The following is a 57,671-nucleotide window of genomic DNA, read 5'->3' on the forward strand; positions in this document are numbered from 1 at the left end:
GCCGAATTCTGTCCGGATGGACCCGGCCCAGCGGCTGCCTGCTCCGCGGCCTGCCCGCCGACCGGTGCCTCGGCGCCGGCATCGCGTGCAGCGGTCGCGTGCTGTTCGGCGGCCATCGCGCGTTCCGCGGGGAGGCTCTGCCCGGGTGCCGGGCTTTGCGCAGACGCCGGATTCAGCGCGGACGCGGGGTTCTGCGCGGAGGCCGGATTCAGCGCGGACGCGGGGTTCTGCGCGGAGGCCGGGTTCTGCACGGGAGCCGGGTTCTGCACGGGAGCCGGATTCTGCACGGGAGCCGAGTTCTCCGCGGGAGCCGGATTCTGCACGGGAGCCGGGTTCTGCACGGGAGCCGGATTCTGCACGGGAGCCGAGTTCTCCGCGGGAGCCGGATTCTGCACGGGAGCCGAGTTCTGCACGGGAGCCGAGTTCTGCACGGGAGCCGAGTTCTCCGCGGGAGCCGGATTCTGCACGGGAGCCGAGTTCTGCACGGGAGCCGAGTTCTGCACGGAAGCCAAGTTCTGCACGGGAGCCGAGTTCTCCGCGGGAGCCGGATTCTGCACGGGAGCCGAGTTCTGCACGGGAGCCGAGTTCTGCACGGGAGCCGAGTTCTGCACGGGAGCCGGAATCTGCGTGGAAGCCGGATTCTTCGTGGAGGCGCGGCTCGGCGCAGGAGTTGTGCTCGACGCGGAAGGGGCGGGCTCCGGGCGCTGCGCGGAAGATCCGGGCTGCCCGGTAGCACCTTCGGGGCCTCCACCCTCGCGGCCTACGCCCTTCTCACGCCGCGCGGCGGCGAGCAGCTCCGCGCCGCGGCGGCGCTGCGGCTCGTTGGACCCGTGGGCCGGTGCCGGTGCGGACTGGGTTGGGTCCGCGGTCGGTGCGGAGGCGGACGGAGCAGGCGCGGCGGCACTGGCCGGGGCGATCGCACCGGTGGCGATGCCGCGTTCGAGGCGCTCCAGGCGTTGCAGTGTGGCCGATTCGGCGTCGGAGACCGAGGGCAGCAGCATACGGGCACAGACGATTTCGAGCAGGAGGCGCGGGGCGGTGGCGCCGCGCATTTCGCCCAGCCCCTCGTGCAGCAGCTCGGCGTGCCGGGCCAGCGTGGCCGGGCCGGTGCGTTCGGCCTGTTCGCGCATGCGGTCCAGGACGTCGCCCGGACCGGAGACCAGGCCGCGATCGGCGGCGTCGGGGACCGCGCGCAGCAGGATCAGGTCGCGCAGGCGCTCGAGCAGGTCGACCGCGAAGCGGCGCGGGTCGTGGCCCGCCTCCATGACTCGATCGATAGTGCCGAAGAGGGCGGCGCCGTCGCTGGCGGCCAGCGCGTCGATCGCATCGTCGATCAGCGCGACATCGGTGACGCCGAGCAGCGACACCGCGCGCGAGTAGGTGACGCCCTCGGGGCCCGCACCCGCCAGCAGTTGGTCGAGCACGCTGAGGCTGTCGCGAGGCGAACCGCCGCCCGCGCGAATCACCAACGGGTACACCGCTTCCTCGACCGGCACCTGCTCCTGCTCACAGATCTTGCCGAGCAGTCCGCGCATGGTCGCGGGCGGCAGCAGCCGGAACGGGTAGTGGTGCGTGCGCGAGCGGATGGTGGGTAGCACCTTGTCCGGCTCGGTGGTGGCGAAGATGAAGATCAGGTGGGCCGGTGGCTCCTCGACGATCTTGAGCAGCGCATTGAAGCCCGCCGTGGTGACCATATGCGCCTCGTCGATGATGAACACTCGGTACCTGGACTCCGCCGGCGCGTAGAACGCCCGGTCGCGCAGCTCACGAGTGTCGTCGACACCACCGTGACTCGCGGCGTCCAACTCGGTCACATCGAGATTGCCCGGCCCGCCGGGACCGAGCGCCACACAGGACGAGCAGATTCCGCACGGTGTCGAGGTCGGGCCCTGCACGCAGTTCAGCGAGCGCGCGAGGATGCGCGCCGAGGATGTCTTGCCGCAGCCCCGAGGACCGGAGAACAGGTAGGCATGACTGATGCGACCAGTGTCGAGCGCGACACTCAGCGGGTCGGTGACGTGCTCCTGACCCACCACTTCAGCGAACGTTGCCGGTCGGTACTTCCGGTACAGAGCCACGGCCAGAGGTTACCGGCGCCCACCGACATTGCCCATTCCCGCCGACCGACAGGCCGGGCGCGGCGTGATGCCGGGCGATTCGCGCCAGCAATGTGATGCAGATCACAAGATGCTCAAACCTTTGTTAGCCCCCACTGATCAGCGGCGAAGGCGGCAACGCGGGAGCAATCCAAGATCAAGAACGGACGAACAGGGAATTATGGCGCCCGTCCAGTGCCCTTGTCGTCGATTAGTTGAACTCGCGCCCTGGTTCGGGGCCCGTTTGCAGACATAACGAATCCGTCACCGAGGATGACAGCGATGCAATCGCCTGGCTACCGTGGTTATCGGCAACTTCGGTAGCCAAACCTTCATCAGGTTGGTGGCCCCGGCCGGTCCCTCATCCCGACCGGGGCACAACCTGATATCCAAAGATTCACGGCGCTATTGCCGAACTCGCACCGCTCCCACCGGAGGAAATTTCCACCGTGCCGTCGTGTGACGACATCGCCGCCGCCTGGCTTTCGAGCACCAGCTTCGCCGACGACCATGCCGCCGTCGACCTGCTCAGCCGGGCGATCAGCCCTGAGGAATTCGCGATCAAACGCGATTCCCTCCCGGTGGCCGCCGCCGCCGATCCCACCACTGCCACCGCCATCCTCGAACTACTGGAGCGCGGCCAGGTGCCGACCATGGCGGCGATCCGAACCCTCACCGCGCAGAACGAGATGCGCCGCGAGGCCGAGCGCATCGAACGCCTCGGCCGCCGGGCCCAGCGCAGCATCGATGACTTCGGCCGGGTGCTGGCCTGCCTGGCCGAAGATCACTGGACCGCACACGGCACCGGCCCCACCCGGCGCGATGTGCTGCAGTCCGAGCCGGTGATGGCGCTGATCCGGGACCGGATCGGCGATATCGCGCCGACCGCGGTGAAACACCTGTGGTTGATCGAGCGCGCGCAGCGGGCCGGTTGGATCGCCTCCAACGCCAACCCCGGATCTCTTTGTGGCGCACGGCGTTTCCACTCCGCCAAATACGGCAACCGGGTCTCGCTGCGACCGATCAACACCATCGGCACGATCGTCGCGACCTACCTCGACGACTACCTGACCGAGTACGACCGGCCGCCGCGCTGGTCCACCCTGGCCCACGACCTGCGCGACGACCGCGGCCGCCGGATCTTCCACGACACCGCCGACGCGCGCATCCAGCAGCGGTGGCTCACCACCGCCGAATGGATGGCCGCCCGCGACGACCTCCCGGTGCCTGGGCGTCGCGGCCTGCGGGCGTTGGCCAAGAAGTCGCGACGCTGACATCTGATCCGGACGGATGGGTCGGACTGTTGGACCCGCACTGTCTGGGCCGATTTACCCCGCGGTGTCGAGGTCGACGGTGAGCATTCGGTAACTTCTTCGCAACGCATGTACGCGTGGAAGGAGTTACCCCGTGTCCTCAACCATCGATCCCGCGGCCACCGCCTGGCTGCTCATCAGCACGGCCCTGGTGCTGCTGATGACACCGGCACTGGCCATTTTCTACGGCGGGATGGTGCGCTCGACCGGCGTACTCAACATGCTGATGATGAACTTCATCGCCATCCCGCTGGTAACCGTCGTCTGGTTGCTGGCGGGCTACAGCCTGGCCTTCGGCGCGGACGCGGGCGGCGGCCTGATCGGCAACCTGGACCACTTCGGCATGGCGGGCATCGATCCGAACACTGTGCACGGGACCGTGCCGGAGCTGCTGTACGCCACCTTCCAGCTGACCTTCGCGATCCTCACCGCGGCGCTGGTCAGCGGTGCGATCGCGGACCGCGCCAAGTTCTCCGGCTGGATGGTCTTCGTCCCGCTGTGGGCGCTGGTGGTGTACGTGCCGATCGCGCACTGGGTGTGGGGTCCGGACGGCTGGCTGGCCTCCTTCGGCGCGCTCGACTACGCCGGCGGGCTGGTCGTGGAGATCGCCTCCGGTGCGTCCGCGCTGGCGCTGGCGCTCGTACTCGGCCCGCGCATCGACTTCAAGACCGACGCGATGCGTCCGCACAACCTGCCGTTCGTGCTGCTCGGGGCCGGTCTGCTGTGGTTCGGCTGGTTCGGTTTCAATGCCGGATCCGCGCTGTCCGCGAATGGCGTCGCGGCGGCGGTGTTCCTGAACACGCTGGTGGCGGGCTGCCTCGGCATGCTCGGCTGGCTCGCGGTGGAGCAGATCCGCGACGGTCGCCCGACTACCTTCGGCGCGGCCTCCGGTGTGGTGGCCGGTCTGGTCGCGATCACCCCGTCGTGCGGTTCGGTGAATACACTCGGCGCACTCATCGTGGGCCTGACGGCCGGTGTGGTGTGTTCGTTCGCGGTGGGCTGGAAATTCAAGGCGGGCTATGACGATTCGCTCGACGTGGTCGGCGTGCACTTCGTCGGCGGCATCATCGGCACGCTGCTGATCGGCCTGCTGGCCAACCAGGTGATGACCGGCGGCGTCGAGGGTCTGTTCTACGGCGGCGGACTGGCGCAGTTGGGCAAGCAGCTGGTCGGTGTGCTGGTGGTGGCGGCCTACGCGTTCGGTGTCACTTTCGTGCTCGGCAAGGGCATCGACCGGTTCCTCGGATTCCGGGTCAGCAAGGAAGACGAAACCGCTGGTATCGACTTCGCGCTGCATGCCGAGACCGCATATGCCGAAGGCGTGCACGGACATTCGCCGCGCCGCTTCGGGGAGGGCCACTTCGGGCAGCCGGGCGGCGGAAAGCACTGAGCGGTCGGGCGAAAGCGCCTGCTAGGACACCTGATCCGCGGACATTTTCCAGGTGTTGCACTGGTAGGTCCGGTTGTAGTTCTGGCCTTGTTCGAACCACGAGCCGTAGTGCTGTGTGCTGCCGTGATCATGCGCGTCACCGGAGCGGTCGCCACGCCCGTATTGATCCCGAGTGGTGCGGTTCTGCTGCACGTTATCGAAGACACCGTCGACTACCGACGTACCGACGTACATTCCGGCGAAGCACTGCGCCTCCAACTCCAGGCGGCGCGACAGCTCCAGGCCCTGCGCGCTTCGCGCCCCCGCCTCCGCCTCCGAACGCTGGCTGCTCATCGCCTGCATGATGCCGGAGATCGCCTGCACATGATGGCCGTATTCGTGTGCGAAAACCGTCAGGTAGATCACCACGTCGTTGCCGTACTGCTCGACCTGGATCGTGTCCAGTGGCATATAGATCGTGTGATTCGCCGAGCAATAGAACGCCGCGTAATTGCCGCCGGATGAGCCGCACGGTGAGCCCGCGTCCGCTCCTCGAGCCGGCACGCTCACCTTCGGGCTGGAGTACGGCAGGTTCGCGCCCTGCAGGACGGGCCGCCACTTCTTGTCCAGACATGCGGCGGCGGCCTCGAAGAACCTGGTGGCCGCGTCGACCGTCGCGGCCCAGGCCGGATAACCACATTCGGCGTTGTGCACGCCCGACTCGCTGTCACCGAACAACGGGTTATCACCGGTTTTCGCAACCGGTTGCGGCCCAGCGGGTTTCGTCGTGGTCGGCGCGGCGGCGCGGGTTGTGGTCGCGGCCGCCGCGGGGCGCGTCGTGAAGGTCGGCGTCGAGGAGGTCGGCGGTGCGTAGGTGTAGCTCGGCGTCGGCGGGACATATGCCGACGGGCGGTGCTTATTTCTCGCATTGGCGGCCGAAATCGATGATGCGATGAACAGTCCGACAACCAAGACGACGATCGTCAGCACCCCGAACAGCGCGCTGAGCCACGCACCGGATCTTCGCCGCGGCGGGTACGGGCGCGGCGGATAACCTGGCCGCCGGTACGGCATCGGTGGACCGTACGGTGCCGCGTACGTCGGGCGCTGACCGTAGCCTTGCGGATATCCCTGCGGTGGAACGTATCCCGGCGGATAGCCTGGTTGCTGCTGATATCCGGGCGGCGGCTGGGATCCCGGCGGCGGTTGATATCCGGGCTGCGGACCGTAGGCGTGAACAGGCTGGGATCCGGGCTGTGGTTGATATCCCGGCTGTTGATGTCCGGGCGGCGGCTGAGATCCCGGCGGCGGACCATAGCCGTAGGGCGGCTGCGTCATTCAGCTACGCAACCGAACTGGCCGACGCGGTGAACGTATTGCACTGTGCCGCACGGTCTTTGTCGACGCCGATCTCGAACCATGCCCCACCGTTCGCCGTGGTCCCGTGATCGCGCATATCGCCGCGCTGGTCGCCGCGGCCGTGCGCATCGCGCCGGGCGAGGGTGATCTGCGAGGTGCTCAGCGAACCACCGTTGGCGGAAGAGCCGAGGTACATCCCGTCGAAGCAGTTGGCCTGCAACTCGATTCGGCGTGACAGCTCGAGCCCCTTCTCACTGCGCACACCCGCGTCGACGCGATCGCTGTTGGCCTTGCGCAGGATCCCTGCCATCGCTTGGACATGATGGCCGTACTCGTGCGCGAAGACCGACAGGTAGACGATCCAGTTGTCCTTGAACAGATCGGTCTGCAGCTGGCTGAGCGGCATGTAGATCGTCTTGTTCGCCGGGCAGTAGAACGCGGCGAAATTGCTCGTGGAGCCGGTGCACGGCGTGGTGATGCCGTCGGTGGTCGCGCTGACATTCAGCGTCGGCGACTGGAACGGCAGCTTCTTCTGCGCCAGTACGGGTTTCCACGCCGCCTCCAGGCAGCCCGCGGCCGTCTCGAAGAATTTGCGTGCGGTGTCCACCTGGGTCCCCCACGGGGCGTAACCGCATTTGGCCGGAATCAGGGTCGTATTCGGATCGGTCAGCAGCGGGTTGGTGCCGGTCTCCGATACCCCGCCGCTCGAATCGGGTGTGTAGGTCAGGCTCGGGCCGGGACCCGATGCGGTGCTGCTGAGCCTGCCGTGTGAGATCGCGTTGCGCACCAGCCCGCCCGCCACCACGAAGACGACGATCAACAGCACCGCCACCCAGCCACCGCCGCGCTTGCGCTGTTGCGGTGGACGTCCGGGCGGGCCGTAGGGCATCGGAGGCGGCATCGGCGCGCGCTGTCCGGGCGGGCCGTAACCGGGCGCGGGATAACCGGGCCGGCCGTAACCCGGCGGCGGACCATAACCCGGCTGCTGACCGTAAGCGGGTGGCTGGCCATAACCCGGCTGCTGGCCATAGCCAGGCTGACCGGGCGCGGGCCGATACCCCGGGTGCCCATAGGGCGAGCTGTGCCCAGGACGCGGCGGAACCGGTTGCCCACCAGGCGGAACCGGTCCGTAACCGTACGGTGGTTGTGTCACGCCCCCGTACCCCCTCGTCTCATGATCGCCATTGGCCGCTGACGCAGAATAGCAACTTGTCTAGAGTAGGCAGCCATGCTGACTTTTCGGGGGGGCGCCGCGGGTGCGCTGCTTCTCGCCACCGCGGGCATGCTGGTCGCCGCGCCGGTTGCCCACACGGAGCCCGCAACCGATGGCGTGAATATCGTCGCCGATCTGAAACTCAGCCGAGAAGGTGTGCTCGAGGTCACCGAGAAGGTGGTCGTGCCCGCCGACAGCTCGTTCAAGATGACGCTGCCGCTGCGGCTGAAGATCGGCGAGGACGTCGAACGCGTCTTCAATGTCACCGATGTCGATACCAAGGGCGCGGGCACGGCGACGGTCGCGAACGATCTGTTCACCATCGATGCCAAGCCGGGCGAATCGACCTTTACCTACGCCATCCACAACACGGTCAGCGATGCGCCGGGCACCCAGACCTTCCGCTGGCTCGGCACGATCAACGCCGATGTCGCCTCGATCGACGCCTCGCTGATCAGCCCGAGCTACGAAATGGGCGTGGTGGACTGCAAACTCGGTCCGCCCGGCAATCTGCGGCAGTGCTCGAATCTGCAGATCGAGGCGGACGGGGTGCTCTACTGGCAGCAGACCGACCTGCGCAAGGGCGACAATATCGACCTGACCCTGCAGCTACCGCCCGGCACCGTGCCAGCTAACGCCGATATCCGCGACGGCAACGAAGAGAGCGCCTTCTCCTTCACCACTCCGGTGGCGGTCGCGCTCGGCGTTCTGTTGCTCGCCTTGGCCGCGATGGCGGCATATGTGCTGCGGGCCCGGCGCGAGAATGCCGCCGCCACAGCCGGATCCGAGACGATCGACCCGCTGCTGCGCGACGGCAACCAGGTCCAGTTCACCTCCCCCGACGGCATCCTGCCCGGCGAGGCGGGCGTGCTGCTCGACGAACATGTCGATCCGGGCGATATCGCGGCGACGGTGATCGATCTCGCTGTGCGCCGGTACATCTGGATCACGCCCATCAGCGACAGCGACTGGCGCATCGACCGGGTCAACGCACCCGACGACCAGCTGCGCGATTATGAGAAGGCGGTCTACCGGGTGCTGCTGCCCGATGGCACCGATACGGTGTCCGTGACCGAGCTGCGCGCGCCGGGCCGCATACAGTCCCAGCCGGTGCGCACCGCGATGCTCGCCGACGCGGTCGCGCGCGGCGCCTTCATCGATCGGGCCCGCATCGGCCTGCCGATCCTGTTGGGCGGCGCGCTGATCGTGGGCGGCATCGCGGCGACCATCGCCCTGGCCCGCACCTCCGGCAGCGCGCTGGTCGGTGTCGCGATCCTGCTCGCGGGCATCGCGACCGTGCTGCTGCCGCGTTTCCTGCCGGTGCGCACGGCCCAGGGTCGTGCCCTCGTCGGCCAGATCCGCGCACTACAGCGCGGCCTCGACGCGACCAGCCGCGACCAGATCCCGCCCGCCGACCAGGAATTGGTCTTCTCCAGGGCACTGCCGTTCATGGTGATCGGCGGCCGCGCCGACAACTGGATCCGCGCCTTCCGCGACCTCAACCCCGCCGCCGACGCCCAACCCGGCCTCTATTGGTTCGGCACCTTCGAACGCGACCACAACCTGCAACGCTTCGCCGGCCACTTCCCCTACTTCATCACCGCCCTCGAAGGCCTGTTCGCAGGCGCGGGCGGCCGCTGAGAATCACCTCGGCCGAAACCGTTGATTCGTCCTCGATCAACGCGCTGACCGCACGCACACCGTCATCGCGGCTGACCGCGCGTAAGCCCTTGTGTGGGAAGCATTCTCCGGCGGAGGACAGGGGTTTGAACACCGATCCGCCCCAAGGTCGATCAGAGCCACGTCTCCCAACCTGCGCGAACTCGTCTGAGAATGACTCGGCGTGCGGGAGGATGCACCGACAGCACCCCGAAGTGAGGACCCGGCTCACACTTTCGACAACGTCGGACGGCCCGCACACCGACGAGAGTCTTACGCGCGACGAGGGGCCGTACCGCCCGACTGTCTGGTGCACACCGCGGCTGGCTTTCACTCCCGTGCAGCGCCGTCCGGCCAGACGATCTCGACCGGCACGCCACGCTCACAGGCAAGGTCGACCACCGTGCCGGTGCCGCCCCGCTGACTTGCATCCCCATCCCATACCGCGACCAGGCGCGTTCACGATGAGCAAGATTCTCGAGAGCGAGACGGTGTCCGACCTGGTTGGCATCAGTTGCATTGCGCGCGGCACCGATTCGGTCCGGCTCGGGCACCGTCGTCGCATCGAATTCGGCGATCGTGCTGACGATGACGAAAAACAATCGCTGACAACTCGATCCGAGTCAGCTGATCCGCAAGAGGATTCCACACCATCGAGCCGTCGGCGCATCGCCAGTCGTCGCACGCCAACATGCGGATCCGGAGACCGGTCGCGAGTTGCCCCGCGACCGGTCGCCTTGCTCAGTGTCCGAAACCGTCAGTCCGTCATCGCCGTGCGCCGGATCGCCGACAGTGGGTCGGCGTACAGGGCGCTCAGCGAGGTGACGACGGCTGCGAATTCCTGGACCTTGCCGCCGAATCCGCTGATGCGGATATCGGTGGGCGGGAGTTGAGAGGACTGGGCGAAGGCTCGGGCTACGTGGGTGACGGCGGGGCGGTAGCCGGTGAAGGCCTGGCCGCCGAGGATCACCCGGTCCGGGTTGAGCATGTCCCGGACCATCGCGACGGTGTGTCCGAGGATGGTGGCCCGTTCGGCGAGCAACTCCTGCGCGTCTTCCGCGCCCGCCTCGGCGGCGCGGTACAGATCGGCGATGGTCGAGCCGCCGGTGCCCTTGTGTGCCGGAATGATCCCGCGCCCAACGGCTCTGGCGTGCAGCGCCCGATCGCCGACGGTCACCTCGAGGCAACCCCGCCTGCCGCAGGTGCATTCGACATCGGAACCGGTCGGCAAGTGCGCGATCGACCCGGGGCCGCTGCTCGGGGTGTGCACCCTGCCGTCCAAAGTGACTGCGATACCAGCGGTTTCGCGGACGTAGAAGTACAGGCTGCTGCCCGGCGCACCGGCGGGTTCGCCGGTCGGCAGCAACAGTTCCGAGGCCGCCATCGCCTCGACGTGCGGTGCCACCGAGATCGGCAGTTCGAGCACCTCACCGAGCGCTGTGCCGACCTGGGCACCCTGCCAGGCCAGTTTGGGATGATCGACGACACCGGTCAGCGGATCGACCCGCCCACCGATCGCCACTCCGGCCCAGAGTGGTTTGCGCCGGTGCCAGCGCTGCAGGAAAGCCTTGGCGCTGCGGGCCACGGTCATGGTCGCGAAGTCCTGGCCGGTCTGCGGTGTCGCGATGGCCAGGCCACCGAGAATGCGCCCGCGCAGGTCGGCGGCGACGATCTTGGTGACCGCAGCGCCGATATGGATGCCGAGGGTCAGATAGGCCTCGTGGTCGATTTCGAACGGGACCCGGGGACGTCCGACCGCACCCGAGGCGGTCAGGTCGGGGCGCTCGCGCAGCAGACCGGCGGCCAATAGCGCCGACACCTGACGGTTGACCGTCGCGATGCTCAAACCCGTTGTGCGCGCGGCATTGTCGCGGGATACCGGACCGCCGGTCGCGGCGCGCAGCACCGCCGCCGCCGGATTGTCAGCGATGCGGAGTTCCGGCGCGACGACGGGGCGCTGAACGCGGACACGACCGGTGACGACCCTGGAAACGGAGCGGTCAAGGGTGGGGAGGGACATATGCGGTTTCCTTGCTGAAGTCCCGTTCGACGGGACATGCCTATATGTGCGGCGGCGAGGCAGCGCACGAGCCGAGAGAATGGCTCAGCTGCAGCAGGAACAACACAGTTCGCGAGTCAACGGCAGTCGCAGACCCAACGCTGCGGTCACGTAGGTGACCCGCAGAGCGGTCGGACGGCTCGTAGACATGGGATCAAAGTTAACACCGAAATCGCGCCGCACCAAGCCCTGCCAGCTACTCGCCGGCACCCCGGATGCGTGGTTCATCCCGAAATCCTTGCCGCGCATCATGTTCCAATCGTAATGTGGCGCAGGGCACGATATGCCCGAAATGCCGAATGAGGGCCGCCGATTCGGCGACCCCCATGGGGTGACTGGCCGCCCGATCCCCGGGCTACTCGATCAGGCCGCTGCGGCGACCAATTGACGACGAGCCAGCAGTGCGGTCGCCGAGGCGATCAGTCCGACCAGCGCGACCACGGTGACCAGGTACAGGCCGGGCCGGTACTGCGCGATGCTGGTCGCCGCGCCACCACTGATCAGTCCGGTGACCACGGCCAGCACGACCGCCCCGCCGATCTGCCCGGAGGTCTGCACCAGCCCCGAGGCCAGTCCCTGCTCGTGGTCGGCGATGCCCTCGGTGGCCTGCACCATGACCGAGGAGAATCCGAGCGCGAAGCCGAGACCGAGCAACAGGAATGCGGGCAGGTAGGCGACGACGTAGTTGGGATCGGCGCTGCCGCCGAAGGAGATGAACCAGACGTACCCGATCACGAATGAGGTCATCGAGGCGATGATCATCGGGGTGGTGCCGTAGCGGTCGATCAGCTTGCCTGCGACCGGCGACAGGATCGCCACGATGACGCCCGTGGGGGCCAGGGCCAGCGCCATCTTCAGCGGCTCCCAGCCCAGGGTGTTCTGCAGGTACAGCGACACGATCGTCTGGAAGCTGATGTAGGAGCCGAAGATGGCCAGTGCGGCCAGGTTGGCCCGCACGATCGACTTCACCTTGAAGATGCTCAGCCGCACCAGCGGGTGCGCGACCTTGTTCTCCACCACGAAGAACGCGCTGAGCAGGGCGATGGCGAGTACCGCGGTCGCGACAACGCTTGCGGTGAGGCCCTTTTCGGGTGCGGTGACGATGGTGTAGACGGCGGCCAGCATGCCACCGGTCAGCAGTGCGGCACCGGCGAAGTCGATGCGGCCCTGCTCCTTCTCGATATTGCGCGGCACCACGAAGTAGGCGGTGACCACCACGGCCGCGACGACCAGCACCGGGACATAGAAGGTCAGTCGCCAGTCGATACCGGTGAGCAGACCCGAAACGATCAGGCCCGAGGCGTATCCGGTCGCGCCGAAGACGGTGAAGATCGACAGCGCGCGGTTGCGGTCGTGACCTTCCTTGAAGGTGGTGGTGATGATCGACAGTGCGGCCGGTGCGGTGAACGCGGCGGCGACGCCCTTGATGATGCGGCTGGCGATCAGCAGCGCACCGTCATCGACCAGACCGCCCGCGAGCGAGGCGATTCCGAAAACCACCAGGGCGGTGAGGAATACCTGGCGACGGCCGAGCAGATCGGCAGCTCGTCCGCCCAGCAGCAGCAGACCGCCGTAGCCGAGGATGTAGCCGTTGACGATCCACTGCAGGCTCTCGGTATTGAGCCCCAGTTCGGATCCGATGGACGGGAGGGCGACGCCGACCATCGATACGTCGAGTGCATCGAGGAACATCGCCAGACCGGCGACGAACAGCACGGCCCACAACTTCGGCCCCCAACGGCCGGGGGCGTGCTCGGTAGATGCGGCGGTCAGGGTCTCGGGTGCGGTAGCTGTCAGAGTCACGTCGGTAAATTTAGATGTGTGCGCATTAAATGTCAACGCAAGTAATGCGCGTACATAATTATCTGGTCACGATCTTGCTCGGGGAACAGCAGCAGGCCCCGCCCAGTCGGTACTGGGCGGGGCCTGTTTCCGTGGCGAAGGCGGCCACGGATGCCGTGGCATCGACCTACTTGGCCGGCACGAACGGCTGGTTGACCGTGGTGAAGTACTGGATCACCGCACCGATCGCGACCGGCGCGGTCACGAAGATCTGACCGGCCAGGGTGCCGAGCGCGCCGATGGCGACAATGCCGCCGATGCAGCCGATGGCGGCGGCCGGAATGAACGCACCGAACAGACCGACGATGGTGGCCGAGGCAACCGTGGCTCCGGCGATGCCGCCGAGCACGCAGCCGGCCGCTCCGCCGATCAGGCCGCCGACCAGTGTGCCGACCGTGGCGGCCGCCGAGATCGTGCTGGTCAGTCGGGTCCAGGCCGCGACCTCACGGTCGTATTCGGTCTTCCATGGCGCCTTGTCCTCGTACGGCAGCGCGACCGGCTTGTAGGTCGCGTGCTCGCGATCGATCTGCGGCGTCAACGTCGCGGTGCGATCGGCAATCTGTGCGGCGATCGGGAATTCGAAGTCATCGATCCGGAACTTCAGCGGCGTGCCCGCGAGCACGGAGCCGTCGGCTGCCTTGATCTTGAAGACATCGTCCTCGACTACCAGCGAACCGGCATCGGTCTTGATGATCGACGAATCGTTGACTGCTTCGGCGGTGAAATTGATTGCGCCGCTATCGCTCTCGGGCACTTCCGGGGCCGCGCCCGAGGTGCCCGCGGCCACCCCGGTCGCCATGGTCACCAGCGCCGCGACGACGGCGAGCTTCCTCATCCTCATTACTGCGTTCCCTCATCTCGATGTTGCTATCGAGGGAAGTTTCGACGAGAACTCAATCGAGCACGAGGTAAAAAAGCAGGCAGATTCCAAAGGGCAAACCGGGAGCGACCTCAGGACTTCTTGGCGGCGGCCTTCATCTGCTTCTTGAAGGCCCGCACTTCCAACAGTGATTCGCCGTCGACGATATCGGCGGCCGAGCGACGTGAACCCTGCTCGGAATAGGCACCCGCCGCCGTGTCCCAGCCCTTCGGTTGCACACCGAGCTGTTTGCCGAGCAGTGCGAGGAAGATCCTGGCCTTCTGGTCGCCGTAGCCGGGCAGCTCCTTCAATCGGCGCAGCACCTCTTTGCCGTCGGGATCGCCCTGCGTCCAGATGCGTTCGGTCTTGCCGTCGTAATGCTCGACCACGTACCGAGCGAGTTCCTGGGTGCGGCGCGCCATGGACCTGCCGTAGCGGTGGATGGCGGGCGGAGTCGCGCACAGTTCCTCGAACGCCTCGGTGTCGGCGTCGGCGATCCGCTGAATATCGAAGCCGTCCATCCGGTCGGCGATCTTCTTCGGCCCGCGAAAGGCATGTTCGAGCGGGAACTGCTGATCGAGCAACATGCCCGTCAACAATGCGAAGGAATCCTCGGAAAGCAGCTTGTCCGCCTCCGGTTCCTGGGCCAGACACAGCTTGACAGTCGCGGACTTTCCTTTTGCCACGGAACTTCCTTTCGCTGTGGTGCCGGACCAACCGATCATCTCATTTGGTGTCGCCACGTGGTCCGGCCCACCCGGATCGGTGATCTGCCCGAATCGTGACTCACCTCACATACCTGCCATGCGCGGCGCCCGGCCCCCAAGTAGGCTCGGCGCCATGCCTCAGACGACGGCAATACCTAGGGACGGAATCGGGCCCATGGATATACAGGGGTTACGCCCGGATCGCTTCGACAGCGCGGGCCAGGATCAATTGGTCGACGTGCGCGATCTGCAGGCGGCGCTGCCGGGCATCCGGCGTCTGCGCACCTGGGCTCACGAAGCCCTGGCACTGCAGCCCGGTGAGAGTGCGGTCGACATCGGATCGGGCACCGGCACGGAGGTCATGGCCTTCGCGGACGCGGTCGGCCCGACCGGCACCACGTTCGGCGTCGAACCCGATCCACATCTGCTCGCCTCCGCCGAACGCCGTGCCCAACAGGCCGGTTCGACGGCCAAGTTCCACACCGGCGACGCCTACGGGCTGCCCTTCGGCGCGGGTACCTTCGACGCCGCGCTCTGCGAGCGGGTGTTCCAGCATCTGACCGCGCCGAATCGCGCCGCCAATGAGATCGCGCGGGTGCTGAAGCCGGGCGGTCGCGTGGTGGTGATGGACAGCGACTGGGGCACGGCGATCGTGCATCCTGGCGACCGCGAGGTGGTTCGCGGGGTCATCGACACATTGGTTTCGGCGACCACCAATCCGTTCGCCGGCCGCCGCCTGTCCGGATTGCTGACCAAGGCCGGCCTGGTGATCGACGAGGTCGGCTCGCACGCGCTGGTGCAGGACCGCACGGTGGGCGCCGGCTCACTCGTCAACCGGATCTCGGCTATGGCGGTGGCGCGCGGATCCATCACCGAGGCGCAGCGCGATCAGCTGATCGCCGATCTGCAGCAGGGCGCCGACAGCGGTGACATCCACCTGTCGGTGACCATGTTCGCCGTTCTCGCCCACAAACCGCGCTGAATCGAAAACACAACGGGCGCGTACCGATTCGGTACGCGCCCGTTGTGTTTGTTCCGACTACTTGGCGAGCAACTTCTCGGTGGCCGCGAGCAATACGCAGGTGGCCAGCCCGTCCATCGCCTTCTCCAATTCCGGCAGCTGCGGGAAGCTCGGAGCGATGCGAATGTTCTTGTCCTCCGGATCATTCCGGTACGGGAAGGCCGAACCGGCCGCGGTCAGCGCGATTCCGGCATCCTTGGCCAGCGCGATCACGCGGGCCGCGGTGCCCTCCACGACATCGAGGCTGATGAAATAGCCGCCCTTCGGCTCGGTCCAGGACGCGACCTTGGACGCACCGAGCCGATCCTCCAGAATCCGCAGCACCAGCGCGAATTTCGGCTCCAGGATGGCGCGATGCTTCTGCATATGCGCGCGCACGCCGTCGGCATCGGTGAAGAAACGCAGGTGGCGCAGCTGGTTGATTTTGTCCGGGCCGATACTCTTCTTCGACGCGTGCCCGAGGTACCAGTTCAGGTTCGGCGTGGACGCACCGAGGAAACTGACACCCGCACCAGCGAAGGTGATCTTCGAGGTGGAGGCGAAGACGATGGGCCGGTTGGGGTTTCCGGCCGCAGCGGCCATGCCGAGCACATCGAGGACGGGTGCGGCGGCATCGGTCAGCGGGTGCACCGCGTAGGCGTTGTCCCAGAACAACCGGAAGTCCGCCGCCGCGGTGGGCATCGAAACCAGTTCCCGGACAATATCTTCGGAGAAGATGACGCCGGTTGGGTTGGAGTAGTTCGGCACCGCCCACAGACCCTTGATCTGCGGATCGTTCGCGACCAGTGCGGCGATGGCGTGCACGTCCGGACCGGCGTGACCGATCGGGATCGGGATCATCTCGAAGCCGAGCGCCTCGGTGATGGAGAAGTGCCGGTCGTAACCGGGACTGGGGCACAGGAACTTCAGCTTCGGCTCGGCGACCCAGCGTCGCTCGGAATCCGGGGTGCCGTACAGCAGCGCGTAGGTGATCACGTCGTGCATCAGCTCGAGGCTGGCGTTATTGCCGGCGATCAGGTTCTCGACCGGAATGCCGAGCAGCTCACCGAAGATCGCGCGCAGTTCCGGGAGTCCGTGCAGCCCACCGTAGTTGCGGCAGTCGGTGCCGGTGCCGTCCCGGTAATCACCCAGGCCGGGCAGCGACAGCAGTTCGGTGGACAGGTCGAGTTGTTCCGGTGAAGGTTTTCCCCGCGTCAGGTCCAGCGTGAGCTTTTCGGTCTTGAGCGTCGCGTAATTCGCGGTCTGGGTCTCGTGTTCGGACACGAGCTCCACTTGGCTCATCAAACCGATCTGCGTTTGCCGGGGCATCCTGGGCAGCCTTTCGAAGCAGCTAAGGGGTGAGGTGACGTCCGAGCCGATGTGCTGCGGTCGGACCATTGATCCGTCCGAGCGCGCTCGACGTCCGGCGGACCGTGTCCACGTTACCCCGACAGTTGCTCCGAATTGGAGTGAATATAGGGGACCCCGCGCACCCGGCAGAGCCCGTTGACCCTTGCTGCCTTCCGGCCCTGGGGGAGTTCACAGGATGCGCGCCGCGCGGGATCCGTTGGCTAGTGTAGCGGGCGGATCTGAGATGGCTCCCCACCGGGTGTACCGAAGCGAGACTTTCCACCCCTGACCAGCCCCATTTGGTGGCCAACCGGGTGCACCCGCTATGCTGCTCCACGGAGGATTCGCCTAGTGGCCTATGGCGCTCGCCTGGAACGCGGGTTGGGTTAACGCCCTCAGGGGTTCAAATCCCCTATCCTCCGCCACAAAAGGGCAGGTCAGGGACTGTTTTGCAGTCTCTGACCTGCCCTTTGTCTATATCAGTGGTCAACATCAGTGCATCTAAGAGGATGCCAGGAAGTCGGCGGACCGTGTTCTGACCGCTATTCGGCTGGTGTGGGGCCACGGTGCCGCCGCTCGACGCAACGGCTTCGGTGCTCCCTGACGACCCACCGGCCCAGTGCGCGTTCGGGATTCGGTGCGGCATGCTCTATCGGGTCAAGGGGCAATCCACTTCCAGGGCCGCTGTCCCCGCTGTCCACGCAAGCAGGCGAGCCGGTAGTCCGCCTGTTCCCGAGCATGGGCGCTGACCGCGGCGTGCCGCAGCGCGAACAGGCACAGCTCGAACGAGCGGACATCACGGATCACTGTGTAGCCCTCCCAGGTGGTGACGTCGGCCCCATAGGCGTGGCGGAATGCATCCCACCGTGAAGGTGGGTCCGACAAGCGGAGCAAGTCCCGGAAGGTGAAGATCCGCTCATGGACAAACTGCTGGTGCTCGTGAACGGGCTGCCACGGTATTGGTCGACACCACCCAACCGGTTGACTGCGTTGAACTGGCCGAACGAATCGAGCTGGCAGCCGACTCACATGCCATGTGGTGACAGTTGGAACCTGTCGTCGGTGCCAACTGCCCGGCCAACCCAGAACCAGTACAAAGCTCGACCGACCTGTCCGGTGACAACTGCGGGTCGTCATCACATCTGGACAGCGCAGAAGCACTCCATGCCCCGACGCCCGATGTCCGAATCCGCATCACCACGGCGGTATGTGCGCAGCGGGATGAGATCCGAACTAGCCCACTGATCCTGTCGCACAGTCGAATACCTCGTTCAACGCATCGCGCAAGAGGTCGGTGTAGGTGTCGATGTCCGGGACTGCAGCGGTGTCGGCATGGACCGAGACGGTGACCGTGTCGCCGAGGCCGTGGACGCCGTGGGTCAGGTGCATTACCGAGCCGATCGCGGGGAAACCGCCGGTGAAACGGACGGGGGCGTTGCCGAAGGTGAGGTCGGCGGGGCCGCGGTGCACGCTCGAGACCACGGTGTGGCCGGCGATCGAGTCGGGGACGATGTCGATCGGGAAGCGGTCGATGTCGCGGCGTAGTAGCGGGGCGGGGGTGACGGCGGTGACGCGGTCCTGGGCGGCCAGCAGTGGATGACGTGCGCGGGTGCGGCGATCGGTCAGTGCCGCGGCGATCTTGTCCGCGCGGACCAGTGGATCCGGTTCATCGATGAACAGGTCGACGCCGAGACTGCGATAGTTGTTGCGGGCCGCTATCCGATTGTCGGACAACGCCATCGGGACTTGCGCGCCGAGGCGGTCCACCGGTTCACCCCGCGCGGCCAGGTAGCGTTCGAGTGCGATCGAGACGGCGGTCAGCACGACAACGGTCACGGTGCGGTCCGGAATCCGCACCCGTTCGGCGGCGCAGACGATCATCCGCACCTGATGAGCGGCGACCGCAGGCCGGTCTGCCAGGTCACCATCGAGCGCGCTCGACCGGTTGATCAGGCTCGGGGTGAATCCGGGTCCCGGCTCCGGAAGCTTTCCTGTAGTGGTGAGTTCGGCCAATTCGCGCTGTGCTCGCCACGCCTGGTACCCGCGCACCACCGTCCGCACAAACTGCAGCGGCATCCTGAGCAGCGCCAGCGCCGAATCCACAGGTATGCGATCCACAGGTGCCGATTCGATTGCCGCAGTGCCGATTCGTCGAGCGAGGCAGCCGGCGTGCGCATCTGCCGCCCCAGCAAACGGATCTGCCGCGGCTTCGGTCCCGGTAGCCAGCTCGGGCCCGGTGAACAACGCCCTGGCGATCTGCGCGGCGCGCCGCCCGTCGGCCAGCGCATGTGACATCTGCAGCACGACCACCGTCGCGGGTCCTGCCGCGCCTCGTCGACCAGGCGCGGGCGCGCCGTCGATCCCGCGGAACACGTGCAACCGCCACGGCCGCACGGCCGCGTCGACTCCGGTGCCGAGCAGTTTGCCGACGACCGTGCACACACCTCGCCAATGTGGTTCCGGAAGGACGTGCTCCACAAATTGCTCGTCGCGGAAATCGCAGGGTACCCACGACGGATAATCCAGATCTCCCGGCAACTCGCGCAGCCGGACGGACAGATCGGCAATGCGTGCACTGCGGCGCGCGACGAACTCGCGCAGTTCCGCGCTGGGACGCCCGGAATCATCGAAGCAATAGAGCATGAACAGGTCATTGGGGGTACGGCTCGACAGCCAGTACATCGTCGCGTCCTGGGCGGCCACCGTACTCACGGCTCGACGATATGGCACCTGTTACCGGAACGACCGGGGCACCCCAGGAAACTGAATGATCTTGTTCCACATTGCGTTCCCAGAAACCTATCGATTCCGGACCGAACCCCTGCTACCGTCTGTAGTAGAAGATGTACCACCACTCACCCAGGGGCGGGGTGCTGGCCATGGCTATTGACGTAGGTCGCAAGATCGGCGAGCAAGCCGATTCCTTCGACGAGCGATATCAGGCTGCGAAGTTCATCAAACGGTCGATCAACAAGGTCTTCCCGACCCATTGGTCGTTCCTGCTCGGCGAGATCGCGCTGTACGCGTTCATCATCCTGCTGTTGTCCGGTGTGTACCTGACCCTGTTCTTCGATCCGTCGATGAACGAGGTCGTCTACAGCGGGGCATATCAGCCGTTGCGCGGCGTCAGCATGTCCCGCGCCTATGAGACCGCGCTGAACATCTCCTTCGAAGTGCGCGGTGGTCTGTTCGTGCGCCAAGTGCACCACTGGGCCGCACTCCTCTTCGCGGCCTCGATCATCGTGCACCTGTTCCGTATCTTCTTCACCGGCGCGTTCCGCAAGCCGCGCGAGGCGAACTGGGTGCTCGGCTCGCTACTGCTGATCCTGGCGATGTTCGAGGGGTACTTCGGCTATTCGCTGCCGGACGACCTGCTCTCGGGCACCGGGCTGCGGGCGGCGTTCTCGTCCATCACCCTCGGCATCCCGGTCATCGGCACCTGGATGCACTGGCTGATGTTCGGCAGCGACTATCCGGGCGACATCATCATCCCGCGCCTGTTCATCGCGCATGTGCTGTTGGTCCCCGGCATCATGCTCGCGCTGATCGCCGCACATATCGCGCTGGTCTGGTATCAGAAGCACACCCAGTTCCCCGGTCCCGGCCGCACCGAACGCAATGTGATCGGCACCCGCATCGTGCCGGTGTTCTCCCTGGATCAGGGCGCGTTCTTTGCGTTCACGCTCGGTGTCGTCGCGATTCTCGGCGGGCTGCTGCAGATCAACCCGATCTGGGCCTTCGGCCCCTATAACCCGGCCGTGGTATCGGCAGGCACCCAGCCGGACTTCTACATGATGTGGACCGACGGCATGATGCGCCTGATTCCGCCCTGGGAGCTGTATCTGGGCCGATATACCGTGCCCGCTCCGGTCTGGGGTGCGCTGATCATGGGCCTGGTGTTCACGATGCTGATCACCTACCCGTGGATCGAACGTAGGCTGACCAAGGACACCGTGCCTCACAATCTGCTGCAGCGCCCGCGTGACGTACCGGTTCGCACCGCGATCGGCGCGATGGCCATCGCGTTCTATGTGGTGCTGACGCTGTCCGGCGTGAACGACATCATCGCCTACAAATTCGATGTCTCACTGAACGCGACGACCTGGGTAGGCCGCATCGGCATCCTGACCCTGCCGCCGCTGGCCTACTTCGTGGCCTACCGCATCTGCCTCGGCCTGCAGCGCAGTGATCGCGCGGTGCTGGAACACGGCATCGAGACCGGCATCATCAAGCGGCTGCCGCACGGCGAGTACATCGAGATCCATCAGCCACTTGGCCCGGTCGACGAGCACGGCCATCCGATTCCCCTGGCATACCAGGGCGCGACAGTCCCGAAGAAGATGAACCAGCTCGGTTCGGCGGGCAAGCCGGGCACCGGCGGGTTCTTCCGCCCCGATCCGCGGCAGGAGTCCAAGCGCAACCTGGCGACCGAGCACGTAGAAGAGCACAAGCAGCTGGCGGTGCTGCGCGCCGCACAGGAGCAGACCGACGGCCACGGCGGCAACGGGCAGGCGCACTGAGCAGCCACGGAAAAGGCTGGGCACACGCGAAGGCCCCGAGTCCGTGCCGACCCGGGGCCCGTGCTGCTCGGCTCAGACGCGACCGTTGTTCAGGCGCGTCCGAACTCCCCCTGCGTTACTCCGGTTAGGAATGCGTCCCACACACCTGGCGTGAACGCCAGCAACGGACCATGGCCGTTGTCTTTGGTATCGCGGACCGCCACATTGCCGTCGACGAGAAATGCGACTTCCACACAGTTCCCGTCGGGGCCACTGTATGTGCTCTTACGCCACACAGCGCCCGTCAAGTCAACCTCCACGGCACTAGCTCCTTTGCTGCGTCGAGAACGAGATTTCTTCTGACATCGTTCTAACTAGCACCGGGATCCGGCGCGGAACGCCGAATCCCGCGGTGCGCCTTGCCAAAGCGCGCGACTTTCACGGTGCGTCGTGATCGCACTGCACTTCGAGGTGAATACACACCTCACGGGGTCGCCCCCGCGCGGTAAAGACTAGCAGGTTCAACGCGCATTTGCCGATCTCTTGCCCATTCAATCATCGCATTTGCCAATCTTGCGAAGATAGGGAGTTGCGGAGACATTGCCGGTAGATGACATTCATTTCTATGTTTGCTGGGCAGCTAACTCTTGCACGATGTGATTGCTCCGTGATCCGTCGAATAATCAACATCGATCTGATCGGGTGGACGCCATCGGCTCCGGCCGTGGATGATGGGCACCATGGTCGAACGTTCGCGCGACGAGGCAGGTCGCGCCCGCAATCCACGTCCGCGCGACCGGTTCGGGCGGCCGCTGCCGGTCGGTAGCGAGGGCGTTCCGCGAATTCCGGATGACCTGAATCTGCCACCCCAGCAAACTCTCTCCTTCGCTCAGCAACTGCTGGATGACGGCCTGGCCTTCAACGCACACGAGGTTTTGGAGGCCGCATGGAAGAACGGACCATTTGCCGAAAGGATGCTGTGGCAGGGGCTCGCGCAATATGCGGTCGGGCTGACCCACATCCAGCGCGAGAATCCGAAGGGCGCGCGCACGCTGCTCACCCGTGCGGTGACCCGGCTGCGCGCCTACGCGAAAGATTCGGGGGCCGGGCACACCGACCCGGATCCGAGCACTGATGCGCCCTATGACATCGACCGCGCCGGTCTGATCGCACACGCCGAAACCCTGCTGATCGCACTGGATACCGGGACGCCGATCCCCGAAGACCGGCTCAAGCCGCGGCTACGGATCGCGTGACACCTACCATGGCGAATGTGTCCGCAACCAGCAGAACGCACCGAACCCGCAGCGGTGCGCGCGTGGAGCCGACCGGTGTCTGACGGTATGGGCGCGGGCAGATACGCGCCGAGCCCGTCCGGCGATCTGCACCTGGGCAATCTCCGAACAGCCGTGCTTGCCTGGCTTTTCGCGCGGTCGACCGGACGACGATTCCTGATCCGCATCGATGATCTGGACCGGGTGCGGCCGGGCGCCGAACAGCGCCAACTGGCCGATCTCGCCGCGATCGGACTGGACTGGGACGGACACGTCGTCCGGCAGAGCGACCGGCTACCCCGCTACCAGGCGGCCATCGATGAACTCACCGCCGCCGGGCGCACCTACGAGTGTTATTGCACCCGAAGGGAAATTCAGCAGGCGGCGACCGCACCGCACGGACCGCTCGGCCACTACCCCGGCACCTGCCGCAACCTGACCGATGCTCAGCGGGCCGCGCATCGCGGCGACGAACGTCCGGCGGCGTTGCGCCTGCGGGTCACCACTGGCGAATTCGACATCGTCGACGAGTTGCACGGGCATTACCGCGGACCGGTCGACGATGTCGTACTGCGCCGCGGCGACGGGATTCCGGCGTACAACCTCGCGGTCGTGGTCGACGATGCGGAACAGGGCATCGACCAGGTCGTGCGCGGTGACGATCTATTGCCGTCGACCCCGCGCCAGGCCTATCTCGCAACCCTGCTCGGCCTCCCGGTTCCGCAGTACGCGCATGTGCCACTGGTGCTGAACGCGGCGGGAAAGCGGCTGGCGAAGCGAGACGGTGCGGTGACACTCGCCGATCAGCTCGCCCTGGGCAACACACCAGATCGGGTGGCGGCCGCGCTCGCTTGTTCACTGGGCTTTCCCCCACTGTCCCCGGCCGAGCTACTGGATGGATTCGACCCGGCCAATATGCCCGAGGAACCGTGGATACTCGACGGGAATGGGTTGTTGCAACCCGCGCGATGTCCGTAACGTACGCAATCGACCGATCTACTGATCACTGACGAGGACGCATATATGACAAGCGGTGGGTACGACCCCAACCAGAATCCGCAAGGCGGGCAGCCGTATGGGCAGCAGTACCCGCAGGGCGGCCAGCAGTACCCGCAGGGCGGGCAGCAGTATCCACAGGGCGGGCAGCAGTATCCACAGGGCGGGCAGCAGTATCCACAGGGCGGGCAACCGCAGTACGGCCAGCAGCCGCCGCAGTACGGACAGCAGCCGCAGTACGGCCAGCAGCCATACGGTCAGCCGCAGGATCCCTACGGCCAGCAGCAGCCCTACCCCCAGCAGCCCTACGGCGGGCAGCCGGAATACGGCTACGGCGGGCAGCCCGGTGATATCGGAACCCGGATCGGTGCCCGCGTCATCGATCATCTGATCGTCGGCATTCCGGTCTACATCATCATCTTCTTCATCGTGGGCTCCGGACTCGGCGGGCAGATCGTGACCGGCCTGGTCAGCTCCATCGCGCTGCTCGGCTACTTCGTCGGTATGGAGACCTCACAGGGCACCACCCTCGGCAAGAAGATGCTGGGTCTGAAGGTTGTGGCGCCCGGTGGCGCGGCGAAGATCAGCCCGGAGACCTCGATCAAGCGCAACCTCTACGTTGCCCTCGGCATCATTCCGTGCATCGGTGGTCTGGCCGAGCTCGGCCTGATCATCTACATGATCATCACCACCTCGCAGGACCCGAACAAGCAGGGCTGGCACGACAAGTTCGCCGGCGGCACCCAGGTCCTCAAGGGCTGACCCAGGTCGCGGACCCTACACACAGATCAGGGGCGCTCCCGAATACGGGAGCGCCCCTGATGTTTTCGGTACAGTGGCTAGGACGCCGAGAGCGCGATGTTGAGGATCAGGTAGACGATGCCGAGCACGATGCCACCGGCACCGACCCAGATACCGGCCAGCGCCAGACCGCGGCCCTCCTGCCCACGCTCCTTGATCTGATTCAGCGCGATGACACCGAGCACGATCCCGACGATCGAACCGATGCAGGTGCACAGCCCGACCAACGAGGCGACCAGCGAACCGATCGCGAGCCCGTTGGTGCCCTGCGCCTGTTGCGGATATCCGTACGGCTGGTACGCATTCGGGTAAGCCGGGGTCTGCGGGTACGGCTGCTGCGCACCGGCGACCGGTTGCTGCGGGTAGCTCGGGTACTGCGGCTGCGACTGTGGCGGCGGCGTCGGCTGCGGGCCGGACTGCTGCGGGTACTGCGGAGCCGAGGGGTATTGCGGAACCGATCCGGGCGGCTGTGCGGTCGGATATTGCGGTACCGACCCTGGGGCGCCAGCCTCCGGCGACACACCTTCGCCGCCGTACTGCTTCCACCACTCGTCGGAATCGCCGGGATTCGTCATTGCTACAGCCTATTCCACAACCTGGTTGGATGAAGCGCGTGAGTGAGTCCAATACAGTTGAAGAACACCCAGCATCTGGGGGCCCCGCGGCGGCCCACGCGGCATTCGCCGTGGCATCGCGGGGCTATTACACGCCGGTCGTCGCCTTGTTCACCGCGACGTTGATCATCTCGAATATCTGCGCTACCAAAGGCGTCCAGTACTTCACCGATCATTCGGTCAAGCTCGGACCGGTGGAGATCCTGCCGATCACCACCGACGGCGCCTGGTTCCTGTTCCCCCTCGCCTACATCATCGGCGACGTGCTCAGTGAGGTGTACGGCTTCAAGGCCGCCCGCCGAGCCATCTACTACGGTTTCGCCATCCTGCTGGTCACCGTGGTGTGCTTCAAGATCGCCATCGAACTGCCCGCCGCGACCTTCTACGACAATCAGGAAGCCTTCCGCTCCGTCATCGGCACCACCCCGCAGCTGGTCGCCGCCGGACTGGCCGGGTACTTCGTCGGCGAAATGCTCAATTCGGCGACGCTGGTGCTGATCAAGGAGCGGACCAAGGAGAAGCACCTGTGGGCCCGGCTCATCGGCTCAACGGTCGTCGGCGAATTCGGTGACACGCTGATCTTCTGCTCGATCGCGGCCACCGCCATCGGCATCGATAGCTGGGGACAGTTCGTGAACTACGTGATCGTCGGATTCCTCTGGAAGACGCTCGCCGAGGTCATCGTGCTGCCGATCACCTACCGGGTGATCGCCTTCCTGAAGAAGCACGAGCCCAGCTACGCGCCCCGCGAAGTGCCCGCGCTGCAGGCGTGAAAGTTGTTGTCCGCATCCGGATCCCGCTCTTACGGGGTCCGGATGCGCCCTTTCCACCTACCTAGTGTCTCGGCCTTGTACTCGTCGAAGTAGCCGCCCTCGATGCTGTCGCGAATCCGGTCGACGAGCCGAATCGTGTAGCGCTCGTTGTGGATTGTGCACAGCGTCGCGGCGAGCATCTCCTTGGCCTTGAACAGATGGTGGATGTAGGCACGGGTGTAATTGGCGCAGGTGTAGCAGTCGCAGGTGTCGTCGATCGGGGTGAAGTCGCGGCGGAATCTGGCGGTATTGATATTGAATCGGCCTTCGGCGACATAGATCGCCGCATTGCGCGCGACCCGGGACGGGTTCACGCAGTCGAAGGTATCCGCGCCATTCTCCACCGCGGTGAAGATGTCCTCCGGCTCGCTGATGCCGAGCATATGCCGGGGCTTGTCCTCGGGCAGTTCATCGCAGCACCAGCCGACAATGGTGCCGAGGTTGTGCTTCTCCAGCGCACCGCCGATGCCGTAGCCGTCGAAACTCGTTCCGGCACTGCCCCGGATCGATTCCAGCTCCCGGCAGGCCTTGCGGCGCAGGTCTTCGTATTGCGCGCCCTGGATCACGGCGAACAGCGCCTGATACGGGCGATGGGTGCGCGCGGCGGTCATCCGTTCGTGCTCATCGATGCAGCGCTGTGCCCATTCATGCGTGCGCTGCAGCGACTTCTCCTGGTAGCCACGGGTATTGAGCAGCGTGGTCAGCTCGTCGAAGGCGAACATGATGTCCGCGCCGAGCCGATGCTGGATGCCCATCGAAACCTCCGGCGTGAACCGGTGTTTCGAGCCGTCGAGGTGCGAGCGGAAGGTGACGCCGTCGTCGTCGACGGTGGCCAAGCGCTCCTTGCCCGCGGCGATCACATCATCGCTGCGGACCTCGACCGCCTCCATCGCCAGCACCTTCTTGAATCCGACGCCGAGCGACATCACCTGGAAGCCGCCGCTGTCGGTGAAGGTCGGACCCGGCCAGTTCATGAACTTGCTCAGGCCACCCGCCTCGTCCACGATGTCGGAGCCCGGCTGCAAGTAGAGGTGGTAGGCATTGGCCAGCAGTGCCTGCGCGCCGAGTTCCCGCATGGTCTCGGGCAGCACCGCCTTCACGGTCGCCTTGGTGCCGACGGGGATGAACGCGGGGGTCGCGATATCGCCGTGCGGTGTGCTGATCACGCCTGATCGACCATGCCGCCCGGCCAGGCGGGTACGGACTTCGAACGAGAAGGATGCGGGATCAGACACTGGAATATCCTCCCAGGGCGCGGATACTTGCTGACCTGGGCCCTACTGGCAGCGGATTGGCCTGTGCGCCCATTCCTGTCGTGATCCCGCGGATTCCGGTCAGAAATGGGCGCTGCGGCCAATCCATGGCCCAACCGAATGTCAGGCGTCCGCGGCCGCCGCTGCGAACTGCGCGTTGTACAGGCGGTAGTACGCACCGCGCTCTTCCAATAACCGCTCGTGCGACCCGTGCTCGACGATGCGTCCGGCCTCCATCACCACGATCAGATCGGCATCGCGAATTGTGGAGAGCCGGTGCGCGATGACGAAGCTGGTGCGATCCCGGCGCAGGGCCGCGGTCGCGTGCTGGACCAGCAGCTCGGTGCGGGTATCGACCGAGCTGGTCGCCTCGTCAAGCACCAGGATGGACGGCTTCGCCAGGAAGGCCCGGGCGATGGTGATGAGCTGCTTCTCACCCGCGCTGACGCCGGAACCCTCTTCATCGATAACCGTGTCGTACCCGTCGGGCAGCGCGTGTACGAAGCGGTCGACGTAGGCGGCGCGGGCGGCGGCGAGGATATCCGCCGCGCTGGCATTCGGACTGCCATAGGCGATGTTCTCCCGGATGGTGCCCTTGAACAGCCAGGTGTCCTGCAGCACCATGCCGATCCTGGAGCGCAGGTGGTCACGGGTGATCTCGGTGATGTCGACGCCGTCGATGGTGATGGTGCCCGCGTCGAGTTCGTAGAACCGCAGCAGCAGATTCACCAGTGTGGTCTTGCCCGCACCGGTCGGACCGACGATGGCGACCACATGACCCGGCTCGGCGACCAGCGACAGCCGCTCGATGACCGGATTCTCCGGCTCGTAGCGGAACGAGACGGCCTCGAATTCGACCCGGCCGCGATCGACCGGACGGACGTTCTCCATGACCGGATCCGCCGACTGTTCCTCGGCATCGAGGATCTCGAAGATCCGCTCGGCCGAGGCGACACCGGATTGCAGCAGATTGGCCATCGCGCCGATCTGGGTGAGCGGCTGGCTGAACTGCCGGGAGTACTGGATGAAGGCCTGTACCTCGCCGAGCGACAGATTGCCGGTCGCCACCCGCAGCCCGCCGACCAGCGCCACCAGCACGAAGTTCACATTCCCGAGGAACATGATCGCGGGCATGATCAGCCCGGAGATGAACTGCGCCTTGAAGCTCGACTCGTAGAGGTCGTTGTTGCGCTTATCGAATTCCTCGCCGACCTCGCGGTTGCGGCCGAATGCGGTGACCACCTCGTGCCCGGTGTAGGCCTCCTCGACCTGGGCGTTCACCATGCCGGTGTACTTCCACTGGTTCACGAAGTGCGGTTTGGAGCGCTTGGCGATCTGTGTGGTGACCACGACGGCGGCGGGCACGGTGAGCAGCGCGATCACCGCGAGCAGCGGCGAGATCCAGAACATCATGACCAGGATGCCGAGCACCGAGAAGATCGACAGGATCAACTGGCTCATGGTCTGCTGCAGGCTCTGCGAGACATTGTCGACGTCATTGGTGACGCGGCTGAGCAGATCACCGCGCGGCGTGGAATCGAAGTAGCGCAACGGAAGTCGATGGATCTTGTCCTCGACATCGCTGCGCAGCCGCTTCACCGTGCGATTGATGACGATATTGAGCAGGAAGGACTGCAACCAGCTGAACACCGCGGCGCCGATATAGAGCAGCAGCACCAGCATCAGCACCCGGCCGACCGCGCCGAAATCGACGCCGACGCCCGGGGTGACATCCATCGCGCCGAGCATATCGGCGAAGGTGGTATTGCCCGAGGCACGCAGGCGCTCGATCGCCTCTTCCTTGCTGATGCCGCTCGGCAACTGCTTGCCGACCACACCGTCGAAAACCACATTGGTGGCCTTGCCGAGGATGTACGGGCCGAGCGTATTCAGCACCACCGATGTGATCGCCAGCGCGACGATCACTCCGACGTAGAACCGCTCCGGCACCAGCCTGCGCAGCAGTCGCTTCAGCGATGGAACGAACGATTTCGCCTTCGCATCCGGCGCACCGGGATTCACCGTGCCTGGCCTCATCGGCTCTCCTCCTGCCGGGCGCGGTGCCCATCCCCGGTCGGATCGGGCGGCGACCCGTTGCGCTTGGCGAGAGCGATTCCCGCGACCTCCTCGGCGCCGAGCTGGGAGGCGACGATCTCCTGGTACTCCGCGCACTCGCGCATCAACTGCTCATGGGTGCCCATGCCAGCCATCACGCCGTCCTCGAGCACCACGATCTGATCGGCATCGCGGATGGTGGTGATCCGTTGCGCCACAATGATCACCGAGGCGTCCCTGGTCTCCGGCCGCAATGCCGCGCGCAGCCGGGCGTCGGTGGCGACGTCCAGCGCGGAGAACGAGTCGTCGAACAGGTAGACCCGCGGCTTCTTCACCAACGCCCGCGCGATGGCCAATCGCTGACGCTGGCCGCCCGAAACAGTGGTACCGCCCTGTGCGACCGGAGTTTCCAAGCCCTGGGGCATATCCCGCACGAAGTCGGCGGCCTGGGCGATCTCCAGACATCGCCACAGGTCCTCGTCGGTGGCATTCGGATTGCCGTAGCGCAGGTTGCTCGCGACGGTGCCGGAGAACAGGTACGCCTTCTGCGGCACCAGCCCGATCTGTTCGCGCAGCAGCTCGAGGTCGATATGGCGCACATCGGTGCCACCGATATAGACCGCGCCGTCGGTCACGTCGATGAGCCGGGGAATCAGATTGAGCAATGTGGTCTTACCCGCGCCGGTGGATCCGACGATGGCCGTGGTAGTGCCCGGCTCGGCCTGGAACCGGATGGCCGAGAGCACCGGCTTTTCCGCACCGGGAAAGGCGAATTCGGCGAATTGCAGATCGACCAGCGCCGGATCACCCTTGAACGGCTGCGGCAGTCGCGGCGGCTGCACCGACGTCTCGGTCTCGAGCACCTCACCGATCCGGTCGGCCGAGACGGCCGCGCGCGGCGCCATCATGGCCAGGAACGAGGCCATCATCACAGCCATCAGGATCTGCATGATGTAGGACAGCATCGCGGTGAGCGAGCCGATCTGCATCACGCCGTCGTTGATCAGATGCCCGCCGAACCAGATCACCGCGACGGTGGTGACATTGCTGATCAGCATCACCAGCGGGAACATCAGCGCCATCAGTCGACCGACCCGCAGCGCGGTATCGGTGAGTTCGGTGTTGGCCACGCCGAAGCGCCAGGTCTCCTGGCGCTCGCGCACGAACGCGCGCACCACCCGGATGCCGGTGATCTGCTCGCGCAGTACCCGGTTGACCTCATCGATCCGATGCTGCATATCGCGGAAGCCCGGCACCATCTTCGCCACGATCGCGCCCATCGAGATGGCCAGTGCGGGCACCGCGATGAGCAGCAGCCAGGACAGTCCGAGATCCTCGCGCAGCGCCATGAAGATGCCGCCGATACACATGATCGGCGCCATCACCAGGACGGTCGCCGACATCACGATGAGCAGCGTTACCTGCTGAATATCGTTGGTATTGCGGGTGATCAGCGAGGGTGCGCCGAACATGCCGACCTCGCGGGCGGAGAAGGTGCCGACCCGATGCAACAGGGCCCCGCGCAGATCCCGGCCCGCGCCCATCGCGGCCTGCGCACCGAGATAGACCGAGCAGGCGGAGGCAATGATCTGGACGCCGGTGACCGCGAGCATCCACAAACCGGTGGTCCAGATGTACCCGATATCGCCCTTGGTGACGCCATTGTCGATCAGGTCGGCGTTCAAGGTCGGCAGGTACAGCATCGCGATGACCGAGATCAGTTGCAGGCCAACGACCCCCGCCAATTGCGCCCGATAGGGGGCCAGATAGGTGCGAAGCAGTCTGATCAGCATGATGAAAAGGAGGCTACCGGGAAACCGTGATGGAAGTCGCGAAGATTCCTGACCAGCACCGATACCCCGGATCCAGGCCGGTCACCGGTCGCGGAAAAACAGCGAACGCGCACGAGTCTTTCGGTGTGCGCGACTCGATTCGAATTACCGCCGCGCCCAAGCACCGGGATCCTCCGTGAGCGCCTCGACGAATCCGGGGAGTCGATTCTGCGCGATGTCATCAATGGATACGTTCTCCAGCACCACGCGAATATTGACCCGCAGCGCGATCCAGACCCGCTGCAACGGTTCGGCCGCGCCCGGGTACCGCACATCCTCCGGACGCTCACCGCGCACCGAGGCCAACGGGCCCTCGATCGCGCGGATCACATCGGCAATGGAGATCGCCGCGGCCGGACGCGCCAGCCAGTAGCCGCCGTCCGGGCCGCGCCTGCTGGTCACCAGATCGGCCCGGCGCAGCTCGGCGAGCACGGTCTCGAGCACCTTGGGCGGGATCCGCTGCGCGGTCGAAATCGCGTCGGCCTTCACCACCGGCGCGACCTGCACGGCGATACCGCCCGGGGCCTGGTTCGGCCGCGGTGCGCGGGCGATTTCCAACAAGGTCCGCACCGCGTAATCGACCCTCGCGGTGATGTGCACGGCGACAACTCCCTGGCGTTAGGTGTGCGAACGAATCTACGCGGTGTGGCAGGCGCTCAGTACACAGGTGGCCGCGTCCAGCAGTGTGCGTTCCACCACCGAATCCTCGACGCCGGGCACGAGCTCGGTGGACAGCAACGCCACCCCGAGAACCTCCAATGCCGCGCTCGCGCGCAGCTTGGCCGCCGCGTCGGCGTCGGGTCCGGCGAGCCATTCGCGCAGCACCCGATTGGAGTCCAGCAGATCCGGGTACCGATCGGCCATCACATTGATGATCGCGACGGTATCGCGCATGCACAGCGCACCGGCGTCGCGGTTGCGGATCATGCCGCGCAGATAGGTACGCAGAATGGCGCGCACCCCCTCCGCATCGTGCGGGACCGCGTCGATATCCTCGATCACCGCGCGCAAGTGGTCGATGATCGGATCGACGATCGCCAGGAGTAAATCGAGCTTCGAGGCATAGTGATAGTAGAGCGATGCCTTTGTGATTCCTACCGCATCTGCGACCTCGCGCAGACTCGTCTGCTCGAACCCCTTGGCGCCGAACAGTTTCACCGCAGCATCGCGAATTGCTATTTTTGTGCCGCCACCTGCGACGACAGTGTCGCTTGCGTCACGAACGGTCATGGATGGTCCTCTCATCACTTCTGCGCCGAGCCAACGTTGCCACCAGAATTGAGGTTGTACCTCCGCTTAGCTCCTAGGTAGTCTACCTACCGCACGGTAGGCAGAAAGCGTCAATTGGAGGCGGGGTACAGCAGGGCAACCCCGCGAGTGCTGTCTACGCGCCACGAACCAGCACGTACCCAGCCATCTCGCTAGGAGAACCCTCGTGTCCGTTTATCTCTATAGATGGGGAAAGTTCGCTTTCCGCAGGAAATGGATAGTGCTTCCGGTCTGGCTTATCCTGTTCCTGCTGCTCGGCGGCCTCGGCGCGCAGCTGAAGGAGCCGATGACCAATGACTTCAGCATGCCGGCGCTGCCGTCCGCCCGTGCCAACGACATCCTCGACAAGCATTTCCCCGGCGCCTCCGACGCCTTCAAGTTCGACGCCGTCACCGGCACCTACGTCATCGCGGCGCCCGAAGGGCAGAAGCTGACCGAACCGGCGAACCGTGCGGCGCTGGAGGCGTTCATCGCCAAGCTCGGCACCCTCGACACCGTCGACCACAGCAAACCGGTGATGAATCCCATTGAGGCCGCGGAGAAGTCGGGCTGCCTGGCCGACCCCGATCCGTCCAAATGCAGTGGCGCGCCGCTGAACGTGCTCAGCAAGACCGATCCGGATGCGGTCGCCTTCTTCAGCGTGCCGTTCACCATCAAGAAGTTCACCGACGTCACCGACGAGCAGCGCGAAGCCGCCTACAACGTCGCCAGCGATGCCCGCAATGCTGGGCTGCAGGTGGAGATGAGCGGCACGATCGCACAGAAGAACGAGGGACCCAGCGGTAAGTCCGAGCAGATCGGCATGGGCATCGCGCTCATCGTCATGATCATCGCGTTCGGCGCGATTGTCGCCGCGTTCGTGCCGATCATCACCGCGATCGTCGGTCTCGGCGCGGCCACCTCGCTGATCTTCCTCGGCACCTCGATCATCGAAGTGCCCAGCTTCACGACCTTCCTCGCGTCCATGATCGGCATCGCCCTGTCGATCGACTACGCGCTGTTCATCGTGTCGCGGTACAAACACGAACTGGCGGTGCAGGATTCGCCGGAAGAGGCGGCCGGTACGGCGCTCGGTACGGCGGGTTCCGCGGTGGTGTTCGCCGGTCTCACCGTCATCATCGCGCTCGGCGGTCTGAGCATCGTCGGCGTGCAGTTCATGACATTCATGGGTCTGGGTGGTGCGATCGCCGCCGGATTCGCGGTGCTCACCGCCATCACGCTGATGCCCGCATTGCTCGGCGCATTCGGCCGGTTCCTGTTCAAGCCGAAGCTGCCGATCGTCGCCCAGCACGATCCCGAGGATGACAAATCGGTCACCAACGGTATGCGCGTCGGTCGCCTGATCGGCAAGGCGCCCGCGGTGACCCTGCTGCTCAGCGTGGTCGTGCTCGGTCTGCTGGCGGCACCGGCCGCGGGTCTGAACCTGGGTCTGCCCGGCGATGACAGCCAGCCGAAGACCTCCACCATCCGTAAGGCCTACGAGCTGCGCACCGAGGGCTTCGGCGAGGGCAGCAACGGTGTGCTGAACGTCGCGGTGGATCTCACCAAGGTGCCGGCCGAGCGCCGCGCGGCCGCGGTCGACGCGCTTCGGACGAAGCTCGCGTCCTACCCGGGCATGGATTATGTGACCGAGCCGAAGTGGAGTGGTGAGGACAAGGCCGGTGCGCTGCTCGACGGCGTGCCGAAGTCGGGTCCGAACAACCAGGCCACCAAGGATCTGGTCAGTGACGCGCGCGATGCCGAAGCGCAGATGCAGACCGAGTTCGGCATGGAATACGGCATCACCGGCACCACGGCGATCTTCGCCGATGTCGACCATGTGCTGCTGAGCAAGATTGTGCCGTACCTGGCGATCGTGGCCGGCGCCGCGTTCCTGTTGCTGATCCTGGTGTTCCGCTCGATCCTGGTACCGCTCACCGCGGCGCTCGGCTTCCTGCTGTCCATGGCGGCGACGTTCGGCGCGACCGTGCTGGTATTCCAGCAGGGCAAGTTCGGGCTGATCGAGGATCCGCATCCGCTGGTCAGCTTCCTGCCGATCATGCTGATCGGCCTGGTGTTCGGCCTGGCCATGGATTACCAGGTATTCCTGGTGACCCGGATGCGCGAGGAATTCGTGAGCGGCAAGTCGCCGAAGGAAGCCATGATCGCCGGTTATCACCACGGCGCCCGGGTCGTCACCTCGGCCGCGATCATCATGATCGCGGTATTCGGCTCCTTCCTGCTGGAAACCGATATCACCGCGAAATCCATGGGCTTCGCGCTGGCGGCGGGTGTGTTGATCGACGCGTTCATCGTCCGGATGATCGTGATCCCGTCGCTGCTGGCACTGATGGGCAAGTGGTCCTGGTGGATTCCGCAGTGGCTGGACCGGATCCTGCCCGATATCGACGTCGAGGGCGCGAAGCTGCGTGAGTTGCAGCAGCGGTCCGCGGAGACGGTACGGGAACCGGTCAGCGTGGGCTGATCGAATCCGATACAGCGGCTCGGCCCCGCACCCGAATTATGGGTGCGGGGTCGAGTGCGTTTTGCGGGGCTGCACGAACTGCGCGGTCAGCCGATGCCCGATGCGGTGCGGCAGCCCGCGCGCCGATCTTCGAGTTGGCTTCGCCCCCACTGGAAATGGGTTCCAGTGGGGGCGTTGTCATTACGGGCTGGGCTGGGGCAGATTGCAGTCCGCGATCTTCGGGTTCACACCCATGTAGTTGAGCGGACCGGCCAGCACCGTCACGGCGATGGTGCCGAAGCCCGCGCAGTTGACCGGACCGCTATCGAAGTAATGCCGCTGGCCCGCGGCGACCACCCCGATCACCAACCAGACCAGTAGCAGCAGTCCTATGAGTCGCGTACCGGCTGGGTTGGCCGGTCTCCGGGTAAGTCGCTCGCGCATCGTCATCGCTTCCTTTCGCACTCGCGTACCGGGCGGATACCCCGATGTGCGGCGTTGACGCATCCCCCGGCGCTATTGGCTGGGCTGCGGCACATTGCAGTCGGCGATCCTCGGGTTCACGCCCATATAGTTCAGCGGACCGGCCAGGACGGTGAGGGCGACCGTGCCGAAGCCGGCGCAGTTGATCGGGCCACTGTCGAAGTAATTGCGTTGTCCGGCCGCGACAACGCCGGTGACCAGCCAGATCACGATCAGCACGGTGCCAAGTTTCATCGAAGGCTCGCTCATATGTCTCCCGCGAATCGCGCTCGCGCGGTTGGTATTGCGACAAATTATCCCATCGCACCGGCCCACATTCAGCTAATCGCTACATACCCGGCCCTGGTCGGGCGCGCCCGACCGCACGGCATGTCGCCGCCCGGCAGAGCACGCCCCGAGCACCGAGGTCGGCCGAGGCCCCGGCGCCCAGTCCCCAGGACCGCGACGGTTACGGACTCGGTTGCGGCACAGTGCAATCCGAGATCTTCGGATTCACGCCCAGATAGTTGAGCGGACCGGCGATCACCGTCACCGCGATCGTGCCGAACCCGGCGCAATTGATCGGACCGCTGTCGAAGTAATGCCGCTGGCCCGCGGCGACCACCCCGATCACCAGCCAGATCAAGACCAGCAGACTGCCGAATCGGAACCCGAGCAGCCAGCCGGGATATGAAAAGCCCCTGACCAGGAATCCGGTCAGGGGCTGTGGCGGTGGCGGAGGGATTTGAACCCTCGGAGGGGGGTTACCCCTCACACGCTTTCGAGGCGTGCTCCTTAGGCCGCTCGGACACGCCACCGCCGACAACCATACCGGACGGGGGGCGGATCGCTAAATCGCCTGTAGGGGCGGTCGGAGGGGTGCCGGGAGGGGAAGGTACGGCTATTGGACGGTGCCTGGGTCCTCAGCGTTGGGCACGGAAGAATTCGTCCAGCAGCGCCGCGCATTCGGCTTCCAGCACGCCACCGCGCACTTCCGGGCGGTGGTTGAGGCGGCGGTCGCGGACCACGTCCCAGAGGGAGCCGACGGCACCGGTTTTCGGTTCCCAGGCACCGAACACCAGGCGACCGACGCGGGCGAGCACCAAGGCACCCGCGCACATGGTGCACGGCTCCAGTGTCACCGCGAGCGTGCAGTCTTCCAGGCGCCAGCCGTCGCCGACGACTTCGGCCGCGCGGCGCAAGGCGAGGATTTCCGCGTGCGCCGTCGGGTCGCCGAGGGCCTCTCTGGCATTGGCCGCGCGGGCGAGTTCGCGTCCGGTGGCATCGAAGACGACGGCACCGACCGGTACGTCGCGATCGCCCGCGGCGGACGCGGCGGCGATCGCGGCACGCACCATATCGGTGTCGGAGAGGCCGTTGGGGCGCAGACCCACGTCAGCGGGGCAGCTTGTCCAGCACCGCCGAGAGTTCGTTGGCGAAGCCGAGCCGCTGGGCGATCATGCCGAGCTGCTCATCCGGGTACAGGTCGGTCTCGGCGAGGATCACGGCGAGCACCGGCTCGGGCAGGCCGAGATCGGCGAGCACGCCGAGGTCGCCCTCTTCCCACGGCTCGATATCGTCGAGTTCATCGGGATCGATGTCGGGGATATCGACATTGAGGGCCTCGAGTACATCGGCGGCGATGTCGTAATCGATCGCGGCCGTCGCATCCGAGACCAGCATCCGGGTACCGCTCGGCGCGGGCCGGAGCACGATGAAGAACTCGTCATCGATGTCGAGCAATCCGAACACCGCGCCTGAGCTGCGCAATGCCTTGAGTTCGTTTTCCGCGGCGGACAAATCGGTGAGTGCGGCCTGACTCAGCGGAGTACACCGCCATTGTCCCTCTTCGCGGACAACCGCCACTGCGAACCCTTCCACGTCGTCGTAGTCTTCCGACGCCGCCCTATTAGTGCCCGAGCGCTGTGCTGCCATGGCCGCAACGGTAGTCGGCTCGAGCCGAAATGTTGAAGTCGTATGCGAATCTGTTCCGATGACTCCTGACCAGAAAGCACCCGTGTGTGTCCTCGGGACGGGTTTGATCGGCGGATCGCTGCTGCGCGCCGCCGTCGGCGCGGGTTATGACGCTTGGGGTTACAACAGATCAGCCGATGGCGCGCAGGCCGCGCGGGCCGACGGATTCGATGTCACCGGCGATCTGATCGAGGTGCTGACCCGGGCCGCCGATGCCGATGCGCTGGTCGTCGTCGCGGTGCCGATGCCCGCGGTCGACCACCTCCTCGGCTCGGTGGCGACCTTCGCGCCGCGCTGTGCACTCACCGATGTGGTGAGCGTCAAGGCGCCGGTAGCGGCGGCGGTGCGCAGGCACGGGCTCGCGGCCCACTATGTCGGCGGACACCCGATGGCCGGAACCTCCGAATCCGGTTGGGCCGCCACCGATCCCGGCCTGTTCCGGGACTCGGTGTGGGCGGTCGGGGTGGACGAGGGCACCCACCCGCAGCCGTGGTGTCGAGTGGTGCGGCTGGCGCTGGCCTGCGGCGCGGTGGTCGCCCCGGTGGTCGCCGACGAGCACGACCGTGCCGTCGCCCGGATATCGCATCTGCCACATGTGCTGGCGGAGGCGCTGGCCGTCGCCGGTGCGGCGGGCGGCGACCTGGCGCTCGGTCTGGCCGCCGGTTCGTTCCGCGACGGCACCCGCGTGGCCGCGACCGCTCCGGACCTGGTTCGTGCCATCTGCGAGCCGAATGCCGCCGCCCTGCTCGACGTGCTGGAGGAGACGCTCACCGTACTGAGCGCGGCGCGCGACCGCTTGCGCGAGGAGGACACGTTGGTCGATCTGGTGGAAGCCGGCCACGACGCCCGCGAGCGCTATGAATCCGCGCGGCGCTGGGAAATCACCGATATCCGCCCAGGCGACCACGATTGGCTCGCGCAGCTGCGCGACGCAGGCCGGCGCGGCGGCGTGATCACCAAGCTGGACTGATCGGCGTAGACCGAGAATCCGCGCCATTGGCTCGCGCAGCTGCGCGACGCAGGCCGGCGCGGCGGCGTGATCACCGAGCTGGACTGATCGGCGTAGGCCGAGAATCCGCAGCTTTCGCCCTCGCTTGGGCACCTACAAACGGAGCCCGAGAAAGGGTGTGCGCGCGGTCGGCGACGGGTGTGCAGGTATACCGATGCGATCAGATGCGTTCGGCGAGAACCCGGTAGCCGAGCGAACCCGTCGTCATTCGGGCTTCGGCAGCCTTCGTCGGGCTTCGCCCTCTTGACACCTGCAAAAGGGCCGAAGCCCGAGGAGGGGGCGCACATTCGGCGACGCTGTGTGCAGGCCGACGCGATCAGATGCGCTCGGCCAGGCCTGGGTAGTCGAGGAGGAAGCCGTCGGCGTCCACGGTGACGGTGGCGCTGGAAACCGGGGACAGCACGCTGATGCCGTCGGCGGCGCTGCTGTAGACCAGGCTGGCTTCCTGGACGAGCAGGTCGGGAAGGCGAACGTAGACGACCGGGACCTCGACGTCGCCGACGGCGTTCTGCAGGCCGAAGCGGCGGATGGGCAGGGTGTTGAAGAACGGGCTGAGCACCACGTCGACATCGAGGGCGCCGGCGAAGGTGGAGCGCACGTGGCCGCCGCCCGCGTCGACCAGCCAGTAGTTCTCCTCATCCCGGGCGATCGAGGCCTGCCGCTCACCGGCCGCGGTGGTGCTGCGCAGGGACAGGCGCTTGGTGACGCCGTTCTCGTCGGTGACCAGGTCGTAGGAGGCGCTGAACGCAGGATGGTCCGCGGTTGCGCCGCCGATCATGCGGCCGGCGGCGCGGATGCGGTTGCCATTGAGGGTTACCCGGACAGACTCCATCCGCGTCGCGTTGTGCGCGCGCCACGTGAGAATCGTCGGCCACCGGGATGCCGCCGGTTGGCTTTCGGAGCCGAGGTCTGGAGTCGTCACGTCTCTACCGTAAGCGACGCCGGTGCGGTGCTCGCATCACACCAGCGACTCGCGCCATGCAGCGTGCAGACTGGCGAACCGGCCGGTGCCCGCGATGAGCTCACTCGGCGCACCGTCCTCGACGATCCGGCCGTACTCGAGCACCAGCACGCGATCGGCGATCGCGACCGTGGAGAGCCGGTGCGCGATGATCACGGCGGTGCGATCGCGCAGCACCGTCTCCAGTGCCCGCTGGATGAGCCGTTCGCTCGGAATGTCCAGGCTCGAGGTGGCCTCGTCCAGCACGATCACGGCGGGATCGGCCAGGAACACCCGGGCGAACGCGACCAGCTGACGCTGGCCCGCCGACAGCCGCCCGCCGCGCTTGCGCACGTCGGTGTCGAAGCCCTCCGGCAGGGCGGCGACGAAGTCGTACAGCCCGACCGCGCGTGCGGCCGCGAACACCTCCGCATCGCCGGCCTCCGGCCGACCCAGCCGAATGTTGTCGGCCACCGATCCGGAGAACAGATAGGACTCCTGGGTGACCATCACGACATTGCGCCGCAGATCCGCATCGGACAACCGCCGCAGGTCGATCCCGTCCAAGGTCACCGTGCCGCCGGACGGGTCGTAGAACCGCGTCAGCAGCTTGGCCAACGTGGACTTGCCCGCACCGGTCGCACCGACCAGCGCGATCACCTGCCCCGCCGGAATCTCCAGCGAGAACTCAGGAAGTACGGGGCGCGCGCTGCCGCCGCTGTTCACACGGCGGCGAGGCTGCACAGAATCCAGCGCGGGCAGTGCAACGCCAGGGCCCTCGGACGCGGCCACATCCGACAGTTCAGCCCCACCGTCGGCATCCGAGCGTGCCTTCTCGGCACCGGCCGACTCGTCCGCGCCGTAGCCGAACCACATATGGTCCATTCGCACGGCACCGGTCGCCTTCGCCAACGCGATCGGATCCTCGGGTTCCGGGACCGAGGGCTCCTCCTCGAGCACGCCGGAGATCTTCTCCAGGGCGGCGGCCGCGGACTGGTAGGCGTTGAATACCTGGGCGAGTTCGTCGAGGGGGCCGTAGAACTCGTTGAGGTACAACAGGTATGCCGCGAGGACGCCGACGGCGAGGTTGCCCTCGATCACCTGCCAGGCGCCGACCACGATGACGATGACCGTGGTCAGGTTGCCGAGCAGGCGGGTGAGTCCGGCGTAGTCGCCCATGCCGCGCATGGCGGCGGTGGTCGCCTGGAAGTATTCGGCGTCCTCGGCGGCCAGCACCGATTCGTTGCGCGCCTCCCGACGGAAGGCCTGCACCGCCCGCATACCGCCCATCGACTCCACGAACTGCACAACCACTTTCGCGATAGCGCCGCGGGTGCGCCGGTAACCGGCCCGCTGCCTGCGCTGCGCCCAGCGGGTGACCAGCGCCAGCGGCACGAAGCCGACCAGCACGATCGCGGCGAGCGTCTGATCGAGGTAGATCAGCAGCGCCGCGATGGTCAGCACCGAGAGGATCGCGCTCAGTGCCTGATTCAGCGCGCTCTCCAACAGCTGCTGGAGCGTTTCGATATCACCGGTCAGCCGCGCGACGACCTTGCCGGAGGTGTACTTCTCGTGAAAGGCGACGCTGAGCCGCTGCATATGCGCGAACAGCCGGGCCCGCAGGTCGAAAAGCACACTCTGGCTGAGCTTTCCGGAGATTCGCAGGAAGACGAAGGTGGTGAGCACGCCGAGCCCGATGGCACCCAGATAGCCGGCGACGGTGCGCGCCAAGGGTGCCCAGTTTCCTTTGGCGCCTTCGGCGATACCGGCGTCGAGTCCGTGCGCGACGAACAGCGGCGCGGAGACCATCGCGGCGTTGTCGAGCACGATCAGTACCATGGCCAGGATCGCGAGCTTGCGATACGGCCGGACCAGACTCAGCAGCAGCCGCCGGGATCGACCGGCCAGCACCAGATTTCCGGTCTCGGTCACCTCCTTGTCCTCGTTGGCGATGCCGCGCCAGTCGGCGACCGCATCGTCGGCATTGTCGGCGGGGACCGGGGTTTCGGTGGTGGTCATGCTTCACCTCCCATCAGTTCGCGGTAGCGACTGCTGGTCTTCAGTAGTTGATCGTGGGCGCCCTCGGCGACGATCCGACCGTCGGCCAGCAGCGCCACCCGGTCCGCCAACGCGGCCGTCGAGGGCCGGTGCGCGACAAGCAGAGTCGTGGCACCGGCCAGCACCGTGCGCAGCCGCTCCTGCACCCGCTCCTCGGTCTCCACATCGAGTGCGGACAATGGGTCGTCGAGCACCATGATGCGAGCCCGCTCCCCCGCGCCGTGCCGACTCACCCGCGAAAAGTCGCTGGCGTTGGCGAGTACCGCGCGAGCCAGGGCCAACCGCTGACGCTGACCACCGGACAGGCTCTGGCCCTGCTCGCCGATCCTGGTGTCCAGGCCCCACGGCAGGTCGTTCACGAAGTCGGTCGCCTGCGCGACATCCAGGGCGCGGCGCACATCGTCGTCGGTGGCCTCCGGATCGCCGAGCGCGACGTTCTCCCGCACGCTCGCCGAGAAGAGCACCGGCTCCTCGAACGCCACCGAGACCAGCGAACGCAGGTCGGCGACCCGCATCGACGCGATATCGATGCCGTCGATGGTGATGGTGCCGTCGGTCACGTCGTAGAGCCGCGGAATCAGGTTGAGCAGCGCCGTCTTTCCACTGCCCGTCGCACCGACCAGCGCCACCGTCTCACCGGGGCGCACCTTCAGCGAAATATCTTGCAACACCTCATCTTTCGCGTCCGGAAAGGCAAAGCGCACACCGTCCAGCGTCAATTCGCCGACGATCCGCTCCGGCAGCTGCACCGGATCCGCGGGATCGGCGATATCGACCGGAGTGTCGATGATCTCCCAGAACCGGTCCGCCGCCGTGCGCGCGTCGTTCAGCTCGGCGAGCAGGAAGCCGGTCCAGATGATCGGCCACTGCAGGAAGGTCGCCAGCGTGATGGCCGCGACCAGGGTGCCGAGCGTCATAGTGTGGTGTGCGACCGCATAACCGCCGTAACCGAGCGCGAAGGCGATGACCAACTGCGGCAGGCTCATCATGACCGACCACAGCGTGGCGTCCAGCCGCACCTTCAGCAGTTCGGTCTGTTGCAGATTCCGCGACTGCGCGGTGAAGCGCCCGCCGAAGAACACACCGCGCCCGAACGCCTTCAGCACCCGGATGCCCTGTGCCGACTCCTCGGCGGTGGTCGCCAGATCGCCGGACTGATCCTGGGAGCGCCGCGACGCCACCGCGTACCGCTTTTCGAATTGGACGCAGGTGTACAGCAGCGGAATCGAGATCAGGCCGAACATCGCCCCGATCTGCCAGCTCAGCGCGAATAGCGTCAGCAGGCCGGCCGGAATGAGAATGATGTGCAGGATCAGGAAAGGTCCGGCGAACGCGACGAACCGCTTCATCGTGCCCATATCGTCGACCGCGCGCGAGAGCAGCTGTCCGGACTCCCAGGCATCGTGGCGTCCGATCGACAGCGTCTGCAGCTTGCGGAAGATCTTGGCGCGCATGGCGATCTCGAAGGCGGCGGCGGGTTTCGAGATCAGCCAGCGCCGTCCCCACACACCGAACGCTTCCAGCAGGCCGATCGAGAGCACCGCGAGCACCGGTACGACGACCCCCGCGAAATCGCGGTGGGCGATAGGACCATCGATGATCTGCGCGACGATCAGTGGGATCAGGATCCCGCTGATCGAGGCGGCCACCGCGAGCCCGGTCGTGCCGAGCAGTGCGGCCCGATGCGGCCGCAGATACGGCCAGAATCGGCGCAGCGAATACAGGCGGCCCGACGCCTCGGCGGCGGGCCGCTCGGGTCTATCGACCTCCGTGTCGGCCGACCGCGTATCGAGCGTGACTGACAAAGCTCCCCCTCGTTGTCCGTGGCTTGGCTGCTGTCGCGAACGGACCTCCCGGTGATGTTCGCATCGGGGTCCGACATTCCAGCGTGGCATCAGCTCCCGGATCGGCCAACCGATTTTCCGCCATGCCCCACAGCCAATAACCTCGAGTAACCTTTAGGTCAAGTGCCCTCCGGGCAGTACGGGCCCGAAGCCGCCGATCACCCCTCCCCCGTGATCTCCACAAAACGACCTCGGCGCCCAGAACCTGGGCGCCGAGGTCCGTTGATTCAATTGTGCCAGCAAGAACCGCTGATCGCCCCCGCTCAGACGGTTATGTGGTGATCCTGTTCCACCGGCGCATCCGGGAAGTCCTGCTGCTGATACCCACCACGCAACCTGCCTTCCAGATACGCGGCGCGGCAGGCCCTTCGCGCGATCTTGCCGCTGGAGGTACGCGGAATCGAACCGGCCGGAACCAGCAACAGATCACGGACGGTCACACCGTGCCGCTGCGCGATGGCACCGCGCACGACATCGGCGATCGGATCCGGATCCAGCTTGGCCGCACCGGTGCCGCGCTCGGCCACGATGACCAACTGCTCGGAGGTGTCATCGGCATCGAAGGCCAGCCCGGAATGGCTACCCTGCTCGAATACCGACGCGGGCAACTGATTCGCGAGCACCGAGAACGCCGCGACGAACCCCGGCCGCAGCGCGGTACTGGATTCCTGCGCCGAGTACTCCAGATCCTGCGGGTAGTGGTTGCGCCCGTCGACGATCACCAGATCCTTCACCCGGCCGGTGATGTACAACTCGCCGTTTAGGTAGACACCGAAATCGCCGGTGCGCATCCACTTCGCGTCCGGGTCGGTGCCCTGTGCGTGACTGTTCTGCGGTAGGCGCTCGGTGAGGGTGTTGTGGAAGGTCGCCACGGTCTCCTCCGGCCGACCCCAGTACCCGATGCCCATATTCTCGCCGTGCAACCAGATCTCGCCGACCTCGGTGTTACCGCGCTCGATACCGGTCTCCGGATCCACGATCACCGCCCACTGCGATAGCGCCACATAGCCGCAGGACACTTGCGCGATCGAATTCTCGGTGCCCTGCGGCACCTCGACCATCCGGCCCGCATTGAGCTGATCGCGGTCCACGTAGACCACCCTCGCCTCGTCCTCGTACTTGGTCGCCGAAACGAACAGCGTCGCCTCCGCCATGCCGTAGCAGGGCTTGAGCGCGGTCTCGGGCAGGCCGTACGGCGCGAACGCGTCGTTGAACTTCTTCATCGACGACACCGATACCGGCTCACTGCCGTTGATCAACCCGATCACATTCGAAAGATCCAGTTCCTCACCGGCTTTCGGCCTGCCCCGCGCCGCGGCATGCTCATACGCGAAATTCGGTGCGGCGGCGAAGGTTCCGGCGCCGTCGGAGGCGGCGGCCAGTTCCTTGATCCAGCGGTAGGGCCGCCGCACGAATGCGCTCGGCGACATGATCGTGATGAATCCGCCGCCCACGGTCGGCAGGATCACCGACAGCAGCCCCATATCGTGAAACAGCGGCAGCCAGGTGACGCACCGCGAATTCTCCTGTACACCAATCGCATCGATCATCTGCAACAGATTGGTGCCGACTGCCCGGTGAGTGATCTCGACACCGGCCGGGGTCCGGGTGGAGCCCGAGGTGTACTGCAGATACGCGACGCTGTCGATATTGAGCTCCGGCCGCGCCCAGGTCGACCCGACGCTATCGGGGATCGCGTCGACCGCGATGATGCGCGGCCGCTGGGCCGCAGGCAGGTGGCGGAAGAAGTTCCGCACACCGGCCGCGGCCGAGCCGACCGTGAGAATGGCCGACGGCGTGCAGTCGTTGAGTACCGCGTGCAGCCGATCGGTGTGGCCCTGCTCCTCCGGATCGAACAGCGGCACCGCGATATTGCCCGCATAAACCGCCGCGAATATGGAGACGACATAGTCCAGCCCCTGCGGGGCGAGGACCGCGACCCGGTCACCCGGTTGCGTCACCTGTTGCAGTCGCGCCGCGACAGCGCGCAGCCGCACACCGAATTCGGCCCAGGTCAACTCCACATACTCGCCGTCGCGCTCGCGCGAGTAGTCGATGTAGCGGTAGGCGAGGTCGTCGCCGTTCTCCGCGCTGTGCTTGTCGACGAAGTCGATCATGGTGCGGTCGCCGCGGATTTTGATGTTGCCCTGATCGTCCAAATAGTCGTCGAAGGTTTCGTCGATCATCGCCTTATCCTTTTGCCAACGCAGGCCTTCGGGCCATGCGGTTACACCGAACACAGGTCGACAACGAAGCGTCGGGAACGCTAGCAGGTCCCGCGCTGCTCAGTACCGTCCGAAGGCGATCGCCACGTTGTGTCCGCCGAAACCGAACGAGTTGTTGACGGCGTAATCGATCCGGCCGGGCCGGGCCTGTCCCTTGACCACGTCGAGCTCGATCTCCGGATCCTGATTGTCCAGATTCAACGTCGGCGGGACGATGCCGTCCCGCACGGTGAGCACGGTGAGCACGGACTCGAGCGCCCCGACCGCGCCGATCGAGTGACCGAGTGCGGATTTCGGCGCGTAGACCGACGCGTGGTCGCCGACAGCGGAGTTGATGGCCAGCGCCTCGGCGGTATCGCCGATCGGGGTCGCGGTCGCGTGCGCGTTGACATGGGTGACATCGCTCTTGGTGATTCCGGACTTCTGCATGGCCCTGGTCATCGCCCGCGCGGCACCCTTGCCGTCGAGATCGGGTGCGACCAGATGGAACGCGTCGGAGGTAATGCCGGCGCCCATCAACCGCGCGTGAATGGTCGCACCGCGCGCCTTGGCGTGCTCCTCGGTCTCGATGATCATCATCGCGCCCGCCTCACCGAAGACGAACCCGTCGCGATCCTTGTCGAACGGCCGCGAGGCGGCCCGCGGCTCCTCGTTACGGGTGCTCATCGCGCGCATCATGGTGAACGCCGCGATCGGCACCGCCTGGATGGAGCCCTCGACACCGCCGGTGACCACCATGTCGGCATCGCCCATGACGATCATCTGCCAGGCGTTGGCGATCGCCTCCGAACCCGACGAGCAGGCCGAGACCGGGGTGACCACGCCGGCGCGCGCGCCGAGTTCCAGGCCGACACACGCGGCCGAGCCATTGGGCATGATGCGCTGCACGGTCAGCGGCGAGATTTTGCGGTAGCCGCCGTTCTGCAGCCGGTCGCGCGCGGCGGCGATGAATTCACCGCCGCCGAGACCGGTGCCGATGGCGACCCCGAGTCGGTTCTTGTCCACTTCCGGGCTGCCCGCATTGCGCCAGACCTCGCGGGCCAGCACCACGGCCATCTGCTCCACGTAGGACATCTGGTGCGCCTCCTGCCGGGTGAGGCTCTCCGACGGCTTGACCTTCAGGTGTCCGCCGATGCGCACCGGCAGTTCGAACTTCTCGACGAAACTGTCGTCGAGGACATCGATACCGCTCTCGCCGTTGAGTAGACCTTTCCAGGTGGAGTCGACATCCCCGGCGATCGAGGTGGTCGCCGCCAGACTGGTCACGACAACGTTGGGATAGTTCCCGTTCTTCGTAGACGGAATCTGCATTTCGCTCACTTTCCTGGCGTCACTAGGGATAAACCGGGAACTGCGCGTCGACGCTGGAGCGCCGAAAGGTCAGCAGGAGCGAGCTCGGAGTATGCCTCCTGCCGTCGAGCGGCCGAGCACACGCGATACGACCGGGCGCATTATTGGGGCGACCAGTCGGATCGGGGTGCACGACACACTACCGTGGTCGTCGCCGGTCGACGCACCGACATCTCGAGTAACCTGCTGAGCGGAACTGAGCGACTGGTTGTTTCGAGCGATCTGCGAGCAACCGTGAGAAGGGATGACTGTGACGGGCGGGCGGATGGTCGGGCTGTTCGCCGGTATCGGCGGGCTGGAGCTCGGTCTCGGCGACCATGGCTGGCATACCGAGCTGCTCTGCGAAATCGATCCGGGTGCGCAGGCGGTGCTCGCGGCGCGGTTTCCCGGAGTTCCGTTGCAGGGGGACATCACTCGGCTGCGCGCGCTGCCGGCCGGAACCGAGCTGGTCGCCGCCGGTTTTCCGTGCCAGGATCTGTCACAGGCCGGACGCACGGCAGGCATCACCGGCAAACGCTCCGGTCTGGTGGACGAGGTGTTTCGTCTGGTGCGCCGACAGCGCGGGCCACGCTGGCTGCTGATCGAGAATGTGCCGTTCATGCTGCAGTTGAGTCGCGGGGCGGCCATGCGGCACATCACCAACGCGCTGGAGGAGCTCGGCTACACCTGGGCATACCGGGTGGTCGATGCGCGCGCGTTCGGGCTGCCGCAGCGCCGCCAGCGGGTGCTGATGCTGGCCTCGCGCACCGAGGATCCGCGCCGCGTGCTCTTCGGCGATGACGCCGGACCGCTCGATCTCGGTGACCCCGAACAGGATCCGTGCGGCTTCTACTGGACCGAAGGTGTGCGCGGACTCGGCTGGGCGGTGAACGCGATCCCGACGCTCAAGGGTGGGTCGGCGCTCGGCATCGCGAGTCCGCCCGCGGTGCGGCTGCCCTCGGGCGAGATCGTCACGCCGGGCATCGTGGACGGTGAGCGCCTGCAGGGCTTCGCCGCCGACTGGACCGAACCGGCGACCACCGTGCCCGGGATCCGGCACGGGCATCGGTGGAAGCTGATCGGCAATGCGGTGAGTGTGCGGATGGCGTCCTGGGTCGGCTCGCGGCTGGCCGATCCGCGCGATCCGATTCCCGGCGATGAGCCACTGCCGCCGGGACGGCCGTGGCCGGTCGCCGCGTGGGGTCGTGCGGGCACCGCCTATCGGGTGCCGGTCTCGACCTGGCCGGTGCACGAGCCATATGAGGATCTACACCACTTCCTCACCGACCCGCGACTGCTCTCCGCCCGCGCGACCGCCGGGTTCCTGCGCCGCACCGGAATGGGCAATCTACGGTTCCCGCCCGGATTTCTGGCCGATGTCGAGAGTCATCTCGATCGGATGGGCGGCTGGGCGGCATGAGGTGCGCGGCGTCATGAGCGGGGCTCGGCGGCCGCCCACCGACACCGCGACCAGTGCGCGGATGGCCCGGCAGCGGCGGGCCGGAACCAAGCCCGAACTCGCGCTGCGGCGGGAATTGCACCGGCGTGGATTGCGCTATTTCGTCGATCGGGCGCCGTTGCGCGGACAGCGACGGCGGGCCGATCTGGTGTTTCCGCGGCTGCGCGTCGCGGTGTATGTCGATGGGTGTTTCTGGCATCGCTGTCCGCGGCACGCGACCGATCCGAAGAACAATGCGCAGTGGTGGGCGGACAAGTTGACCGGCAATGTGGCCCGTGACCGGGCGACCGATGCGACGCTGGCGGCCGCGGGGTGGCGGGTGATCCGGGTGTGGGAGCACGAGGATGCGGCCACGGCGGCCGACCGGGTGCAAGCCGTACTGGCCGAACTACGCCGCTAGCCGACTTACGAGCGACCTGCAAGCAGTCGCTAGCCGACCCTTTCGAGCGACCTGCAAGCAGTCGCTAGCCGACCCTTTCGAGCGACCTGCAAGCAGTCGCTAGCGGTGCCGCACCCGAACCAGCGAGCGCGGTGCGTGCGCGGCCAGGTAGCCCGACGCCGCCATTACCGCCAGCACCGTCAGTCCGGCGATGGCCGTTGCGAATCCGATCATGGGAACAACCTCCTTTTACTGCTCCCAGCATCACCAACGGAGCTGACAGAACCCTGTGCGCGAGTTGGTAATGAGGTGTGTGTAACGCCTCTCGGTGCAGACACACGGACCTACTGTTGAACACCGGACCAATGAAGAGGCGGAGAATGATCCAGTGACTGATCGCCCGAGGATCGCCGAACGCCACGTTCGGGTCGCCTGTGGCCTGATCGCGGCGGCGATCGCGATCGCCGGACTCTGCTATTCGTCCTGGTTGCTCGAGTTCGTGCTGAAGATCGACGTCGATCCGGTCAACTCGTTCCTCAGTGAACTCGACGCCGAGGGCAAACCCTATCGTGAAGTCTTCGCGACCGCCGACAAGATCGTGGGGGCGTTGCTGATGCCCGCGGCGCTGGCCGGGCTGCTGCTGTTTCCGCGCCGCAGATTCACCACCATCGGCTGGGTCGCGCTGTTCTGCTTCGGCGCAGCGACCATCGGCGATGTACTGCTCCCACTGCGCGATTGCACCCCGCAGGACAACGCCGAATGCGGCGGCGGTGGCAGCGAGTTGTTCCCGCAGTTGCATCAGCCGCACGCGCTGACCAGCACCATCGCGGTGACCTCGATCGCCATCGCAACCTTCGCCTTCAGCGTCGCCGCGTTCCGGTATCACCGGTGGCGGATTCTGCGCGAGGCCGGGCTGGTGGTGCTGGTGATCGGGTCGGCGGCGACCGTGTGGATGCTGGTCGCCGACAACCTGATCGGCAATTACGCGCTCGGCATCGCCCAGCGGATCCAGGTCGGATCGATGTCGCTGTGGCTGATCACCTTGGCGGCGGCGGTGATTCTGGAAGGCCGCGAATGGATCGAGGGTGATTCCGATTAGTCGACCCGCACCTTGACGGTGTGCGTGTCGAGCTTCGCGGGCAGCTTCGTGGTGTCGATCTCGAGGATTTCGCCGGTGTCCTGCATGCCGTTGGGCAAGGTCTTGGGCTTCAAGCCGAACGGCGGCTGGTCGCCCTTACTCGCGGCGAGGCCGAAATCGCTGTCGTTGGCGATGTAGAGGGTTTTACCGCCGTCCACTGTGGCGACGCCCTCGATCTTGTCGTGGCCGTAGAACTTTCCGTCCGCGTTCAGTGCGGTGATCAGCGCGGTGACATCCAGGTTGGCGGTCTTGGCGGCCGGGGTGATGCCCGCCTTCTTCAGCGCCGCGGTGCCGTCATCGGTCGAGACCGTGCCGACCAGGGTCTCCAGCGGCTTGCCGTCGATCTGGAGGCCGCCACGTTCCGGATCGTATTGCCCGGCTTTCGATTCCGGACAACGTCGCGCCGCACTTGTCACACACCTCTGTCATGATCTGTTTTGCAGCGGGTGAGGTATCAGGTCGGGGAGGGGGTGGGTTGTGAGGCGGATCGTTGTCGTGAAGCTCGCTCCCACTCCGGAGCAGCATGAGGCGCTGAAAGCGACACTCGAGTTGTGCAATGCGGGGGCGAATATGGTCGCGCGGTTCGCGCATACCGCCGCTGATCGTCGCCCGTTCGCGCTGCAGAAACACGTGTACGCCGACCTCAAAGCATCCGGGTTGTCGGCGCAACCGGCGATCCGGGTGATCAAGAAGGTCGCCGATGCGTATGCGACCCGGCAAGCGAACCTGGTCGGCGGGAATTACGGGCCGCCGGGATCGAAGCGGTATGCGAAGGTCGTTGGTAAGCCGATCAGGTTCCGCGAGTACGCAGGCCAACCGTTCGACGACCGCTGCCTGTCGTGGCAGATCGATCAGTCGACGGTGTCGATCTGGACCACGACTGGGCGTCTGCGGGGTGTCGGGTTCGTGTGTGCGCCATGGCAGTTGAAACTGCTCACCGCCCGTAAGGGTGAGTCGGATTTGGTCTTCCGCGACGGTCACTTCTACCTGCACGCCACGGTCGACACCGACACTCCGGCCCCGCTGGTCCCGGCGGATGATCCCGCCGGGTGGTTGGGTGTGGATTTGGGGATCGTGAACCTGGCGGTGACCAGTGCCGATGACCCCACGAACCTCGATGCCCGGTGGTCTGGTGGTGCGGTTACCGCCCGCCGGAAGAGGAACCAAGCCTTGCGGGCCGCTTTGCAGAAGGTGGGGACCAAGTCCGCGAAACGGAAACTGAAGGCCCGGCGTAGGAAGGAAGCCCGGTACGTCACCGACGTCAATCATCAACTTTCGAAATCTGTTGTTGCCCAGGCGCAACGCACCGGTCAGGGGATCGCGGTAGAAGATTTATCGGGTATCCGGGACCGGGTACGGCTCGCCAAAGCGCAGCGGCAGCAACTACATTCGTGGGCGTTCGCGCAGCTGCGTACGCAGATCACCTACAAAGCCCAAGCCGCGGGACTGCCCGTGCAGGTGGTCGACCCGCGTAACACCAGCAGAACCTGTCACCGCTGCGGGCACTGCGACCGGGCGAACAGACCCAGCCAGGCAGTGTTCCGGTGCCGTCGTTGTCGCTGGAGCGGTCACGCCGACCACAACGCAGCCGTCAACATCGCCGCACTCGGATATCAAAGCTATCGGGCCGCCCAATCAACCGTGCCTAAAGCAGCCACCCCTCTGACAGCCAGTTAGAGCGTGAGCAGCAAACCCGGGTCCTTCAGGACCGGGTAGTTGATTGTGTCTGCCTACCGCACCCGGCCGACAAAAGCCCTACGTCCATGTGACCAGTTGGTGTCATGCTGTCGCCATGAGTGATCGTTCGAATATCGCGTCGGGTTCGGAGTTCGAAGATATCGTCGGCTATTCGCGGGCGGTCCGCGTCGGCAATACGGTCGCGGTCAGCGGCACCACGGCCTCGTTGCCCGGCGGCGACGCGGTCGGTGGGGACGATATCGGCGAGCAGACCCGGGAAAGCCTGCGCCGCATCGCCTCCGCACTCACCGACGCGGGCGCAAGCCTGGCCGACGTCGTCCGGACGCGCATCTTCGTCACCGATATCGCCCGCTGGCCCGAGGTCGCCGAGGCGCACGCCGAGGTCTTCGGCGATATCCGCCCGGCCGCGTCGATGTACGAGATCAAGGCACTGATCACGCCGGCGTTGCTGGTGGAAATCGAGGCCGACGCGATCGTCGGCGCGTAGCGCTTCGGCCGACGCGGTGACGGCCGGATCGCTAGGGTCGAATTCGTGACCATTGACGCTCCGGAAACCACCGTTCAGCTCGACACTGTCGCCACGGCGACGGCTCGCCTGCTCGAAACCGCGCGTGGCCTCGATGCCGATATGACGCTGCCCTCGCTGCTGCCCGGCTGGAGCCGGGGCCATGTGCTGGCCCATCTGGCGCGTAATGCCGACAGCCTGGTCAATCTGCTGCTGTGGGCGCGCACCGGGATCGAAACTCCGCAGTACGCAAGCATGTTCATTCGCGACGCGGACATCGAAGCGGGTGCGCCACGCCCCCTCGCCGATCAACTCGCCGATAACGAAGCCGCCGCGAACCGCTGGCTCGCACTGGCCCGGACCGCACCCGAGACGGCCTGGACGGCGACCGTGCGCACCCGCCAGGGCAGGCCCATTCCCGCGACCGAGGTCATCTGGATGCGCCTGCAAGAGGTGGAGATCCATCACGTCGACCTGGCCGCCGACTACCAACCCGCAGACTGGCCAAGCGATTTCGTCGCCCGCCTACTCCCCCGAGCCACCGCAGACCTGACCAAGGCCGCAGCCTCCGACCCGATGCCCACCTTCGCAGTCCACACCACTGATACCGACTTCACCGCCACCATCGGTAGCGGCGCTTGCGACCACACCGTCAGCGGCCCCGCCGCAGCCCTGCTCGCCTGGCTCCTCGGACGCTCCGAAGGCGCGGACCTGAGCGGCGCACTGCCCACCCTCCCATCCTGGAAATGAGTCGCGGGTCGTGACAAAAGTCTGACGGTGCGGGCGGGTCGGGCGACAGCCGCGGGTTCCGGCAGCAGAATCGGGTCCATGACCTGGGATAACAATTGCGGTGGCCGACGATCGGCGGGTTGTTGACATGCGGGTGCTGCTGACCGGAGCGGCCGGGTTCATCGGCGCGCGGGTGCATCGGGCGTTGGTCGATGCGGGGCACGAGGTGGTGGCGATCGATGTGATGCTGGCCGCCGCACACGGCCCCGATGCCGCGGCTCCGGCGGGTGTGCGGCAGGTGGATGTGCGCGATCCCGATGCGCTGGAACCGCTGTTGCGTGGGGTCGATGTCGTCTGTCATCAGGCGGCGGTCGTCGGGGCCGGGGTGAGTGCGCAGGACGCGCCCGCCTATGCCAGTCACAACGACCTCGGGACCGCGGTGTTGCTCGCGGCGATGGATCGTGCGGGTTGCCGCCGCCTGGTGCTGGCTTCGTCGATGGTCGTCTACGGCGAGGGGTGGTACCGGGGTGTGCGGGCCGGGGCGGTCGAGGTCGGTGTGCGCAGCAGGCGCGATCTCGAGAACGGGATGTTCGAGCATCGGGACCCGGATTCCGACGAGGTGCTCGCCTGGGAGGCGGTACCCGAGAACGCACCGCTGCGGCCACGGAGTCTTTATGCGGCAGCCAAAGTGGCACAGGAGAATTACGCCGCGGCGTGGGCGACGGTGACCGATTCCGGCGTCACGGCATTGCGCTACCACAACGTGTACGGACCGGATATGCCAAGGGACACACCCTATTCCGGCGTGGCGGCGATCTTTCGTTCGTCGCTGGAGGCCGGACAACCGCCGCAGGTGTTCGAGGATGGGCGGCAGGCACGGGATTTCGTGCACGTCAGCGATATCGCCGCGGCGAATCTCGCCGCGGTCGAACAGGTGCATTCCGGGTTCGTCCCGCTCAATATCGCCTCGGGGCGGCCGATCACCATCGGGGCGGTCGCTACCGCGCTCGCCGTGGCGCGCGGCGGGCCCGAGCCGGTGATCACCGGTCGGTATCGCGCGGGCGATGTGCGCCATATTGTCGCGAGTCCGGAACAGGCGCAACGCATGCTGGGATTCACGGCGCGGGTTGATCCGCTCGACGGCCTTGCCGAATTCGCCTTCGCACCGTTGCGCGCCGTCGCCGGGGTCGGCGCGCCACTGATGTAGCGCCTCGGTCAGTTTCCGTTCAGCGGCAACCGCACTTCGAACCGGCAGCCTTTGTCCCGGTTCTCGGCGGTGATATCGCCGTGATGGGCTTCGATCAAACCAGCGGCAATGGCCAGTCCCATACCGCTGCCCGAGGAGACACCGTCTGACGCGACCGGGGACCGGGCGGCGGTGCCTCGGTAAGCGACCTCGAAAATCCGCGGTAGATCGGCTTCGGCGATGCCGGGACCGGTGTCGTCGACGCGCGCCCACGCCTGTCCGCCGGCGGAGCCCGCGGAGATCGCGACCTCGCCGCCGGGCGGGGTGTGGGCGATCGCGTTGGAGACGAGGTTGGTGAGCACCCGGCCGAGGGCGCGGTCGCTGGCCGCGACCACGATCTCGGTGTCGGGTTGTTCGGCACGCAATTCGACTTCAGCGCGTTCGGCGTTGGGGCGATTGGCGGCCAGCACCTCATCGATCAGTTCGCGCAGATCGACCGGCTCCAGTTCCAGCCGCAGCGCACCGGCGTTGATCTTCGACATCTCGAACAGGTCGTCGACCATTACCGAGAGCCGATCGGTCTCCCGCACAATCTGTTCGGCGTAGCGGGCAACATCGGCGGCGCCGGTGAGGACGCCATCGGAGAGGCCCTCGGCCATCGCGCGAATGCCCGCCAGCGGGGTGCGCAAGTCGTGGCTCACCCAGGCGACCAGCTCGCGTCGGGACTTCTCCGCCATCCGCTCCTGCTCACGGATCTGCTTCTCCCAGACCGTTTTTCGGGCCTGTTCGCGACCGAGCAGCAGGGCGGCGGGCACGGTGACCGCGGCGACGACCGCGAGCACGATGGCGGTGCGCTCCAATTCGTTGGTGAACATCAGGCCGCTCACCCCGATGATGCCCGCGAGCGTGGACAGCGTCGGGATCAGCACCAGCACCGCCATGCTGGTGGTCATGGACCGGTTGCTGGTGGCGCGCAAGATCACCGCGCCGAGCGCGACGATCGGCAGCGAACAACCCAGCGCGTAGGCGATCAGCTGCCAGGTGTCCTCAGGCATTGGATTCTCCTGTCCCCCGGCCGTTTCGACCCCAGATATAGCCGCGACCCCACACCGTTTCGATCCGGTGCCGGTCACCGAGTTTGGCGCGCAGCCGCTTGATATGCACGGTGACGGTGGACAAATCGCCGAAATCCCAGCCCCACACCTTGGCCAGCAGCTCTTCTCGGCTGAAGACCTGGTGTGGATGGCGCAGTAGGAAGACGAGCAGGTCGTATTCGCGCGCGGTCAGGTCGACGGGGACGCCGTCGACCAGTGCCGATTGGGCGTCCGGGCGCACCTCGACGGCACCGTCGCGCAGAATCTCCGTGCTCGGCGGTCTGGTCTGCGAGCGCCGCAGTACGGAGGCGACCCGCAGTGCGAGTTCGCGCGGGCTGAAGGGTTTAGTGACGTAGTCGTCGGCGCCCGCCTCCAGGCCGAGCACCCGGTCGTCCTCGTCGCCGAGCGCGGTGAGCAGGATGATCGGAGTGTCCGGGCGTGGGCCGGAACGCACCGCGCGGCAGATTTCGATGCCGTCCGGAGCGGGCATCATCACGTCCAGGACGGCCAATTCGACCGCGTCGCCCGATCGGTCACGAGCGGTCAATTCGGCCATGGTCGACGGGCCGTCGGCGGTCTCCACCACGGTCAGGCCGTCGCGCTCGAGATAGCGCCGCACGACATCACGGACCACCGGGTCGTCGTCTGCGATCAGAATGCACATGAGCCGCTCACCAATTCGTCAGGATCGTATGGGCAATGAGCAGGGTGCCCAGCGCCTGCACCGCCAGCCAGGCGCGAGCATGCGAACGCGGCAGAAACGCGGTCGCGGCGAGCAACCAGACATCGAACGGCAACCAGATCCGCTCGGTCTCCGCCTTGCTCAGCCCACTGATATCCGCCACCAATATCGCGCACAATCCCGCCGCTACCAAGAGCGATGTCGGGTCGGGGAGCCAAGCGCGCGGCGAGACGTGCGACGAACGGGACATGGTTGCGGGGTCTACCCGCGAGATGCCGCGGTCATATGCCGCTCGTCCGTGATCGTCAAGGCGGGCCGCTGCGTGCGGCAAGTCCGTTCGTCGGGGATCAGTGGGGCCAGCGGGCACGGCGGCCACACCCGCTGGCCGTACATCGACGTCGCCAGCGTGCAGCAAATCCATTCGACGGGGATCGGCGCGGCGGGCGAAGGCCCGGAACCGAACCGATCGCAGTGCATCAGTGGGCACGGCAGCCACACCCGCTGGCCATGCATCGGCGTCACCGGCGTGCAGCAGATCCGTTCGACGAGGATCAGTGGGGCCAGTGGGCACGGCGACCGCACCCGCTGGCCGTGCATCGCGGGCGTGCAGCAAATCCGTTCGACGGGGATCAGTGGGGCGGGCGAAGGCCCGGAATCGACCCGGTCGCAGTGCATCAGCGCGGTGGGCGAGCGCATCGCGTATGTCTTGTCGTGGATCACCGATACCGGCGAGGGCGTGGGGTAGCGCTGCTGCCGTGGCGAGGCCCACGGCACAGACGGTGGCGGCGAGGTTGGCCCATACCCAGTACGCGTACGGGCGTTCCGAGGCGATGCCCTGGTAGTAGCGTTCGACGACCAGGTGATAGCCGTCCAGCCACCAGAAACCGGTCAGGGTGAAGGCCGCGGCGACGGCCAGGGCACCGGCGAGCGCGGGTAGTAGCGGGCGGATGGTCCGTCCTGCGACCAACACCGCAGTGGCAGGGAGGGCCATGAGCACGAGTCCGTAGCTGAGGTAGATGCCGAGGCCGAACAGGACGCCCGAGGCGACGGCCCATCGGCGCGGCTGCCGAACCGCGAGCGCGAGCAGCGCGACCGCCCATGCGGTGACGCCGGTGAACATTGCGTCCGCCGAGACCGCGATCCACAGGGCCGCGGGCGCAATCGTCAAGAACGGCAAGGCCATTCGGGCGCGATCCTCGGCACCGAGGGCGCGCAGCGCGACGGCCACCGCAACAACCGCACTGCAGCCGATGAGCATGCAGGCGAACCCTGCCCAACCGCCGCCACGCAGTCCGATGCGGTCGAGCAGGACGAAGAACAGCAGCGCACCCGGCGGATGCCCGGAGACATGGGTGGTCCAGGAATCCGCCTGGAAATCCAGGATGCGGTCGGAGAATCCGCGCAGCATCGCCGGAATGTCGGTGACACCAGGCACTTCGTGCAGGTACTCGTGGGAATCGGTGAGGCGACCGGCGAATCCGCGGTGCCAGCCGTCGACCATCGCCAATGCGAATGCCCAGCCGACGGTGGTCAGCCACGAGACAGCCAATAGCCGCCGCCACGGGAGTTTCGCGGCCACGGTCGGCCCGTGAAGAACGACCAGTACCGCGATGACGACGGCCGGAACCGTGCCCCAGCCGGCATGCAACAGCCAATTGCCGAAGATGGGCGCGGCACCGGCGTAGAGGGTGCTCCGCCAATGTTCGCTAGCAATTCGCGGCACCACAAATGCGGCGAGTACCAGCACCGCCCCCATGGCCGCGCCTACGATTTCGCCACGTATTCGGCGCTGCGGCCGCACCGCGACCTCGGTCATATCCCGCACAGTGCCCACGATAGGACCGGCAGGCCGCGAACCAGCGCGTCCGCCCAGCGACGTCACTGTTTCGTCACGAGTTTCGCGGCCTCGAAAGCGTCGTCACGGCGCTAGCGTCAACAGCATGACCGAGACCTTCCACCGTCCGGACGGCGTGACCGTGGTCATCCCGTGCCGCGATGAAGCTGTGGCGTTGCCGGACGTACTGGCGGCCATTCCGGCCGGGTTCCATACGCTGGTCGTCGACAACGGTTCGACCGATGCAACGGCCGAAATCGCCCGCCTACGCGGGGCGGAAGTTGTTTCCGAAACGCGGCCGGGATACGGCGCCGCGGTGCAGGCCGGAATCGCCGCGGCCCGCACCGATCTGGTCGCGGTGCTGGACGGCGACGGGTCGATGGATCCCGCCGAGCTGGCGCCGCTGGTCGAATTGGTGCGCGCGGGCGCCGACCTCGCCGTCGGACGGCGCA

49 protein-coding genes, 2 tRNA genes, 1 other RNA gene and 1 pseudogene (1 of these 53 running past the window's edge) are annotated in these 57,671 nt (G+C 66.3%); 20 read left to right on the forward strand and 33 right to left on the reverse strand.

Annotated features, from left to right (window positions below; all coding sequences use genetic code 11):
* Positions 1-455: 455 nt before the first annotated feature.
* A pseudogene (locus OG874_RS44950) lies at positions 456-2,078 on the reverse strand (DNA polymerase III subunit gamma and tau); the annotation flags it as partial.
* Positions 2,079-2,545: 467 nt separating this feature from the next.
* Between OG874_RS44950 and OG874_RS33930 the strand changes: the two are divergent.
* Together OG874_RS33930 and OG874_RS33935 are read left to right on the forward strand one after the other, a co-directional pair.
* Positions 2,546-3,370 (forward strand): hypothetical protein, encoded by an 825-nt coding sequence (locus OG874_RS33930; protein ID WP_330251145.1) that lies wholly within the window; start codon positions 2,546-2,548, stop codon positions 3,368-3,370.
* Positions 3,371-3,503: 133 nt separating this feature from the next.
* Positions 3,504-4,799 (forward strand): ammonium transporter, encoded by a 1,296-nt coding sequence (locus tag OG874_RS33935; RefSeq protein ID WP_442943162.1) that lies wholly within the window; start codon positions 3,504-3,506, stop codon positions 4,797-4,799.
* A gap of 21 nt (positions 4,800-4,820) precedes the next feature.
* Here the strand turns inward: OG874_RS33935 and OG874_RS33940 are convergent, their stop codons facing one another.
* Positions 4,821-5,852 carry a neutral zinc metallopeptidase gene (locus tag OG874_RS33940; RefSeq protein WP_330251146.1) on the reverse strand — a complete coding sequence of 344 codons (1,032 nt, stop codon included), beginning with the start codon at positions 5,850-5,852 and terminating at the stop codon, positions 4,821-4,823.
* A gap of 268 nt (positions 5,853-6,120) precedes the next feature.
* Complete coding sequence (locus OG874_RS33945) at positions 6,121-7,038, reverse strand: neutral zinc metallopeptidase (RefSeq protein WP_330251147.1); 918 nt, start codon at positions 7,036-7,038, stop codon at positions 6,121-6,123.
* Between the two features lie 327 nt (positions 7,039-7,365).
* Here OG874_RS33945 and OG874_RS33950 point away from each other — a divergent pair, with 327 nt between their 5' ends.
* Positions 7,366-8,991 (forward strand): DUF2207 family protein, encoded by a 1,626-nt coding sequence (locus OG874_RS33950; protein ID WP_330251148.1) that lies wholly within the window; start codon positions 7,366-7,368, stop codon positions 8,989-8,991.
* A 775-nt stretch (positions 8,992-9,766) separates the two neighbouring features.
* On the opposite strand, the gene OG874_RS33955 is transcribed toward OG874_RS33950, so the two are convergent.
* From OG874_RS33955 to OG874_RS33970, 4 genes are all read right to left on the reverse strand, one after another.
* The gene (locus OG874_RS33955) at positions 9,767-11,029 is read right to left on the reverse strand and encodes an ROK family transcriptional regulator (protein ID WP_330251149.1); all 1,263 of its coding nucleotides are present in this window, start codon (positions 11,027-11,029) and stop codon (positions 9,767-9,769) included.
* Positions 11,030-11,431: 402 nt separating this feature from the next.
* Entirely contained in the window at positions 11,432-12,760 is a 1,329-nt protein-coding gene (locus OG874_RS33960) for an MFS transporter (protein ID WP_442943455.1), read from the reverse strand.
* Between the two features lie 277 nt (positions 12,761-13,037).
* Positions 13,038-13,751, reverse strand: a complete 714-nt coding sequence (locus tag OG874_RS33965; protein ID WP_330251151.1) for a hypothetical protein — start codon at positions 13,749-13,751, stop codon at positions 13,038-13,040.
* A 110-nt stretch (positions 13,752-13,861) separates the two neighbouring features.
* The gene (locus tag OG874_RS33970) at positions 13,862-14,455 is read right to left on the reverse strand and encodes an HhH-GPD-type base excision DNA repair protein (protein ID WP_330251152.1); all 594 of its coding nucleotides are present in this window, start codon (positions 14,453-14,455) and stop codon (positions 13,862-13,864) included.
* A gap of 196 nt (positions 14,456-14,651) precedes the next feature.
* Between OG874_RS33970 and OG874_RS33975 the strand changes: the two genes are divergently transcribed.
* Positions 14,652-15,458: a methyltransferase domain-containing protein gene (locus OG874_RS33975; RefSeq protein ID WP_330251153.1), complete on the forward strand. Its 807-nt coding sequence runs from the start codon at positions 14,652-14,654 to the stop codon at positions 15,456-15,458.
* A 57-nt stretch (positions 15,459-15,515) separates the two neighbouring features.
* On the opposite strand, the gene OG874_RS33980 is transcribed toward OG874_RS33975, so the two are convergent.
* Complete coding sequence (locus OG874_RS33980; protein ID WP_330251154.1) at positions 15,516-16,805, reverse strand: aminotransferase class I/II-fold pyridoxal phosphate-dependent enzyme; 1,290 nt, start codon at positions 16,803-16,805, stop codon at positions 15,516-15,518.
* Positions 16,806-16,950: 145 nt separating this feature from the next.
* Positions 16,951-17,045, reverse strand: an RNA gene (gene ffs, locus OG874_RS33985) — signal recognition particle sRNA small type.
* A 118-nt stretch (positions 17,046-17,163) separates the two neighbouring features.
* Between ffs and OG874_RS33990 the strand changes: the two genes are divergently transcribed.
* Positions 17,164-17,251: transfer RNA gene (locus OG874_RS33990), tRNA-Ser, on the forward strand.
* Between the two features lie 232 nt (positions 17,252-17,483).
* Here the strand turns inward: OG874_RS33990 and OG874_RS33995 are convergent.
* Positions 17,484-17,720, reverse strand: coding sequence for a hypothetical protein (locus tag OG874_RS33995; protein ID WP_330251155.1), 237 nt, complete (start codon positions 17,718-17,720; stop codon positions 17,484-17,486).
* A 339-nt stretch (positions 17,721-18,059) separates the two neighbouring features.
* Positions 18,060-19,538, reverse strand: coding sequence for a WS/DGAT domain-containing protein (locus OG874_RS34000; protein ID WP_330251156.1), 1,479 nt, complete (start codon positions 19,536-19,538; stop codon positions 18,060-18,062).
* Between the two features lie 167 nt (positions 19,539-19,705).
* Between OG874_RS34000 and qcrB the strand changes: the two genes are divergently transcribed.
* On the forward strand, positions 19,706-21,346 hold the full coding sequence (gene qcrB / locus OG874_RS34005) for a cytochrome bc1 complex cytochrome b subunit (RefSeq protein ID WP_330251157.1): 1,641 nt from the start codon (positions 19,706-19,708) through the stop codon (positions 21,344-21,346).
* Positions 21,347-21,435: 89 nt separating this feature from the next.
* On the opposite strand, the gene OG874_RS34010 is transcribed toward qcrB, so the two are convergent.
* Positions 21,436-21,645: a DUF397 domain-containing protein gene (locus OG874_RS34010; RefSeq protein WP_330251158.1), complete on the reverse strand. Its 210-nt coding sequence runs from the start codon at positions 21,643-21,645 to the stop codon at positions 21,436-21,438.
* Positions 21,646-22,065: 420 nt separating this feature from the next.
* Between OG874_RS34010 and OG874_RS34015 the strand changes: the two genes are divergently transcribed.
* The 3 genes from OG874_RS34015 to OG874_RS34025 all read left to right on the forward strand — a co-directional run bounded on the left by OG874_RS34015 (position 22,066) and on the right by OG874_RS34025 (position 24,357).
* Positions 22,066-22,581 (forward strand): DUF309 domain-containing protein, encoded by a 516-nt coding sequence (locus OG874_RS34015; protein ID WP_330251159.1) that lies wholly within the window; start codon positions 22,066-22,068, stop codon positions 22,579-22,581.
* 87 nt (positions 22,582-22,668) lie between these two features.
* Complete coding sequence (gluQRS, locus tag OG874_RS34020) at positions 22,669-23,577, forward strand: tRNA glutamyl-Q(34) synthetase GluQRS (RefSeq protein ID WP_330257541.1); 909 nt, start codon at positions 22,669-22,671, stop codon at positions 23,575-23,577.
* A gap of 45 nt (positions 23,578-23,622) precedes the next feature.
* A complete protein-coding gene (locus tag OG874_RS34025) occupies positions 23,623-24,357 on the forward strand; it encodes an RDD family protein (RefSeq protein WP_330251160.1) in 735 nt (244 codons plus the stop codon).
* Positions 24,358-24,434: 77 nt separating this feature from the next.
* Here OG874_RS34025 and OG874_RS34030 read toward each other — a convergent pair whose 3' ends face one another.
* Positions 24,435-24,971 (reverse strand): DUF4190 domain-containing protein, encoded by a 537-nt coding sequence (locus OG874_RS34030; protein WP_330251161.1) that lies wholly within the window; start codon positions 24,969-24,971, stop codon positions 24,435-24,437.
* A 29-nt stretch (positions 24,972-25,000) separates the two neighbouring features.
* Between OG874_RS34030 and OG874_RS34035 the strand changes: the two genes are divergently transcribed.
* On the forward strand, positions 25,001-25,783 hold the full coding sequence (locus tag OG874_RS34035) for a queuosine precursor transporter (RefSeq protein ID WP_330251162.1): 783 nt from the start codon (positions 25,001-25,003) through the stop codon (positions 25,781-25,783).
* 29 nt (positions 25,784-25,812) lie between these two features.
* Here OG874_RS34035 and tgt read toward each other — a convergent pair whose 3' ends face one another.
* The 5 genes from tgt to OG874_RS34060 all read right to left on the reverse strand — a co-directional run bounded on the left by tgt (position 25,813) and on the right by OG874_RS34060 (position 32,192).
* Positions 25,813-27,057, reverse strand: a complete 1,245-nt coding sequence (gene tgt, locus OG874_RS34040; RefSeq protein WP_330251163.1) for a tRNA guanosine(34) transglycosylase Tgt — start codon at positions 27,055-27,057, stop codon at positions 25,813-25,815.
* 141 nt (positions 27,058-27,198) lie between these two features.
* Positions 27,199-29,112 carry an ABC transporter ATP-binding protein gene (locus tag OG874_RS34045; protein ID WP_330251164.1) on the reverse strand — a complete coding sequence of 638 codons (1,914 nt, stop codon included), beginning with the start codon at positions 29,110-29,112 and terminating at the stop codon, positions 27,199-27,201.
* Complete coding sequence (locus OG874_RS34050; RefSeq protein ID WP_330251165.1) at positions 29,109-30,923, reverse strand: ABC transporter ATP-binding protein; 1,815 nt, start codon at positions 30,921-30,923, stop codon at positions 29,109-29,111. The genes OG874_RS34045 and OG874_RS34050 overlap by 4 nt, the downstream gene beginning before the upstream one ends.
* 144 nt (positions 30,924-31,067) lie before the next feature.
* On the reverse strand, positions 31,068-31,562 hold the full coding sequence (locus tag OG874_RS34055; RefSeq protein WP_330251166.1) for an RrF2 family transcriptional regulator: 495 nt from the start codon (positions 31,560-31,562) through the stop codon (positions 31,068-31,070).
* 36 nt (positions 31,563-31,598) lie between these two features.
* Positions 31,599-32,192, reverse strand: a complete 594-nt coding sequence (locus OG874_RS34060) for a TetR/AcrR family transcriptional regulator (protein WP_330251167.1) — start codon at positions 32,190-32,192, stop codon at positions 31,599-31,601.
* 205 nt (positions 32,193-32,397) lie between these two features.
* Between OG874_RS34060 and OG874_RS34065 the strand changes: the two genes are divergently transcribed.
* Positions 32,398-34,695 carry an MMPL family transporter gene (locus tag OG874_RS34065; RefSeq protein WP_330251168.1) on the forward strand — a complete coding sequence of 766 codons (2,298 nt, stop codon included), beginning with the start codon at positions 32,398-32,400 and terminating at the stop codon, positions 34,693-34,695.
* Between the two features lie 180 nt (positions 34,696-34,875).
* Here OG874_RS34065 and OG874_RS34070 read toward each other — a convergent pair whose 3' ends face one another.
* The 6 genes from OG874_RS34070 to OG874_RS34095 form a co-directional block, all read right to left on the reverse strand.
* On the reverse strand, positions 34,876-35,118 hold the full coding sequence (locus OG874_RS34070; protein WP_330251169.1) for a hypothetical protein: 243 nt from the start codon (positions 35,116-35,118) through the stop codon (positions 34,876-34,878).
* A 72-nt stretch (positions 35,119-35,190) separates the two neighbouring features.
* A complete protein-coding gene (locus OG874_RS34075) occupies positions 35,191-35,391 on the reverse strand; it encodes a hypothetical protein (protein WP_330251170.1) in 201 nt (66 codons plus the stop codon).
* Positions 35,392-35,605: 214 nt separating this feature from the next.
* A complete protein-coding gene (locus OG874_RS34080; RefSeq protein WP_442943163.1) occupies positions 35,606-35,782 on the reverse strand; it encodes a hypothetical protein in 177 nt (58 codons plus the stop codon).
* 81 nt (positions 35,783-35,863) lie between these two features.
* Positions 35,864-35,954 (reverse strand) — tRNA-Ser (locus OG874_RS34085).
* Positions 35,955-36,059: 105 nt separating this feature from the next.
* Complete coding sequence (locus OG874_RS34090; RefSeq protein WP_330257543.1) at positions 36,060-36,494, reverse strand: nucleoside deaminase; 435 nt, start codon at positions 36,492-36,494, stop codon at positions 36,060-36,062.
* A 37-nt stretch (positions 36,495-36,531) separates the two neighbouring features.
* Positions 36,532-37,071 carry a tRNA adenosine deaminase-associated protein gene (locus tag OG874_RS34095; RefSeq protein ID WP_330251171.1) on the reverse strand — a complete coding sequence of 180 codons (540 nt, stop codon included), beginning with the start codon at positions 37,069-37,071 and terminating at the stop codon, positions 36,532-36,534.
* A gap of 58 nt (positions 37,072-37,129) precedes the next feature.
* Between OG874_RS34095 and OG874_RS34100 the strand changes: the two genes are divergently transcribed.
* Positions 37,130-38,080 carry a prephenate dehydrogenase gene (locus OG874_RS34100; RefSeq protein WP_330251172.1) on the forward strand — a complete coding sequence of 317 codons (951 nt, stop codon included), beginning with the start codon at positions 37,130-37,132 and terminating at the stop codon, positions 38,078-38,080.
* Positions 38,081-38,435: 355 nt separating this feature from the next.
* On the opposite strand, the gene OG874_RS34105 is transcribed toward OG874_RS34100, so the two are convergent.
* The 5 genes from OG874_RS34105 to OG874_RS34125 form a co-directional block, all read right to left on the reverse strand.
* On the reverse strand, positions 38,436-39,041 hold the full coding sequence (locus tag OG874_RS34105) for a putative glycolipid-binding domain-containing protein (protein WP_330251173.1): 606 nt from the start codon (positions 39,039-39,041) through the stop codon (positions 38,436-38,438).
* A 36-nt stretch (positions 39,042-39,077) separates the two neighbouring features.
* The gene (locus OG874_RS34110; RefSeq protein ID WP_330251174.1) at positions 39,078-41,078 is read right to left on the reverse strand and encodes an ABC transporter ATP-binding protein; all 2,001 of its coding nucleotides are present in this window, start codon (positions 41,076-41,078) and stop codon (positions 39,078-39,080) included.
* Positions 41,075-42,922 (reverse strand): ABC transporter ATP-binding protein, encoded by a 1,848-nt coding sequence (locus OG874_RS34115; protein WP_330251175.1) that lies wholly within the window; start codon positions 42,920-42,922, stop codon positions 41,075-41,077. The genes OG874_RS34110 and OG874_RS34115 overlap by 4 nt, the downstream gene beginning before the upstream one ends.
* Before the next feature lie 302 nt (positions 42,923-43,224).
* Complete coding sequence (gene fadD32, locus OG874_RS34120; RefSeq protein ID WP_442943165.1) at positions 43,225-45,147, reverse strand: long-chain-fatty-acid--AMP ligase FadD32; 1,923 nt, start codon at positions 45,145-45,147, stop codon at positions 43,225-43,227.
* 99 nt (positions 45,148-45,246) lie between these two features.
* A complete protein-coding gene (locus OG874_RS34125) occupies positions 45,247-46,497 on the reverse strand; it encodes a KasA/KasB family beta-ketoacyl-ACP synthase (RefSeq protein WP_330251176.1) in 1,251 nt (416 codons plus the stop codon).
* 283 nt (positions 46,498-46,780) lie between these two features.
* On the opposite strand from OG874_RS34125, the gene OG874_RS34130 reads away from it, so the two are divergent.
* The 3 genes from OG874_RS34130 (at position 46,781) to OG874_RS34140 (ending at position 49,452) form a co-directional block, all read left to right on the forward strand.
* Entirely contained in the window at positions 46,781-47,935 is a 1,155-nt protein-coding gene (locus tag OG874_RS34130; protein ID WP_330251177.1) for a DNA cytosine methyltransferase, read from the forward strand.
* Positions 47,936-47,948: 13 nt separating this feature from the next.
* Complete coding sequence (locus tag OG874_RS34135) at positions 47,949-48,374, forward strand: very short patch repair endonuclease (protein WP_330251178.1); 426 nt, start codon at positions 47,949-47,951, stop codon at positions 48,372-48,374.
* A 367-nt stretch (positions 48,375-48,741) separates the two neighbouring features.
* Positions 48,742-49,452, forward strand: coding sequence for a DUF998 domain-containing protein (locus tag OG874_RS34140; protein WP_330251179.1), 711 nt, complete (start codon positions 48,742-48,744; stop codon positions 49,450-49,452).
* Here the strand turns inward: OG874_RS34140 and OG874_RS34145 are convergent.
* Positions 49,449-49,907, reverse strand: a complete 459-nt coding sequence (locus OG874_RS34145) for a hypothetical protein (RefSeq protein ID WP_330251180.1) — start codon at positions 49,905-49,907, stop codon at positions 49,449-49,451. The genes OG874_RS34140 and OG874_RS34145 overlap by 4 nt on opposite strands.
* Before the next feature lie 61 nt (positions 49,908-49,968).
* On the opposite strand from OG874_RS34145, the gene OG874_RS34150 reads away from it, so the two are divergent.
* From OG874_RS34150 to OG874_RS34165, 4 genes are all read left to right on the forward strand, one after another.
* The gene (locus tag OG874_RS34150; RefSeq protein ID WP_330251181.1) at positions 49,969-51,168 is read left to right on the forward strand and encodes an RNA-guided endonuclease InsQ/TnpB family protein; all 1,200 of its coding nucleotides are present in this window, start codon (positions 49,969-49,971) and stop codon (positions 51,166-51,168) included.
* 115 nt (positions 51,169-51,283) lie between these two features.
* The gene (locus tag OG874_RS34155; protein WP_330251182.1) at positions 51,284-51,676 is read left to right on the forward strand and encodes a RidA family protein; all 393 of its coding nucleotides are present in this window, start codon (positions 51,284-51,286) and stop codon (positions 51,674-51,676) included.
* 45 nt (positions 51,677-51,721) lie between these two features.
* Entirely contained in the window at positions 51,722-52,444 is a 723-nt protein-coding gene (locus tag OG874_RS34160; protein WP_330251183.1) for a maleylpyruvate isomerase family mycothiol-dependent enzyme, read from the forward strand.
* A 127-nt stretch (positions 52,445-52,571) separates the two neighbouring features.
* Positions 52,572-53,630 (forward strand): NAD-dependent epimerase/dehydratase family protein, encoded by a 1,059-nt coding sequence (locus OG874_RS34165; protein WP_330251184.1) that lies wholly within the window; start codon positions 52,572-52,574, stop codon positions 53,628-53,630.
* Between the two features lie 8 nt (positions 53,631-53,638).
* On the opposite strand, the gene OG874_RS34170 is transcribed toward OG874_RS34165, so the two are convergent.
* Genes OG874_RS34170 through OG874_RS34180 form a run of 3 tightly spaced genes read right to left on the reverse strand, consistent with a single transcriptional unit; the run spans position 53,639 to position 57,201 of the window.
* Positions 53,639-54,664: a sensor histidine kinase gene (locus OG874_RS34170; protein WP_330251185.1), complete on the reverse strand. Its 1,026-nt coding sequence runs from the start codon at positions 54,662-54,664 to the stop codon at positions 53,639-53,641.
* Positions 54,657-55,367, reverse strand: coding sequence for a response regulator transcription factor (locus tag OG874_RS34175; protein ID WP_330251186.1), 711 nt, complete (start codon positions 55,365-55,367; stop codon positions 54,657-54,659). Before OG874_RS34175 ends, OG874_RS34170 begins: the two co-directional genes overlap by 8 nt.
* A gap of 7 nt (positions 55,368-55,374) precedes the next feature.
* Positions 55,375-57,201, reverse strand: coding sequence for a hypothetical protein (locus OG874_RS34180; RefSeq protein ID WP_330257545.1), 1,827 nt, complete (start codon positions 57,199-57,201; stop codon positions 55,375-55,377).
* 124 nt (positions 57,202-57,325) lie between these two features.
* Between OG874_RS34180 and OG874_RS34185 the strand changes: the two genes are divergently transcribed.
* Positions 57,326-57,671, forward strand: the 5' portion of a protein-coding gene (locus OG874_RS34185) for a glycosyltransferase family 2 protein (RefSeq protein ID WP_330251187.1). 326 nt of this gene lie beyond the right edge of the window; the window shows 346 of its 672 coding nt (coding positions 1-346); the start codon lies at positions 57,326-57,328; its stop codon lies beyond the right edge, outside the window.

This window comes from Nocardia sp. NBC_00565 (genome assembly GCF_036345915.1).
GTDB lineage: Bacteria > Actinomycetota > Actinomycetes > Mycobacteriales > Mycobacteriaceae > Nocardia.

What these genes read in the sequence shown, in the direction of transcription:
- OG874_RS33940 (WP_330251146.1), bottom strand. Translation starts at nt 5,852, where the DNA reads ATGCCGTACCGGCGGCCAGGTTATCCGCCGCGCCCGTACCCGCCGCGG.
- OG874_RS33945 (WP_330251147.1), bottom strand. Translation starts at nt 7,038, where the DNA reads ATGCCGCCTCCGATGCCCTACGGCCCGCCCGGACGTCCACCGCAACAG.
- OG874_RS33950 (WP_330251148.1), top strand. Translation starts at nt 7,366, where the DNA reads ATGCTGACTTTTCGGGGGGGCGCCGCGGGTGCGCTGCTTCTCGCCACC.
- OG874_RS33955 (WP_330251149.1), bottom strand. Translation starts at nt 11,029, where the DNA reads ATGTCCCTCCCCACCCTTGACCGCTCCGTTTCCAGGGTCGTCACCGGT.
- OG874_RS33960 (WP_442943455.1), bottom strand. Translation starts at nt 12,760, where the DNA reads ATGTTCCTCGATGCACTCGACGTATCGATGGTCGGCGTCGCCCTCCCG.
- OG874_RS33965 (WP_330251151.1), bottom strand. Translation starts at nt 13,751, where the DNA reads ATGAGGATGAGGAAGCTCGCCGTCGTCGCGGCGCTGGTGACCATGGCG.
- OG874_RS33975 (WP_330251153.1), top strand. Translation starts at nt 14,652, where the DNA reads ATGGATATACAGGGGTTACGCCCGGATCGCTTCGACAGCGCGGGCCAG.
- OG874_RS33980 (WP_330251154.1), bottom strand. Translation starts at nt 16,805, where the DNA reads ATGCCCCGGCAAACGCAGATCGGTTTGATGAGCCAAGTGGAGCTCGTG.
- qcrB (WP_330251157.1), top strand. Translation starts at nt 19,706, where the DNA reads ATGGCTATTGACGTAGGTCGCAAGATCGGCGAGCAAGCCGATTCCTTC.
- OG874_RS34015 (WP_330251159.1), top strand. Translation starts at nt 22,066, where the DNA reads ATGGTCGAACGTTCGCGCGACGAGGCAGGTCGCGCCCGCAATCCACGT.
- gluQRS (WP_330257541.1), top strand. Translation starts at nt 22,669, where the DNA reads ATGGGCGCGGGCAGATACGCGCCGAGCCCGTCCGGCGATCTGCACCTG.
- OG874_RS34025 (WP_330251160.1), top strand. Translation starts at nt 23,623, where the DNA reads ATGACAAGCGGTGGGTACGACCCCAACCAGAATCCGCAAGGCGGGCAG.
- OG874_RS34030 (WP_330251161.1), bottom strand. Translation starts at nt 24,971, where the DNA reads ATGACGAATCCCGGCGATTCCGACGAGTGGTGGAAGCAGTACGGCGGC.
- OG874_RS34035 (WP_330251162.1), top strand. Translation starts at nt 25,001, where the DNA reads ATGAAGCGCGTGAGTGAGTCCAATACAGTTGAAGAACACCCAGCATCT.
- OG874_RS34045 (WP_330251164.1), bottom strand. Translation starts at nt 29,112, where the DNA reads ATGAGGCCAGGCACGGTGAATCCCGGTGCGCCGGATGCGAAGGCGAAA.
- OG874_RS34050 (WP_330251165.1), bottom strand. Translation starts at nt 30,923, where the DNA reads ATGCTGATCAGACTGCTTCGCACCTATCTGGCCCCCTATCGGGCGCAA.
- OG874_RS34060 (WP_330251167.1), bottom strand. Translation starts at nt 32,192, where the DNA reads ATGACCGTTCGTGACGCAAGCGACACTGTCGTCGCAGGTGGCGGCACA.
- OG874_RS34070 (WP_330251169.1), bottom strand. Translation starts at nt 35,118, where the DNA reads ATGCGCGAGCGACTTACCCGGAGACCGGCCAACCCAGCCGGTACGCGA.
- OG874_RS34075 (WP_330251170.1), bottom strand. Translation starts at nt 35,391, where the DNA reads ATGAAACTTGGCACCGTGCTGATCGTGATCTGGCTGGTCACCGGCGTT.
- OG874_RS34090 (WP_330257543.1), bottom strand. Translation starts at nt 36,494, where the DNA reads ATGGTGCGTGCCGCGATCGCCGCCGCGTCCGCCGCGGGCGATCGCGAC.
- OG874_RS34095 (WP_330251171.1), bottom strand. Translation starts at nt 37,071, where the DNA reads ATGGCAGCACAGCGCTCGGGCACTAATAGGGCGGCGTCGGAAGACTAC.
- OG874_RS34100 (WP_330251172.1), top strand. Translation starts at nt 37,130, where the DNA reads ATGACTCCTGACCAGAAAGCACCCGTGTGTGTCCTCGGGACGGGTTTG.
- OG874_RS34110 (WP_330251174.1), bottom strand. Translation starts at nt 41,078, where the DNA reads ATGACCACCACCGAAACCCCGGTCCCCGCCGACAATGCCGACGATGCG.
- fadD32 (WP_442943165.1), bottom strand. Translation starts at nt 45,147, where the DNA reads ATGATCGACGAAACCTTCGACGACTATTTGGACGATCAGGGCAACATC.
- OG874_RS34125 (WP_330251176.1), bottom strand. Translation starts at nt 46,497, where the DNA reads ATGCAGATTCCGTCTACGAAGAACGGGAACTATCCCAACGTTGTCGTG.
- OG874_RS34130 (WP_330251177.1), top strand. Translation starts at nt 46,781, where the DNA reads ATGACTGTGACGGGCGGGCGGATGGTCGGGCTGTTCGCCGGTATCGGC.
- OG874_RS34135 (WP_330251178.1), top strand. Translation starts at nt 47,949, where the DNA reads ATGAGCGGGGCTCGGCGGCCGCCCACCGACACCGCGACCAGTGCGCGG.
- OG874_RS34155 (WP_330251182.1), top strand. Translation starts at nt 51,284, where the DNA reads ATGAGTGATCGTTCGAATATCGCGTCGGGTTCGGAGTTCGAAGATATC.
- OG874_RS34165 (WP_330251184.1), top strand. Translation starts at nt 52,572, where the DNA reads ATGCGGGTGCTGCTGACCGGAGCGGCCGGGTTCATCGGCGCGCGGGTG.
- OG874_RS34170 (WP_330251185.1), bottom strand. Translation starts at nt 54,664, where the DNA reads ATGCCTGAGGACACCTGGCAGCTGATCGCCTACGCGCTGGGTTGTTCG.
- OG874_RS34175 (WP_330251186.1), bottom strand. Translation starts at nt 55,367, where the DNA reads ATGTGCATTCTGATCGCAGACGACGACCCGGTGGTCCGTGATGTCGTG.
- OG874_RS34180 (WP_330257545.1), bottom strand. Translation starts at nt 57,201, where the DNA reads ATGACCGAGGTCGCGGTGCGGCCGCAGCGCCGAATACGTGGCGAAATC.